Raw genomic sequence first — 56,590 nt, 5'->3', positions numbered from 1 at the left:
TCGGGGGTGCGCTGGCCGTACTTCACCTCCACCACCACCTGGGGTGTTACCCAGATGGCGCCCCGCGCATCCTCGCGTGGCATCCCCGGCGCGAACGGTGACACGCCGGAGCGCAGCGGCTCCAGCTCGGCGAGGAGCTGCCGCTCGATGGCCGCGCCGATCCCGCCGCCGACCCGACCCCGGTAGATCAGTCGGCCGTCCGGGCCGGGCACCCCGACCAGCAGCCCGCCGATCCGGCGCGCGCCCGGTCGCCAACCGCCGATGACGAAGTCGCCGGTCACCTCCAGCTTGACCTTCACCCAGTCCGGCGAGCGCACCCCCGGGCGGTAGACGGCCCCGACCCGCTTGGCCATCACCCCCTCCAGGCCGTGCTCACCGGCCGCCTCGTAGGTGGCCGGCCCGTCGGCGAACATCGGCGGCACCGCCCACCGGAGGCCACCGAGCGCGAGCGCGTCCAGCGCCTCCCGGCGGCGCTCGTACGGCCAGCCGGTCAGGTCGTCGCCGTTCAGCCGGAGCAGGTCGAAGATCATGTACGTCACCGGCATGACAGCTGCCAGCCGGGCGGCCTTGGCCCGGTCCCGGACGTGCATCCGCTCGGCCAGCGCTGTGAACGACGGTTGCCCGCCCTGGCCGAGCAGCACCACCTCACCGTCGAGCAGCGCGTCGTCGACCTGCTCGGGCAGGGTGGCCAACTCCGGGTACGCGGCGGTGATCTCCACGCCGGAACGGGCATAAAGGTGCTGACCGCCACCTGAGATGTCGGCCAGGGCGCGGACGCCGTCCCACTTGAACTCGTACGCCCAGCCGTCACCCGCCGGGAGCGGCCCGGTCATCGCGAGCATCGGCTTGAGCGGCGCGCCGGGCACGACCCGACTGTAGTAGCAGCCCGAACACCTCGCGTCCGGTTCTTTCGGATGCGAGCATGGTCGATACCGGGGAAGGGAGCGCAGGATGCGTGCCATCTGGAAGGGAGCCGTGTCGTTCGGGCTCGTCTCGATCGGGGTGAAGCTCTACTCCGCGACCGAGGAGAAGGACATTCGGTTCCACCAGGTGCATCGCGAGGACGGCGGCCGGATCCGCTACAAGCGCACCTGCTCGGTCTGCGGCGAAGAGGTCACCTACGACGACATCGCCAAGGGCTACGACATCGGCGGCGGCGAAATGGTGATCCTCACCGACGAGGACTTCGCCGACCTGCCGCTGACCAGTTCCCGTGCCATCGACGTGCTGGAGTTCGTGCCAGCCGAACAGGTGGACCCGATCCTCTACAACAAGGCGTACTTCCTTGAGCCGGAGGGCGCGGCGACCAAGCCGTACGTGCTGCTGCGCGACGCGCTGACCGACTCGGAGCGGGTGGCCATCGTCAAGGTGGCGCTGCGCCAGCGGGAGCAGCTGGCCACGCTGCGGGTCCGCGAGGGTGTGCTGCTGCTCAACACAATGCTCTGGCCGGACGAGATCCGTACCCCGGACTTCGGTTTCCTCGACGAGGACCTCAAGGTGCGCCCGCCGGAGCTTGCCATGGCCAGCTCACTGATCGACTCGATGACCGGCGAGTTCGAGCCGGACGTCTTCACCGACGACTACCGGGCCGCGTTGCAGGAGGTCATCGACGCCAAGGTGGAGGGTCGGGAGGTCGTCCAGCCGGAGGAGGTCGAGGAGGCCCCGGCCGCGGCGGTGGACCTGATGGCCGCGTTGAAGGCCTCGGTGGAACGCGCCAAGGCGGCTCGCGGCGAGCAGCCCGCCCGCGGTGGTGGCGGCGGCGAGCCGACGCCCATCTCGTCGGCGCGGTCCGCGCAGAAGGCAGCCGAGAAGAAGGCGGCCAAGGCGCCCGCGAAGAAGACAGCGGCGAAGAAGACCGCCGAGAAGAAGGCGGCCGAGCCGGCGAAGAAGACCGCCGCCAAGAAGACCCCCGCGAAGAAGGCGGAGCCGGCGAAGAAGACCGCCGCGCGCAAGACAGCACCCCGCAAGAGCGCCTGACCGTACGGCAGCGGCGGCGGTGTCCGCCTCGCCGGGTACGCTCCGCCGGCCGCTGGCGACCGGAGGAGCCCCCATGCCGTACACCCCTGATCTGGACCGGTTACTGACGCCCGGCGCCCGCTACACCGACCAGCACGGCGGGTACCTGATCGAGGTTCACCCGGCGGGCGACGTCGTGCTGCCCACCGGCCAGGTGGTCGGGTGTGACCCGCTGGTCTGCCCGGAGGGCGAGCCGTTCACTGTCACGGTCCCGCCGGGCCGGTACGCCGCCCGCGCCTGGGTGGCAGTGGTGCTCCGGGAGAACGCCGAGGTGGACCGGCGGGTGGCCGCGTTTCAGCTGGTCGTCTCCGACGAGCCGACCATTAGCTGGGAACCGGCGGTCGCGGGCGACCAGGACGTCGCCACGCTCGGTGCGGACGACTACTTCGGGTACGGGGTGGACGCTGGCACCGGCACCCTCGCCGACCCGACAGCGCTCAGTGTCCTGGAAGGCTGGGACTACGACCGGGTCGAGGAGGTCTTCATCCCCGACGAGCTGCCCTCGTCCCCGGTCCCGGGGCTGATCACCGCTGTCTTGGACGAGGCCAGCGGCGCCAACGTCGTCACCGTGACCACCGGTTGGGGCGACGGCTGCTACGGCACCTGGATCGGCCGTACCGCCGACGGACGGATCACGTCGTTCGTGACCGACTTCATGGTCGTCCCGGAATAACCGCCCAGGAACGCCCCGGAACTGTCGCGCTGGGCGATCCGAGGCGTCGGCGGCGGGCACGGTAGGCCGCGGTGCGGGTACCGTGTGCGTCGGCTTTCCCCCCGGCACCGGGTGCCGGCCACACTTCGCAGCAGGGAGTCGACGACGTGAGCGAGCGGACGCAGCAGACGGGCCCGGACCAGAGCCCGGCAACCAAGTCGGGGCGCCGCCTGGCCGCCCAGTTGGCGGCGAAGAAGGCCGCCGACGCGAGGCGCAAGCGCAACGCGTGGGCCAGCGGCCTCGCCGCCGTCGCCGTGGTCGGGGTGCTGATCGGCGTCTTCGTGACGATCGGCGGGGGTGACGACAAGCCGAAGACCCAGGCCGACTCGACCCCGTCCGCCTCCGCCCCGGCCCCCGACGAGGCCGGCGCGCCGCCCGCGCCGCAGCTGCCCGCCGACGCCGATCCGGCACTGAAGACCAAGCCGACGGTGACGCCGGGCACTGGCGACCTCAAGAAGCTCACGGTCACCCCGCTGATCAAGGGCAAGGGCCCGGCCGTGCAGAAGGGCCAGAACATCACCACCAACTACGTTGGGGTGTTCTACAAGGACGGCAAGGAGTTCGACTCCTCCTGGAAGGGCGGGCAGCCGGCCACCTTCCCGATCGGCGTCGGTCAGGTCATCCCCGGCTGGGACCAGGGCCTGGTCGGAGTGACTGTGGGCAGCCGGGTGCAGCTCGACATCCCGGGCGAGCTGGCGTACGGCAACGACGAGGCCGCCGCCGGTGGACGTCCCACCGGTCCGCTGCGCTTCGTGGTGGACGTGATCGCCGCCCAGTGACCTGTCCGGGTCGTCCCGGTTGTCGCCGGGACGCGATGGAGTTGTTCACATGGGGCTTCCGGCCCGTCACCCAGCGGCAGTAGGTTCGGCGTCACCCCGGGCGGTTCGCCGCCCGGGGTGAGCATCCGGAACGGGGACGCGGAGGTGCATGTGACGGCGCTGGACGAGCCTGGGCGGACCGCCCGGTCGATGTGGGCGTACTTCGAGCCGGTGCACACCGTCACCTACCTGCACCCCCGGGCCCGGGCCGCGTACGAGGCGGTCGGGCTGCGCGGCTACTGGCGCGGTTACTTCGCCGGCCGGGCCGCGCCGCTGGGGGCCACCGAGGCGGCCCCGGTGGTCGCCGCCTTCTTCAACTTCGCGCCGCCGATGGTGGCCCGCGCGCTGCCGGCGGTGTGGCGGTTGGCCACCCCGCCGGAGGCGCTGCGCGCCCGTCTGACCGGTGCCGTGCAGGCGCTCGCCGAGCTGACCTACGAGCTACCCGAGTCGCACCTGGTGGAGGCCGCCGACCTGCTGGAGCGGGCCGCGGCGGCGGCGCAGACCGCCGGCCGGGTGCTCGGCGCGGCCAACGCGGCCCTCCCGGCCGGCGAATACCCGCTGGCGCGGCTGTGGCAGGCCGCCACCACGCTGCGCGAGCACCGGGGGGACGGGCACGTGGCGGCGCTGGTGGCCGCCGGCCTGGACCCGGTGGAGACGCTGACCGGGCGGGTCGCGCTGGACGGTTCGCCGCCGCAGTACCTGCTGGGCCGGGGCTGGTCCGAGGAGCAGTGGCACGCCGCCCGCGGGCGGCTCACCGAGCGGGGCTGGCTGACCGGTGACGGCGCGGCCACCGACCACGCCCGCGCCGAGTTCCAGGCCATCGAGGACGCCACCGACCGGGCCGCCGCGCACCCGTGGCAGGCGCTCGGCGCCCACGACACGGACCGGCTCCGGGAGCTGCTGGAGCCGATCGCCCGGTCCGGCCATGCCCTGCTCCCCGAGGGCAGCCCGCTCGGTCTGCCCGCGTTGCCCGGCTGACCGGGCACCCGCGAGTCGGGCAGGATGGGCCCGTGACTGATGCGGTGGTCTTCGACCTGGACGGCGTGATCGTGGATTCCGAACCGGTGTGGGAGGAGGTCCGCCGGGCGTACGTGGCGGCGCACGGCGGGACGTGGCAGCCGGACACGCAACGCCGACTCATGGGGATGAGCACCGGCGAGTGGGCCCACTACCTCAGCGGGGAGCTGGGCGTCGACCGCACCGCCGAGCAGGTCGCCGTCGAGGTGGTCGAGGAGATGACCCGACGCTACCGGGACCACGTACCCCTCATCGACGGCGCCGACCAGGTCGTTCGCCGGCTGGCCGCGCGGTGGCCGCTCGGGTTGGCCAGTTCGTCGCCGACCCGGCTGATCGAGGCGGCGCTGGCGGCGACCGGCCTGACCGACGCGTTCGGCGCCACCCTCTCCACCGAGCAGACCGAGCGGGGCAAGCCGGCACCCGATGTGTACCTGAGCGTGGCGCAGCGCCTCGGCGTCGACCCGGACCGGTGCGCGGCAGTGGAGGACTCGTCCAACGGGGTGCGCTCCGCCGCGGCGGCGGGGATGCGGGTGGTGGCGGTGCCCCACGGCTCGTACCCGCTCGACCCGGACGCCGCCGGGCTGGCGGCGGTGACGTTGAACGCGATCGGTGAGCTGACGCCGGAGCTGGTGGACGAGCTGGGTTGACCCGGGCCGAGCCGGGTAGAGACCACTGATGAAGGCCATCGTGTACGAGCGCAACGGCGACAGTTCGGTGCTGCAACTGGTCGACCGGCCGGTGCCGGAGCCGGGCGCGGGCGAAGTCCTGGTGCGGATGGCGGTCTCCGGGGTCAACCCGACCGACTGGAAGTCCCGCCGTAACGCCCCGCCGAACGGATGGCAGATCCCCGGGCAGGACGGCGCGGGGTTGGTCGAGGCGGTCGGCGAGGGGGTCGACCCCGACCTGATCGGTGAGCGGGTGTGGGTCTGGGAGGCCGCCTGGCAGCGACAGTGGGGCACGACGGCGGAGTACACGCTGGTGCCGGTTCGGCAGGCGGTACGTCTCGGCGCCGCTCCGTTCGAGCTGGGCGCGGCCCTGGGCATCCCGTTCCTCACCGCGCACCGCTGTCTGACCGCTGGCGAGTTCATGCCGGACACGCTGCGGGCCGGGGCGCTGGCGGATCACACGGTGCTGGTGCAGGGCGGTGCTGGCGCTGTCGGCAACGCCGCGATCCAGCTCGCCCGCTGGGCCGACGCCACTGTGATCGCCACTGTGAGCAGCGCGGAGAAGGCTCAGCTCGCGGCCTCGGCCGGCGCCTCCTTCGTGATCAACTATCGGGAGCAGGACGTGGTCGAGGAGGTCCACAAGATCGCCCCCGACGGGGTCCACACGATCGTTGAGGTCTCCCCCGCCCGCAACGCCGCTGTCGACGCCCGGGTGCTGCGGCACGGCGGCGCGGTCTGCATGTACGCCGACAACGGCGGGGACGAGGTGACCATCCCGATCCGGGCGATGATGGCGCCGAACGCCCGCTGGCAGTTCGTCCTGGTCTACACGGAGCCGAAGGCGGCCAAGGCGCTGGGCGTGAAGGACGTGGCGGCGGCGGCCAGCCAGGGTGGCATCCGGGTCGGCGCGGACGCTGGCCTGCCGCTGCACTACTACCCGTTGGCGGAGGCGGCCGCGGCGCACCAGGCGGTGGAGGACTCGACGGTGGGCAAGGTGCTCATCAACACCAGCGACGCCTGATCGGGTCGCCGGGAACCCGATTTCCCCGTCAGCAGGACAGAAGCGAACAATTTTCGCAACAATGACGGTGCGGGTCACCCCGCGTGGAGCGGGCGGCCCCGGCGCGGTGCGAACGCCGGGGCCGCCCCTGGGGAGGGTTTCAGGAGTACTCCCGCCTTAACAGGCGACAGTGCCGGGGAAAACGTTACGGGGCTGTCAGCTCCCGGACACTCAGCTCGCCCTCGGCGTACCGCGAACGGACGACCTTCTTGTCGAACTTGCCGACACTCGTCTTCGGCACCGTGTCGATGAACGCCCAACGCTCGGGCAACTGCCAGCGCGCCACCGACCCGGCCAGGAAGTCCCGCAACTCCTCGGCGGTCACCGAAGCGCCCTCCCGGAGCACCACAGTGGCCAGCGGACGTTCGTCCCACCGCTCGTCCGGGACCCCCACCACGCACGCCTCCAGCACCGCCGGGTGGGCCATCAGCGCGTTCTCCAACTCCACCGACGAGATCCACTCACCACCGGACTTGATCACGTCCTTGGCGCGGTCGGTCAGGTTGATGTACCCGTCCGGCGAGAGGGTGCCCACGTCGCCGGTGCGCAGCCAGCCGTCGCGGAACTTCTCCTCGTCCGGGGCGTCGTCACCGACGTACCGGGCGGTCACCCACGGCCCTCGGACCTCCAGCTCGCCCACTGCCGTGCCGTCGGTGGGCATCGGGTCACCCGACGGGCCGACGATCCGCGCCTGCACGCCCGCCGGCACCCTCCCCTGGGTGTAGCGGTAACGCCACGCCTGCTCACCGGTCGCACCGGCGGGTGGACGTGAGACCGACCCCAGCGGGGACATCTCGGTCATCCCCCAGGCGTGGATGACGTCGATTCCGTGCCGCTCGTCGAACGCGTGCATCAGCGCCGGCGGGCACGCCGAACCGCCGACGATCACCTCACCGAGCGAGGAGGTGTCCACGTCGTGGGTGTCCAGGTAGGCCAGCAGGTCGGTCCAGATGGTCGGCACCGCGCCGGCCAGGGTGGGCCGCTCGGCGGCGATCATCTCGGCGATCGGCGCGGCCTGGAGGAACCGGTCCGGCATGATCAGCGACGCGCCGGAGAGGAAGGCCGCGTAGGGCAGGCCCCAGGACATGGCGTGGAACATCGGCACGATGGCCAACTCGCGGTCGGTCGGGCCGAGGCCGAACCCCTCCGGCATGCAGACCTGCAACGAGTGCAGGTAGATCGACCGGTGCGAGTAGGCCACACCCTTCGGGTTGCCTGTGGTGCCCGAGGTGTAGCAGAGCGCGGCGGCGTCGCGCTCGTCCACCTCGGGCCAGTCGTACACCTCGGGCCGGTCGGCGAGCAACGCGTCCCAGTGGTGCACGGTGATCCGGTCGCCGGCCGCCGCCACCAACGGAGCCGGATCGCCGCCGCCGACCACCACGACGTGCCGCACAGTGGTCAGCTCACCGATCACCCGGGCCAGCAACGGGATGAGCGTGCTGTCGACGAGGACCACCCGGTCCTCGGCGTGGTTGGCGATGTAGACGACCTGGTCGGGAAAGAGCCGGATGTTCAGCGTGTGCAGCACCGCGCCCATGCTCGGCACCGCGAAGTAGGCGACCAGGTGCTCGTTGTTGTTCCACATGAAGGTCGCGACCCGCTCGTCGCCGGTCACCCCGCACTCGTCGCGCAGCCCGTGCGCCAGCCGGGCGGCGGTCCGGCCCACCTCGGCGTACGTCATCCGGCGGGGTTCGGCACCCGTCCAGGTGACCACCTCGGCCGTGCCGTGCACCAGCGCACCGTGGTCGAGGATCCGGGAGATCTGCAGAGGGGCGTCCATCATCGTGCTACGCATGGGTAACAAGCTAGTGTCGGCGGTCACACGTTGGGAACCCCCGTAAGTTGTCGCAGGTGAGCATCTCCTGGGCCGACTCATACGTGGGGCAGTTGCGCGCGCTCGCCGGGGACCGGACGCTGATGTTCGTCGGCGCCCGTGCCGTGGTCAACGACGACGCCGGACGCATTCTGCTGATCAAACGCTCGGACAACGGCCAGTGGGCCATGCCGGCCGGCGCGATGGAGCTGGGCGAGTCGATCGCCGACTGCGCGGTACGCGAGGTCCGCGAGGAGACCGGGCTGCGCGCGCTGCGGGTCTGCGCGTTCGCGCTCTACACCGGGCCGGACCGGACGAGCACCAACATGTACGGCCACACGTACCAGGTGTTCACGACGGCGTTCAAGGTGGAGGAGTGGGACGGGCAGTTGGCCCGGGTCACCGACGAGACCACCGACGCCGGCTTCTTCGCCCGCGACCGGTTTCCCGCCCCACTCTCCACCTCGGTCATCGAGACCCTTGCCGACCTGGACGTCTTCGAGCAGACGAACCGGCTCATCCTCAAGTAGGTCGGCCGGGCCGCGTTACTGCGGGTAGCGCATCCCGGCGAAGAACCCCTCCTGGATCCAGTTCGGGTACGCCACGGGCAGCTTGGTGGCCTCGTCCAGCTCGGTGAGGTCCTGCTCGGTCAGCGTGAGATCCGAGGCGGCGATGTTGTCGACCAACTGCTCGTGCTTGCGGGCACCGACGATCACGCTGGTCACCGCCGGTCGGGACAGCAGCCAGGCGACGGCCACCCGGGCCGGGCTCACCTCGTGCCGCTCGGCGACGCCTTTGAGCACGTCGACCACTCCGAAGGCGTGCTCCGGGTCGAACGGGGTGAAGCTGGCGTACCCGGGCTGGGCGCTGCGCGCGCCACTGTCGGCGACGGCACCGTCCCGGTTGACCTTGCCGGACAGGAAACCACCGGCGAGCGGGCTCCAGACGGTCAGCCCGACACCCTCGTTGAGCGCCATCGGCACCACGTCGCGCTCCACGTCCCGGCCCAGCAGCGAGTAGTACTCCTGCACCGAGACGAACCCGGCCAACTTCTCCCGGGCGGAGATACCCAGCGCCTTGGAGATCTGCCACGCGGCGAAGTTGGCGGCGCCGATGTAGCGGACCTTGCCCTGCCGGACCGCGTCGTCGAGCGCGCGCAGCATCTCCTCCATGGGAGTGATCTGGTCGAAGTTGTGGATCTGATATAGGTCGATGTGATCGGTGCCCAGTCGGCGCAGGCTGTCCTCCAGGTTCTGCATGATGTGCAGCCGGGAGGTGCCGACGTCGTTCGGGCCGGGGCCCGTCCGGGAGTGCACCTTCGTCGCCAGTACGACGTCGCGACGCCGCTTGCCGAGCGCCTTGCCGAGCAGTTCCTCGCTCTCGCCGTCGCTGTAGCCGTCCGCGGTGTCGACGAAGTTGACGCCCGCGTCCAGCGCGGTGTCCACCAGCCGCTGCACCTCGGGCAGCGCCAGCCCACCGAGGGTGCCCCAGAGCGGGTGCCCGCTACCGCCGAAGGTCATCGCGCCGAGCGAGATCTCCGAGACGTACACCCCGGTGGTGCCCAGCAGTCGGTACTTCACGTGTGTCGCTCCTCGTGGTGGGTCGGAGGCCGAGGTCAGGCACTCCGTGGTCACTATGTCGGACACTGTGTCCGGCAACGAGCGTACGTCGCCCACCCGACCCCCAGCCACCTAGGATTCCGGCTATGCCCTCGATCACCCGCCGCCGCCCGCGCAACCCCGACGGACGCGCGGCAGTCGAAGCGCGGGTGCTGGCGGCCACCGAACGGCTCCTGAAGGAGGGAATCCGCTTCACCGACCTCGGCGTGCAGCGGATCGCCGCCGAGGCCGGCGTGGCCCGGTCGACCTTCTACACCCACTTCCGGGACAAGACCGAGCTGCTCATGCGTCTCGCCGGCACCATGCGGGAGAGTTCGTTCGACCGCACCGGCGACTGGGACCCGGGCGGCCCCGGCGACCCGCTCGCGCGGCTGACCGAGGTCTTCGCCGACGTGATCCGGATATACCGGACGTACGCCCCGGTGCTCGCAGCGGTCAGCGAGGTCGCCGCGTACGACGAGGCGGTCCGGGAGTACTGGGCGGCCGGGCTGGAGCAGTTCGTGGCCCGCACCGTGGACGCGCTCCGGGTCGAGCAGCAGGCCGGGCGTACCCCCGCCGACCTGGACGTGACAGCGGCCAGCCGGCTGATAGTGGTCGGCGGCGACCGCTTCCTGGCCGACCACGTCAGCACGACCTCGGCCGACCCCGAGACCGACGCGGCAGCCGCCCGGGAGTTGGCCGCGACCTGGTGGTACGGCGCCTACCGCCGCCCCGCCTGACCACCTAGGGCACGGCTGACACCGACCGCCCCGGAGCGGTCCGGGGCGGTCGGTGTCGAGACGCTCAAATCATCGTCTGGGACTTGGCCTCCATGTCGGCGGCGGCCTCCTCCTTCGACTCGCGGGTCAACGGCTTGCCGCCCGGAGCCGGGGCCTCCCCGCCGAGCGGGTCGGCGCCACCTGTGGCACCCTGCGGGCCGGCGCCCCGCAGCTGCGTGTTGGGCAGTGTCAGGGTGACCACCACCGCCACGATCGCGATCAGGCCGGCGGTCAGGAAGACCATGTCCAGCGCGTCGACGAAGGCGCCCTGGATGGCCGCACGCACCGGCCCCGGCAGGGCCAGGATCGTAGCCGGGTCGTTGATCGAGATGTTGGTGCCGCCACTCGCCGCGACAGCGGCCTGCTCCTGCGGCGGGAGCTGAGCGATCGCGCCGGGCAACCGGTCGGCGAGCCCGCCGGTCAGCCGGGACGAGAGCACCGTGCCGAGGATCGCCACCCCGAACGAACCGCCCAGCGACCGGAAGAAGGTCGCCGACGAGGTGCCGGCACCCAGGTCGCGTACCGAGACCGCGTTCTGTACCGCCAGGATCAGCGACTGCATACACAGGCCCAGCCCGACGCCGATCACCACCATGTACCCGAACGCCACCCACAGCGAGGTGGCCACCTCCAACTGGGTGAAGAGGAACATGCCGACCAGGAGGGTCACCGAACCGGCCACCGGAAACCACTTGTAGCGGCCGATCCGGGTCATCGCACGACCGGTCAGGATCGAGGTGATGATGATGCCGGCCATCATCGGCAGCATCAGCAGACCGCTTCGGGTCGGCGAGGCGCCCTTCACGATCTGCAGGTACAGCGGGATGAAGATGATCGAACCGAACATCACCAGACCGATGATGAGCAGTGCCGAGTTGGCCAACGCGAAGGTGGCGCTCCGGAACAGCCGCAGCGGCAGGATCGGCTCGGCTACCCGGGCCTCCTGGAGGACGAAGAGCACCCCCAGCACCACACCGGCCACGAAGAGCCCGATGATCACGCCGGATCCCCAGGCGTACTCGTTGCCGCCCCAGCTCAGCGCGAGCAGCAGGGAACTCACCCCGGCCACCAGCAGGCCGGCACCGAGCCAGTCGATCGAATGGTCCCGACGTTCGAACGGGATCAACCGCATCACGTGGTAGCAGACGACGATGGCCAGGATCGCCAGCGGCACGTTGATGTAGAAGATCCACCGCCAGTCGGTCTCCGCGAAGTAACCGCCCACCAGCGGCCCGGCGACCGACGAGATCCCGAAGACCGCGCCGAACAGGCCCTGGTACCGACCACGTTCCCGCGGTGACACCACATCCGAGATGATGGTGAACGCGAGCGTCAGCAGACCACCGGCGCCGAGACCCTGGATACCCCGGGTGACGATCAGCTGAGTCATGTTCTGCGACAGCCCGGCCAGCAACGACCCGACCAGGAACGTGCCGATCGAGAAGAGGAAGACCGGCCGACGCCCGTACAGGTCGGCCATCTTGCCGTAGAGCGGCGTCGACGCGGTCGAGGCGAGCAGGTACGCGGTGACCACCCAGGAGTAGTGGTTGATCCCGCCCAGCTCGCCCACGATGGTTGGCAGCGCCGTACCAACGATGGTCTGGTCGAGTGCGGCCAGCAGCATGCCGGTCATCAGGCCCAACATGAGCAGCCGGATCTGCTGACGGTTCAGCACCGGCGCATCTGAGGCTTCGGTGGTCATGTGCCCTTCTATCCCGCGAGCCGCAGAACATGCGCCGACCCAGCAAAAAACCCCACCCCCACCCCCACCTGCTCCCCACCCCCACCCCACCCGCTCCACCCGGGTTGATCATGAAGTTATTGCCACGACACGCCGCGCCGAGGGGCAATAACTTCATGATCAACCGAGGGGGGTGGGGTTAGGGGGTGGTGAAGGTTTTGGTGATTGCTGCGCAGAAGGCGGGGAGGTCGTCGGGTTTGCGGCTGCTGGTCAGGTTGCCGTCGGTGACGCACTCCTCGTCCACCCAGGTGGCTCCGGCGTTGGTCAGGTCGGTACGCAGGGTCGGCCAGGAGGTGATCCGCCGGCCCCGCACCACGTCCGCCTCGATCAGCGTCCACGGGCCGTGACAGATCACCCCGACGGGCTTGCCCGCGTCGAAGAACGCCTTCACGAACCGCACCGCGTCCGGGTCGCCCCGCAGGAAGTCCGGGTTCGCCACCCCTCCGGGCAGCACCAACGCGTCGTAACCGGCGACGTCGGCCTTGTCGACCGTCACGTCCACGTCGTACGTCCTGGAGTGGTCCAGGTGGTTGAAGGACTGGATGGAACCGGCCTTCAGCGAGACCAGCTCGGCCGTCGCGCCAGCGTTCTCGACCGCCTCGCGTGGTTGGACGTACTCGACCTCCTCGACGCCGTCGGCGGCCAGGAAGGCGATCCGCTTGCCCTGCAATGTCGCTGCCATCTCGGTACATCTCCTTTCCGGGGGTACCTCATTTCCCTTCCCGCCCTCGAACACCCGAAACAGGGCGGACAGGTTCGGACCGGCGAGGACCGGTCAGGGGCCGCCGAAAGACCGCCTGAGCAGCGGCGGGGCCGGTCTGCGCGCAGGTTTGCCCGCCAGGCCGCTGGGGACCCGGGGAGGCATGGCAGGAGCAGCAGCGGAGCAGCGCCGGTTCGCCACCGTCGTGGAGAGCTGGCTCGGACGCCCAGTACTGATCGTCGGTGACGCCATGTTGGACGAATGGCGGTTCGCCGACTCCGACCGGCTCTGCCGGGAGGCGCCCGCCCCGGTTCTCACCCTGCGCCGGCGGATCTCCGCCGCCGGTGGGGCCGCGAACACCGCAGTCAACGTCGCGGCCCTGGGCGGTCGGGCGGTGCTGGTGGCACCGGTCGGCGCCGACGTCGCCGGTGACGAACTGCACGACTGCCTGGACCGCGCGAGCGTCTGGGACCGCACCGTCAACCAGCCCGGGCGACCCACCCCGGTCAAGCGGCGAATGTTGGCCGGCAACCAGATCCTGCTGCGTGAGGACTCCGGCGACCCGGAGGACGCGCTGGACCACGAGGGGGTGACCCGGCTGCTCATCGCCCTGAGCTGCGCCACCGAGGAGTTGCGTGCCGCCGCAGGTGGGGAGGCGCCGACACTGGTGGTTTGCGACTACGGCCTGGGCGCGCTGCCCGCGCCGGTCCGCGCGTGGCTGGTCGAGAACCGCCAGCGGTACGCCACAGTCGCGCTGGACGCCCACGACCTGGCCGACTGGCGGGGCCTCGCGCCGACGGTGGTCACCCCCAGCTTCGCCGAGGCGACCCGGCTGTTGGCCCGCGCGGGCGGTACGACCCGACCGACCGGCGGGACCGAACTGCACCTGGAACACCCGGGCGGGGACCCGGTCGACGGACCGTCCGAGATGACAGTCGGCGCGGCACCGGGGGCGGTACGCGCCGACGACACCGCCGCCGAGCTGGCCCGGGTCGACCGCCCGGGACCGGTCGGTGAGCCGACCCCGGGCGAGGGACGGGTGGCCCTCACCGGTGACGGGCTCAGCGTCACCGGCACCGGCGTCACAGTGAACACCCGGGCCGGAGAGGGCGTCGACCGGGCGATCCTGGCCCAGTCGCGGCTTGCCGAACTGCGTGCGCACACCGGTGCCGACGTGGTCGCGGTGACCCTGGACACCGAGGGTGCTGTGGTCGGCGGCGCCGACGGGGAGCCACGACGCAGCCACAGCACCCCGGTGCCGGCGAGCCACGCGGTGGGTGCCGGCGACGCGTACCTGGCGGCGATGACGTTGGCCCTGGCCGCCGACGCGCCCCTGCCCACCGCCGCCCAGCTCGCCCAACTCGCTGCCACCATCACCGTCTCGGACACCGGCACCTGCGTGTGCCGACGTGACGACCTGCTCGCCGCGTTGGACCAGCCGACCGACACCACGAGCCACCCCGCGCTGGTCGGCGGCGACGAGTTGGACGCGATCGTCGCCGAGTACCGCGAGGCGGGACGGTCGGTGGTCTTCACAAACGGCTGCTTCGACGTGCTGCATCGCGGGCATGTGCGCTACCTGGAGCAGGCCCGCGCGTTGGGCGACCTGCTCATCGTGGCGGTCAACTCGGACGGAAGCGTACGACGGCTGAAGGGGCCGGACCGGCCGGTCAACCCGGTCGAGGACCGGGGTGCCCTGCTCGCCGCGCTCGCCTGCGTGGACCACGTGGTGGTCTTCGAGGAGGACTCACCGGCCGCGCTGATCGAGGCGGTCCGACCGGACGTGTACGTCAAGGGCGGCGACTATCCGCCGGAGCTGGTGCCGGAGGCGCCGCTGGTGCGCCGGCTGGGCGGCCAGGTGCGCACCCTGGGGTACGTGCCGGACCGGTCCACCTCCGCGATCATCGAGCGGATCCGGTCGCACAGCCAGGACCCGTCGCCACACCTCAACGACCGGGAGCCCGACCCGTCGCTGCGCACCCGCACCCAGGCGTCGTGAACCGCCCCCTGGACCTCGGCAGCCCGGAGGAGTTCCGCGCCGACCGGCTGGTGGACGTGCTGATTCCGACCCGGAACCGGCCCGCCGAGCTGGCCGTCACACTGGGCGGGCTCGCCACCCAGGACGGGGTACCCGGCTTCGGCGTGGTCGTCAGCGACCAGTCCGACGGGGATCCGGCGTACACGCATCCGGCAGCTGCCACCATGGTCCGGGCGCTGCGCCACCGGGGCCACCCGGTGCTGCTGACCCGCCGGCTGCCCCGACGGGGGTTGGCCGAACACCGGGCGTATCTGCTCGCCGCCTCGGCCGCCCGGTACGTCCTCAGCCTCGACGACGACATCTGGCTGGAACCGGGTGCGCTGCACCGACTGGTCACCGCGATCGGTGAGCTGGGCTGCGGGTTCGTCGGCAACGGCGTGCACGGGCTCTCGTACACCGACGACGTACGGCCGGAATCGCACTGCCACTACGAGGAGTGGGTCGGCCCGCCCACACCGGAGCGGATCCGACCCGACACCCCGCAGTGGAACCGGGCCCGGATCCACTCGGCCGCGAACCTGCTGCACATCACCGAGCAGTTGGCGCTGCCGCCGGGCGCGTGGCGGGCGTACAAGGTCTCCTGGATCGGCGGGTGCGTGCTCTACGACCGGGCCAAGCTCGTCGACGCTGGCGGCTTCGACTTCTGGCGTCGGGTGCAGGAGAAGCACCAGGGGGAGGACGTGGCCGCGCAACTCGCCGTGTTGTCCCGCTACGGCGGCGCTGGCATCCTGCCCAGCGGCGCGTACCACCTGGAGTCCCCCACCACCGTCACCGACCGGGACGTGGAGGCGTGGGAGGTCGTCCTCGCCGACGAGGACACCCCGCAGCCGGCCTGACCTACGGGGTGAGCAACTCCCGGGCGGCTTCCAGCACCTCGATCACCGGTACGTCGGTCACGAACGAGTCCCGGTGCGGGCAGTCACCGTCGCCGGGCCGGTGCGGATAGATGCCCGGTGTGCAGTCGACACCGCAGACCGGGCAGTGCACCGTCCACGAACTGATCGGCCGGTGCCGGCCCCGCCGCGGGCTGGCCCCGTTGATCAGGTTGCCGACCCAGAAGATGCCCACGGTGGGCGCGCCCACAGCGGCGGCCAGGTGCAGCGGGCCGGTGTCGTTCGAGACGACCAACGCGCAGTCGGCGTAGCAGCCGACCAGCCCACCCAGGCTGAGCGTGCCCACCTGTGGGCGCACCGGCACCTGCGCCGCAGCGACGACCCGGTCCACCACCTCCTGCTCGGAGGGTGTGCCGGTGACCAGCACCTCGTAGCCGTCCTCGTGCAGCGCACGGGCCACCTCGGCGAAGCGCTCGGCGGGCCAGCGGCGGCGGGTGTCGGTGGCACCCGGATGCAACGCCACCCGGGGACGGCTGGCCGGGCCGAGCACCTGGGCGGCCTCGGCCCGGTCGGCGGCGGTCACCGCCAGCGTCGGCGTGATGGTGGTGGCCGGCGCTCCCGCCAGCGCCACCACCTCCAGGTAGCGGATCACCTCGTGCTGGTAGTAGACGTAGCGCAGCCACCGGTCCAGCGGCGGCGCGTCGTCGGCGCGCAGGCCCACTGTCAACCGGGCGCCGAGCCGACTGATCAGCGGGTTGGAGTTGGCACCCCCGCCGTGGATCTGCACCGCCAGGTCGAATTCCGCACCGGCGGCGGCAGCCACGAAGTCGTCCATCGACGACTCCGGCTCGCCCGGCTCCGGCGTACGGATCCCGGCTGCCGGCGGCACCACCAGCACCCGGTCCACCGGGCCGGGCCGGTCGCGCCAGAGCTTCGCGTGCCACGGCGCGCCGAGCAGCACGATCTCCGCCGCGGGGTACGCGCCGCGCAGCGCGTCAAGCGCCGGCAGGGCGAAGATGAAATCACCGAGCGCGTTGGCGCGCAGCACGGCGATCCGCCGCACGTGGGGAAGGCGCTCGGTGGTCGGGCCGAGCACGGACGGGGTGACCACCCGGCCCGCTACGGCCGGTCGATCTCGCCGGCGGTGTCCGGGCGGTGCAGCTCCCGGTCCGCGGCGGGATCGGCTGGCATCGGCGTACCCGTGGAGAGGTCGCCGGAGCGCGGCCCGGTGCGGCCGACGGTGATGGTGCGCGGCGCGGGCCGGGTCGCCCGTGGCAGCCGGACCCGGAGCAGGCCGTGGTCCATCACCGCGTCGATGGTGTCCGGGTCGACCCGCGCCGGCAGGGTGACCCGGTATTCGAAGCCGCGCGTCTCAAAGCCGCCGGGAATGCCCTGGTCGGCGTTGACCTCCGCCTCCGAGCGGGCCCGCACGCACAACTCGCGGTCGTCCAACTCGACGGCCACCTCCTCCGGCGCCACTCCGGGCAGCCGGACGACGACCTCCCAGCCGTCCGAGGTCTCGGTCAACTCGACGTCGGACCCCCCACCGCGACCACCGACCAGGCGACTCAACTCGGAGCGCAGCGACTGCAACTCCCCCATCGGGTCCCAGCCCTGCTGCCGGCTGCCGCGCCACCCCCGGCCGAAGCCGCCGAACTGCTGCTCGCTCATCACACCTCTCCGATCCGCTGGGTGGCCGTCGGCGGCCGAAGTGAACTGGGCGCGTCCAGGCCGGCGTCGCTGTCCACGCCCACACCGAGCCGGTCGACCAACTCGCCACCGAGCCAGGCGCTGATGCCGAGAATCGCCAGCGCCACCACCTCGATGGCGACCAGTGCCCCGCCGGCAGCCCGGGAATCCGCGTTGAGCCGCACCGCCCACACAGCGGCGAAGAGCAGGATCACCGCGACGTTGGCGCCCGCGTGCAGCAGACCCACCCGCTTGGCGCGGGTGCCGGTCGGGATGGCCAGCAGGTCGAACGAGCCGGCCGCCGCGGCGAGCAGGCCGCCGATCAGGCCGACTGTGATGTTCCAGTACGCGACCTCGCCGAGGAAGTCAGGACCGCCGACGCTGTCCACCACGTCGAACAGCACCGCGGTGGCCAGCAACGCGACCGGGAACATCACCAGCATCGGATGGACTGGGTGACCCAGTACCTTGAGTCGGCTCTCCATCTCCCGGCCTCCACTGGTCGGCGTGCTGCGGAACGGTCTCCTACGGCGAGCGCGTCGGGTGAGGCCGTACCCCCGGCAACCAGGCACAAACCTCGCGCTGGTCAGGCGGCCTAGGCTGACGACGGTGGTGCCCACCACCGGGTCAACGGCTGAGGGAGGATCAACGTGACGGTGGAGATCACCTCGCACGAGGAGTTGCGCGAGCTGCTCGGCGTACCGCACGCGCGAGCCGCCAACAAGGAACGCACCCGCCTGCACGAACGGGACCGCGAGTGGCTCGGCGCCTCGCCGTTCTGCCTGATGGCCACCGCCGGCGCGGACGGCAGCTGCGACGTCTCGCCCAAGGGCGACCCGGCCGGGTTCGCCCTGGTGCTGGACGACGCGACCATCGCGCTGCCCGAGCGGCCCGGCAACAAGCGGGCCGACGGCTACCGCAACATCCTCGACAACCCGCACGTCGGGTTGCTCTTCCTCATCCCCGGGCGGACCGACACGCTGCGGATCAACGGGCGGGCCCGCCTGGTCAGTAACGCCCCCTGGTTCGACGACATGGTCGTCAAGGGGCACCGGCCGGTCCTCGCCGTGGTGGTGGAGATCGAACAGATCTTCTACCACTGCGCGAAGGCGTTCCTGCGGTCCGCGTTGTGGCGGCCGGAGACCTGGCAGCCCGACGTGCTCCCGTCCCGGGCCCGCCTGATCAAGGAGGTCGAAGCCCTTCCGGAGAGCCTCGAAGATCTGGAACGGTACTACGGCCCGGAGTACGCCACGAAGATCTACGCCTGAGTTGCGCCGCCCGGCCGAGACGGCTGCCCCTCGGCCGGGCGCGAGGGACCCGGCTCGTCCCCACGCCAGTCCGACCAGCCGGCCGGGTTGCCGAACGACTCCCGGGAGATCCCGGAGCCGGTCTCCGGCCACGAACCGAACCTGTCGTTGTGCAGGTGCGCGAAGAGATAACACATGCCCTCGCAGTCGGCGTCGAGCAGCGCCATAGCGGGGTTGGCGCGGACCGCTTCGTAGTACGCCCGTCCCAGGGCCACTATGAAACCTCGGGCGTAGAGGAAGCCGTCGTCCGACCCGTCGGTCACCTCGTGAATGTCCTCCCGATCGATGTCGTGCAGCTTGCGCTCCACCACCCGGTCGAGGTCGGTCAGCTCCTGCCCGCTCAGCTCGACGGTCAACTGCCCGAGACGATCCAGGAAGGCATCGAGCCAGGCGTCGATCGCGTAGGACGGCCCGTCATCGTCGTCGCCGTCGTCATCGGCGGGGTCGCGCTCGACGAGGGCCTGACGCAGGGCCAGAGGTTCGGCGCCCAGCTCCGCCCAGGCCGACTCGATGAGCGCCCACAGCCGGGCCTCGTCGGCGGGGGTGGGAAGCGTCTGAGGGGTGTTGGTGGTCACTGTCACCGTCGGACCGTAACCACCGGCACCGACGCTTTCAGGACTTCGGATCGGCGGACACCATCCACAGGTGACCGTCCGGGTCGGCGAAGACCCCCGCGTACCCCCAGGGTTGGTCCGCCGGCTCGGTGATGATCTCGGCGCCGGCCGCGCGGGCCCGGCCGACGACCCTGTCCGCGTCGGTAGACGAAGCGACACCGAGGTTGAGCAGGCACTCGCTCTGGCCCTTCGGGGCGACCTCGTGTCGGCCGATCACCCACCCGAAGCCGCCGACCGGGATGAGCATCAGCCGCAGCCCGTCGTTGACCACGAACTGCAACGGCTCCGGGATGCCGTCGTCGGCCAACTCGCCCACGGCGTCGAGGCCGAGGCCGTCGCGGTAGAAGCGGTAGGAGGTGGCGCGGTCGGCTATCGGCAGACTCACGATCACCGGTGCGGAAGTCATGGGTGGACGCCTCCAAAGTGTCGGCTCGGCATGGCCAGCCATCAGTGTGTCGCTCAACTAGCGTTGGCGTGGTGACCACAGACGACTGGCTGTCGGAGACCCGCACCTCCTACGACACTGTCGCGGTCAGCTACGCCCGCCTGGTCCGCGACCTGTTGGCCCAGGCACCGCACGAACGAGCCGCGCTGACGTCGTTCGCCGATCTCGTACGGGCAGCCGGCGGCGGGCCGGTCGCGGACGTGGGCTGCGGGACTGGTCGCATCACCGCCCACCTGCACACGCTCGGCGTCGACGCCTTCGGGATCGACCTCTCGCCCGGGATGATCGAGGTGGCCCGCCGTGATCACCCCGAGCTGAGGTTCGAGGTCGGCTCGATGACCGACCTCGATCTGCCCGACGGCTCGGTGGCCGGCCTGGTCGCCTGGTACTCCCTCATCCACATCCCCGACGACGACATCGACGCCGTGTTCGCGCACTTCCGGCGGGTGGTCCGGCCCGGCGGTCCCCTGCTGCTCGGGTTCCACGTGGGCGACGAGACGACGCTCAAGACAGAGGGGTACGGCGGCCACCCGATGAACGTGCACGTCCATCGTCGGCAGCCAGCCCAGGTGGCGGCCTGGCTGCGTCAGCACGGGTTCACCGTCGACTCGCAGACCACCGTCACCTCGGCGGAGAGCCGGCTCGGCGGAATCATCGTCGGCCGACGGCAATCCTGACCGCCTTTCGTCAATCCTCCGTCGCCGCCGCCAGGCGAGACTGCGTACGTCGTTAGCAGTATTCGGCCGAGGGCGGCGATCGATGATCCGCGACGCGCGGCTCCCTGGATGCTCGGTGGCGGCGGATTGACCGGCATCGCCCGAAGGTCGGCGTTCGCGCCGGGCTTGGGGGCGATGAAGTGACAGTGACCCAGAAGGCGATCCACCGTCGGCACCAGCCGGGGCCGTGGCCGGCGGTTGGATCAGCAGCCGCACACCGCTCGCAGAACGCTCCCGACCACGCCTGCACAGCAAGCCAGGCCGCCGAAAACCGTTCCGGTAGTCGCCAACGACGGACAGTTGCGCAGCCCCCTAAGCCTTCGCTTTCTGAGAGCGCAACTGCTCGGCGCGCTGTCGAATAGCGTGATCAAGCTCGATATCACTCTGAAGATCTCGACTTCGATCGCGCCGGCGGAGCTTCTGCTGCTCATCCTTCAGGTCCTGCTGACGCTCTTCGACGGCCAACCGGTCACCATAGGCAGTGTCCAGTTCCGTGCGCTTTATGCGACTCAGTGCAATTGCTTGCTGGCTACGCAATGTCGCGTCAAGAATGTCGTCATAGGCTGTCTTGTCGCTGGACAGCTTGACGATCACGGGGGCACACTCGATCGCAGTGAGGAACAGGCGGAGGAACCAGGTCGCCGTAGTCAAGTATCCGTTATCCGCGCGCAGTTCGTCGAATGATGCCATTCTTTCGAGCAAGCCGATTTCCTGCTGTGTTGCTCGGATCTGATTCAGAGCTTGACTAGTCTTTGCGCCCACCTGCTCTGTGTACAGCTGAACTGCCAAGCGCACGTCCTTCTCGAGCATCGGCAACTTATCCTGCAAGAGCTTGACCTGCTCGCCTTTGCCCTCAATCTGATTAGCACGGTAAAACAAATCCTGCTGGTTGCGGAAGTTCCGGCATTCTGGGCCAACGCCAGGCCGCCCAGTTACGTCGTCACCAGTAAGCCCGTTGCACTCACGCCAGGTTCGTTGGGTCATCTTATCGTAAGCAGCCTGAACGTCAGAGAAGTTTTCCTGCAAAGTATTCAAACTTTGTTTCGTCCGAGTTAGCTCGTCGGCCGGGCCGGCAACGTCAGCGGTGACGCTCAGAAGGTACTCACGACACTCCGGCAGGTTTTGCCCGGCCCGGCGACTATCCGGGGCCAGAGCGTTGCAGCGCTGATAACTGGCCTCTGCATTACTTACGGTGTCTGCCCGCTCGGAACGAATTCGCTCCTCAATTGCTGTGTGAAATATTGCCAACAGCAACGGCTCGGCCAGCACAAACCCGAACAGGATCGCTAGAACGACCCGAGGTGCGGTCATTTTGAGCTTGTTCGTCCACTGGCCGCCGGACAATTTAATCATGAGGAGTCGGTCGAAGCTCAAGATGAATGCGAACCATGCGGGCACGGCGACAAGAGCGAGAAAGGCAAAACCGTCGTTTACAGTGTGGATCAGCAGATACATTTCCAGCGCCGATAGGAGGGCGGTGCCAAGTACCACGCCGCCGAGGGCGGTAGCACGCGACTTCTCTGCCGGGACGTGCGCGAGCACCTCGTCGTCGTTGCCCCCAATCCGGCTAAGGAGCCCTCCAGCGGAATAAGTTCCCGGACCGATCACCGGCCCCTTCCTGCGCTGCTCAGAAGTCATCGTCGTCGACGTCTTGGGGCTCCGAACTGCCGCGCCAATCATCATCTTCTTTCCCGCTATTTGAACGGGCCTCCTGGGACGTCTCCCGACGCCCGATCGCAGTCGCAGTATCGCCTAGTGGAAGGGCAGTGTCCCTAAACGTAACCGATTGCGAATCGCGGGCTACCTTCGCGACGATCTTGTCAATAATGAGAGCAGTGTCGATCGGCACTTGGTCAGCATGCCCGTAGGAGGCTAGGTTCGTCAGCATCTCAAGAAGCCGGCCGGTGGATTTGTCGTCCTCGCCGTAGCTACGTATGGTGGCGTTGCCGAGACTGACCTCCCCGAGGCGGATCGCCAGAGCTTCGACGGCCTGCGGACCACGATTCAGAATGTCCTCGATCAGTGCGGCCTGGCTGCGGTCGAAGTCTCGGTGAACCATTTCCAAAATCTGACTTCGGTTCAGCTCCTGGCGCGAGCGCTCAAAGTCGATAAGGTCCTTGGGTGTCAACACATCGACGTCGCCGAGCAGGACCTCGACGCCCTCCAACTCCACCGGCTTCAGGCTAAACCGGGCCTCAATCTGTGCAGACAAGGCGTCTCGCGCGTCGGCTAATTCCTCGAGCGTGTAGCCGTTGGCCAGCACCCGAAGCTGCCGGTCCTGCCGCAAATACGACGCCAGATCCTCCAGCATGTCGGCATGGGTGGCGACGACCGCCTCCGCCTCGCGTACTCGGCAGCTGAAGGTAACCCGCACGGCAAAAACGTTCGCCGGATTGGCCGACGGTAACTCTAGCCGGACGGGCACCATGCGTTGCCGAACGTCAACGACGCTCACGGAGGCAGCATCGACGACGACGGGTTCGTCTCCGCGAAGTCGCTGTCCTGGCGCGATGACATAACGGTTACTGACCTGGAATACCAGGACTGTTCCAGGACGCTGTCGGGGTAGCTGTCCCACGTCACGGCGGGTACGCCGGAAGAGTCCGCGCCGCACCTCGTCGAGCTGGACCTCTTCGATGATGGGATATGGCATTTGTAGTCTCCCCCTAGAAGGCCGCTTGAAGGGCGTGCAGGATTCGGTCACTGTGGATGCGGTCGCCGTCGTGCCGATCAAGGCGTTGGAGGCAGCGAGCGACATCGGCGTAGAGCAGCCTTCGCTCCAGGCCGTCTGGCAGGGCTGCCAACAAGCGCCGGCCCAGCTCTTCGGTGGTGTGCTGCGTACCGATGCCGGATTGGTTGATCAGGCGCTTCCCACCAGGTCCTGTGTGCTCCAGTTCGCGCAGGCATGCGCAGAGGGATTCGACAGCGCGGCGGCGAGCCGGACGAAACACCAGGACGCGGGCCCACAGCTGACCCAGCACGCTCGCACTGTCCGTCACCTTCAGAAGACAAGTCGTCGGTAGCAATAGCCGACCGGATCGCACCGCAAGGATCTCCGCGACGAGCCGGAACCCCTCACGCTGCACAAAAGGATGCGGGGGCAGGCCCTCAACCAATGACAGCACTTTACGCAGGATCACGGCAAGAGTCTCGGGATCGTTTCCGGCCTCGGCGCAAAAGTCCACCATTGAGGACCGGGCCAACTCAAGCTCTTTCTGATTGCGGGCCGCAGTCGCTGATCGCCACATCCACTTGAGAGCATCCTTGGGATACCGGAGGCCGAGTGAACCACTCAGTGCCACGATCGATGCACGTCGTTGTGCAACGGTGCCCGTGGCGGCCCATTGAGTGGCATACTTCAGTGCGGCGTCCTCGGTTCCGCTGTCATGACCGAGCCACCACAACATCAGGACAGCGGTGAGTTGTTCGGCAGCGGTCCCTTTTGACCAGGGCGTCAGGAAAGAATCCTCAGCAACCGACCGATCGATTTTCCAAAGCTGGGCAACTCCCCGAGCGATCGAAGCCTGCACCTCAAGATGACGCCGCTTGGATAACGTCCGGATCCATTGCGTAAGCGGGCCCCATAGCTGTGCGTCGTAACGCTCGTGGAGGCACGCAACGAGCCGTTCGTGGCTGACGAACTGTTTGAATTCCACCCTGCGGCCGGTCGTTCCATACGCGTCAGCCTCACTGACTACAGTAGCCAGGCTGCCCGCGGCGAAACGGCTACTGCGCTGTTGGGGGACTACGGTATCCGCCGCCATGACCTCAGGAGCTGCGGCCTCGGGTGCCATGGCATCAACCAACTGCCGCAACGCCAGCTCGAAGTCTGATTCCGAGGTCTGCTCAAGGAAAGCCAAGGCAGAAATAAATTGCACATTGGCCAACGTCGGCTGGCTGTCAAACCACTGCGCGACGCGGGCGGCGTTCTCTTCGCTAAGCACGCCCAGTGCTTCTGTGCCACTTTTTCCGGTGACGAGGCGCTTTCCAACTGTGATCACCTGCCGCGGTGTAGCGTCGGCCGGCAACTGGGCCAGCGCCACTCGTCGATCGTCCTCAGCGACTCCGGCGCCGTGCCTCTTCAAGTATTCGGCGAGCAAGACCTCGGAATCAGGCATCGGCCAAGGATGCACTATATCCCTCATATCGTGCGGCGTCGTGGCGATGGTGGCCGTCACTACAAGAAATGCTTCGGCATCCTTGACCGCTTGCGCGATTTCGTCTAGCTGCGATCCGCTGACGTCCCGCTCGTCCAACTTGTCTGGTAGCAGGTAGCCCCGTTTCTCGAGTTTCTTCGTACCCAAGTCAGCAAAGGTGTACGTCGGAGAAAGGCTCACGAGCGGCAACTCTGGTGCGACCTCACGCAAAAGCTGAATTGCTCCAGCGCGACGCCCGCTGCTCGGCTGCCCCTGAAGCACAACGATGTGCTGTTCGCGCAGCTTCTTTGCTACGGCACGAAACGGAGCAGGGTAGACATAGAAATGATTGAGTCGTTCCAACTCCGACGAGCCCACCCGGCCGGTTAGTTGGTACCCCTCCATACGGCCTGGACCATCAAAGCCGAAGCTCGCACTGCCTTGAATTTCGGCTCGATGGATAATGTTGTAAACCACCTGCCGACCGGCGTTCGCGTCGCAACGATCGAGGTATTCGAATTCTGGACTCTTCCCATCTTCGGAAGCCGTGACGTCAACCACGGTTCTGGAACCCGAATACAATGTTCTCGCCGCGCACTGTGTTGACGTGATTATGTACGGCCTGACTTTCGCCAGCTGGCGTGGGGCGCTGCGGAGAGCTCTCCGGCGGGGCCAAGCTCGCAAATGCTGGAAGTTCTGCGAGCTGGTCGACCAACCGGTTAATGTCCGGTTCCGGATTGCGGGCCCGAATTGAAAAAGCTTTATACTCAGGCAACCGCCGCAGTTCCTGCGGGAGCTCTTGAGGCTTTGGCAACGGCGTGTCGCCTACCAGCACGGGGACGAGGTTAAGGTTGAGGTCCAGCGCCTTGGCAATCTCTCGATGCACGAAGTCGTTCGAGTCGGCAATTAATTGCAAGCCGTCAACGGCCTCTGTCAACCAATGCGGTCCGATAACGGCCAGAACTACGTCGCTAGTCTGGAGTCGATCCCAAAGGATCTGCTCAAATGCTTTTCCCATCGGTAGAGAACGGTCATCACGGAAGACCAGATCCCTCCCGAAGCGCTCGACGAGTTTATTGTCAAGCATGACGGCGCCCAAAGCTGAATCGACCGTTCGGTAATTAATGAAGATGCCACTCATCCAATAGATCCATTCGTTCGTTCCTGGAACGCTACAGAGCGCTGACCCATCCGTAAGTATGGGCAGCGCAATCCATGATCAGCAGGTGTTGCCTGTTGCCCGTTGCCCTGCTGCCGCTACCTCAGCGCAGCTTGGGCGAGATCAGTCGACGCTGGCTGCCAGCGATGATGCGACCGCACCAACCAGTCCAGATGAATCGGTCATTCGTCATGGTTCGGGCACTTTGTCCCGACCCGGCCTAATCTGCACCGTCGAGTTGCGTCACGATAGACGTCGCGCGGCGGCCAGTTCGCCATCGATCCGTCTACGGAATTGGTCGAGTCGCGCGTCATGCGGCCACCCTCGGGCCGCCGCGGCCAGTAGGCGCAACTGATGCCGCACCGAGGCCGAATCCACATGCGCGGCCTCGTCCAACGCCGTCATCCCCGCATCGTAAGCATGATGCACGTTCCCGCAGACTGCGTGCGAGAGGGCGAGCCGGACGCCATACAGAGCACGCGCACGGCGGGCGTCCGTAGGCACCAAGGACATCCCGATCTCCAGCGCATCGACAGCTTTGCGCGGGATGCCGAGGTCCAGGTAGCACCATCCCCGCACGATCTGCATCAATCGACCGCCACCCCGAGATCCCAACGAGGATCCAAGGTCGACTGTTGACTCCTCCACCGCAGCTGTCTCGTCGGCCGCACGCGCCAACGCCGATAGACAACGAGATCGTTGGCCAAGTACCGCCCAGCCCTGCGCTGCCCGCTGAGCAGCCAGCAGACGCACCTCAGGCGATACGCCGTTCTCCGCCCGGATGGCCCAGGCAACGACTATCCGGGCGTCGTCCCCGTACAGGGCAATATCCGCACGTCGTAGCAACGCGTACTCGGCCATCGTGTGGTCACCCGCCGCACGAGCAAGATTGGCGGCTCTTTCGGTCAACACCAGCGCCCCCGGAGCATCGCCAGCCTCCTGAATCATCCAACCCGCGTACTCCGCATAACGAGCCGCTATTGACAGCAGCTGCGAACGAGTTTCGCCACTTACCATCTCGGCAGCCCCGCGTATGGCCCCGAATTTCGATGCCAACGCTGGCAACAGCACGACTGGTGAGACGACTCGTCCCTGTTCGCGCAGCGTCTCGAAAACGTTCCGCGCGCCTTGCGCCAACAGTTCGTGGTCGTCCGCAAAGGCCGCCGCTGCCGCGGCGGTGGCATCAAAGGCGCGTGCCAACCGGGTTGTTGGCGCGGCCTGCCCCGGGACAATGGCGGCAGCTCCACTCCGACGGCCAAGGGTACGCGCCAACATACTTAGCTCACCGTCGGCAGCCATCACCGCGTCGAGCCGCTGTGCGACTGATGGCGCTGGATGCCGCAGACCTCGCTCTACTTTGCTCAAATAGCCCGCACTGCAGGGCACGGCCATCGCGAGTGCGCGAAGCGACATACCACAAGCCGTCCGTAGGCGTTGCAGCTCCGGACCAAACTGCTTCTCTCTCTGCATATCAACGACTCCGGCCACCGGCATAATCGGTTGATAGATAACGAGGCAGGGAATCTCCGCGCCGTACGGTAGAGGACTCACAGTTTGGTTTCACCTTGCTTGAAACCTCTCGGACGGAAGGGACCCTGCCGTCACTTGAGCGTGACGTAGACACTAACTGCGGTAGCTGCCAGCAGCGATGCGCCATAGGGCAAAGCGATTGACGGGCTGCGCATGGCCTGCATCATCTCCCGGGCACCCGGCCTGCGAATAGCGAACGACCAAGGTTCAGCTATACCTTGCACTGCCAACTGGTACAGGTCACGGTGCGCTCGCTCTAGTCCTAAGTAGTAGGCGTCAAGGCACGCGAAAGCCGAGATTACGTAGAAGGCAATGATGGATATGATCGGCGATGTCGCGTTTGCCCCAAATCCGAGTACGGCCGCAGTCACCGTGACGCACCATCCCTTGATCGTCGTCGATTGGGTAGCCAACCGAGTAATGACGCCCTGGATCATTTGGAGGTAGCTCTCAAGTGGCACCGTCGCATGGTCCCATGGCGGCACCACACCACCCTGGCCCGCCGCATGCCGGCAGCCGCTCAGCAGAGCTTCTCACCGCAATCTGCGCCAAGGCTGTTGGCATAGGCGACCTCTTAGCGACTCCACGTAAAGGTGAGCATGCCGGACATATCCTCCCTCTGACTAATGCGAGGAAGGGCCAACGATCACTATGGTCGAGAGCTGCGACCACGCCCACCGAGCATTTCGGTCGTCAAATTGACACAGATTGCCGGAGCAGCGGTTTGCCCGAACACATATGCTCGTCGATTGATCACGCTCTGCGGGGTCGACAACCTCCGCGACTCCGGGTTCGCTGGACGGCGGCAAGCCCGCCGACCGACCCTAGCCCGGATCGCCCGGGCCCGGATCGCCCTGCACGTGCTTGACCGGGTTCCGGGGCGGTTTAAAGCCTACCTAGATGAGCGTAAGGCCCTGACCGGCATTCCTGCTGGTCTGGGCCTTACGTCTGGAGCCGCCTGACGGAATCGAACCGTCGACCTACGCATCACGATCAAGTGGCCTATATCTGCCTACCTGGCAAAACCCCGCCGGATCTGCTGATACGGCTCCCGGCATCTCTCAATGCCGGTGGCCGCGGTCCGGCCTCTCAAGGACCGGATGAGGAGTGAGGCAGGCCGGCCACTTACTCGGTAGATCACTCCTCCGACCAGGAGTGCGGTTCAATCACCCACGGCTCGCCTGGGTTCTTCCGAAAAGCAGACTGGCCGAGCGGGAGGCTGGCGAGTTGAGCCACCGATGAGTTCAGCTCCATGACATGCCTGATGCATGTCGCGACTACTGCGTCAGGCTGATTCGGATCGTTGACGCCGTCGCCGACCATCCAGGAGTTGTCGTCGGTGTGGATCACCTCGCGCGCCGGCTCTCGACCCTCCAGCACCGTGCGCTGCACGACTGCCCCCAGGTTGTCCGGGAACCGGCCGCCACTGAAGGGGAACGGCAGGGATCTGAACATCTCATGCTGGTCCGAGTGTCCGGAGGTCTCGGCGGTGTGATCATCCACCGCGACAACATAGACCCTGGCCTGCGTGCCCAACGTTTCCGTGGCGGCGACGATCGCACCCACCTCGCTCGGCAGCGGCCTGGCTTGACCTGCGTCGCCACGCTGGCTGCCCTCGAATCACTGATCTCCTGCCGGTCCTCGCTCCGGCTGGTTGGGCAGTGGAACACAGGTGCTTTCGCCGGTTCTCAGGAGCCAGAGCACCTGATCGGGTTTCGGCATGGGCAACGGGTCACCGAACGAGTGAACCTCCAGCTCCGCGAGCTGCCCGCTGGCAAGGAAGAGCAAGATGCCTCCAAACCACTGCCCTTCCTGATCGGGAAACTGCCCTTCTACGCGCACCGGAGTCTGCGCCGGTGAGGCGGGAAGGTTCTTGCCATGTGGGAAGAGGTGGATGGTCCCGCATCCACACCCGCATCCGGGGCGGGCCAGGACATCTCGCGCTTGCACGCGGAGCTCCTCAACACCTGCGAAGTGGTGGCGAAGAAGTGCTTCTAGGACTCCTGCCTCGTTCGCGCTCAGGTGCCGTAGTGGCGGATCTGGCTCTGTCACGGCGAAAGCTTATGCGCGGGTGGCCGAGGGCATTAAAGCCCATCTCTGTCGAAGATCCCCACCGGAGGCACATCGGTCTCGGGTACTGGCGCAGTACGCAATTGGCCTGCGCGCCGGCCGATCCCGGCGCTTGCGCCGCCAGCAGGCCGAGCGCGGCCGGCGCGGCCCGCCTTGATCCAATAGAGCGGAAGTCGGCAGTCCGTGACGTCACCGGCATGTCTTCCGCCGGCTGATGCGCGACACGCGTCCGCCAACTGATCTGCGACACCACGGCGCGCTGAACGCGGCCAAGAGCGGTTGCTGCGCGAAGGTGGCCAGATGCGTCGGCTGCTGCCACCGGTGGGCGCAACCTGAGCAGGCACGTGATCCAATGGCGCGGTGGAACTCACCAAGCAGTTCAGTGAGCGGGAATACGCTGCGGCGCTGGAGTCATGGGCCGGGCTGGACCTCGACGGCAAGGCTCCGCGGTTTACCTCGCTGTTCGGCGATGTGTTCCTTGAGTCTGCCGACGGCGCATGGTGGTTCCTCGACACCTTCGAAGGGCAGCTCGTACGGGGGTGGAACTCCCGTGCCGACCTGACTGCCGAGCTGGACACCGAGGGGGGCCAGGACAGGTATCTTCTGGCACCCCTCGCCATGGGCGCATACCACCGGCGTGGGCTTCAACTGGACGCCAGCCAGATCTACGCCTACGCGCCACCGCCGATCATCACGGGAAGTTTCGACGTTGATCGAATTGAGGTGTTCGGCTTCGTCGCGGTGCTCACTGCCGCCGGCCAGCTCCACGGGCAGCTACGGAACGAGCCCAGCTAGGAGCTGGGGATCCGGCGGGTGGTGCCCGCCACAACGAATCGCGGGGTTCCCTCGATGCGCCGTCGCTCACGACAGCAGCCGTCGTCCTAAACGGCCCTGGGGCCGCTGAAGCCCTACAGCAGTACTTCACCGAGGATCAGGCCCAGGGTTGGGGGGCAGGCGGGGTAACCGCCGCCGCAGCGGACTACCTCCGTCGTCACCACCAGGTCGCCACGCCGCTTCCACTTCCGACCGACTCAGACCGGGACACCTTTACCGCTCTCATCGACATCGCACGGCGGCTGCAAGCGGCCTGACCGGCCAGTCATCGACTTCTCGCTTACAAGTTCTAGGCGCTTCGTCTGGCGGAGTCCGTCCGGATCCCCGACCTCGGACGACTGTCCGTGTCCGGCGGCCGGCGGCTGTCCTCGTCCCGGCCCGTCGCTGTCGCCGTTGCTGTCGAAAGCCACCCGTGTTCCGTCACGGAACGCCTGATAACCGCTGTAACGGTGGCGGTGTGTTGGGGCAGGATCATCGGTCGTGACACTTGTCCTGCCGCCGCGCCTGACAGCCTCGGCTCAGACCTTGCGCGACGCGGCTCACCGCCGCGGACTAGGCACCGTCCAGCTCCCCACGTTCGAGGTACCCGCTGGGTTGTGTGCTGATCACCTTCATGCGGGACCAAGCTTCGCCGACGTCGTCGCACCGCTGCTCGGGATTGCGCCCTTGGAGGCTGAACCTGGCTGGCTGACCGGGCTTCCCCGTGAATTTACCCGCCGGGAGATCATCCTGGTCCCAATCGGCGAGGCCTACGAACTCCGTCGGCCGGCGTTCATCAAGTCGCCCAACGACAAGAACATCCCGGCGATGATCTACACCGACGGCTCGCGCCTGCCCGGCCCGGATGCTGTCGACCGACGAGCTCCAGTGCTCGTCAGCGACATCGTCGACTTCACCGCCGAGTACCGGCTACACCTGCTCGACGGTGTGGTCTACGCAGGCAGCCAGTACGCCGCGCACGGCCGGTTGCACCTCGGCCCTCCGTCGACCGACGCGCTAGCCTTCGGCACCGACCTCCTCGCCGGATATGGGCACACGCTGCCTTCCGCCATCGTCGTAGACGTAGGACTGGTCGACGGCTACTGGGCCGTGATCGAGGCAAATGCCGCGTGGGCAAGTGGTGCCTACGTAGCGGACCCGGACCTGGTCCTCGATGTCGTCCTCCGAGCGGCCGGCCCAACGGCTTCGGTCAGCGCCCGCGATCGACAGTTCATTCGACGGCCCAGCGGCCCGAACTAGCCCCTCAGGCCTCTTCGGTGTGAACGCGGGTGCGGCGCATCGTCTGCTGCCGTCGACTGTCATCCCGTACCGCTCAGCTCGGCCAACACCTCGCCTGCTGTCGCCACATGTCGCCCCCGAGCGGCACGTTCGATGCATGTCGACTCCACGAAAGGGCAATGCCGCGTAGGCGCCCCGCACAATTGCGTGCCGACTCTCTCCACCGGAGACCCCTTGACGGCTCGGCCCAGCGAGGGCAAGCAAAAGGCCCAGGTCATGATCGGCGATCAAGCCGGTGACCTGGGCCTTTCCGTGGAGCCGCCTGACGGAATCGAACCGTCGACCTACGCATTACGAGTGCGTCGCTCTAGCCGACTGAGCTAAGGCGGCAACGATCAGCAAGTGTACGGCACCCCGGCGGTACCGACCGAACGGGATACCCCCGCCGCGCCGGTCAGCACCAACCGGACATCGGCCGCCATCTGGACGCTTACCGGACAGCGGATGATCGGGTGCGGGACTACGCTGCGGCGGGTGAGCGACGAACGCGACCACCCCGAACGTCAGGACGAGACGACCGAACGCTCTGACCGCGCGCCAGCCGGTGAACGCGTCGCCCATCGGCCGCGCAGCACCGATCCGCTGGAGTTGGGCTTCACGCCGCGCAAGCCGGTGCCGTGGCTGGCGCCGTTTCTGCTGATCAGCACCGGCATCCGGACGCTGCTGGCGGTGCTCTTCGGGGCGTACCTCGACAAGCGTGAGTTGCAGAACGCGTTCGGCGACGGCGTCTTCCGCCAGGTCGGGCCGGACGGCGGGCTGTGGCTCGACTACGTGGCCGACCTGGGTGACGGCTTCAACGCCACCTACTCGGTGGCGTACCTGCTGGCGCAGCCCGAGCTGACCGTCGACGGGCACCGCCTGCCCCGGGCGCAGACCCTGGTGATGGGCGGCGACCAGGTGTACCCGTCGGCGGCCTACGCCGCGTACGAGGACCGGTGCAAGGGTCCCTACCAGGCTGCCCTGCCGGTGACGCCGGCCGAGAAGCCCACGCTCTTCGCGGTGCCGGGCAACCACGACTGGTACGACGGCCTCACCGCTTTCCTGCGGTTGTTCGTCCGCTCCCGGGACCGCAACTTCGCGGGCTGGGGCACCGGGCAGTCCCGGTCGTACTTCGCTGTGGAGTTGCCGGCCGGTTGGTGGTTGCTCGGCGTTGACGACCAGTCCGGCTCGTACCTGGACGACCCGCAGCTGGCCTACTTCGACGAGGTGGCCAAGCGACTCGGGCCGGAGTCCAAGGTGATCATCGCGGCGCCGGCGCCGACCTGGGTCAAGGCCGCCGACAACCCCACGGCGTACGACTCGATCGACTACTTCATCCGCACGATCATCGACCCGACCGGGGCGCGGGTCCGACTGTTGCTCTCCGGGGACCTGCACCACTACGCCCGCTACTCGGGGCCGGACCGGCAGTTGATCACCTGCGGTGGGGGCGGCGCGTACCTCTATCCCACCCACAAGCTGCCGGAGCGCATCGAGGTGCCACCGCGGGACACGCTGACCCGCAAGGCCAGCTCCGCCCAGCCGTACGACCTGGTGGCCCGTTACCCGGACGCCGCGCGGTCGCGCCGCTACGGCTGGGGCATCTTCCCCCGGTTGCCGTTGCGCAATCCCGGCTTCACCACGTTGCTCGGCACCCTGCACACCCTGCTGATGCTTGCCATGGCCGGTGCGACGGCGAACTGGGCCGACAGCACCAACCAGCGGCTGTTCAGCGTCCCGCTGGTGGTGATGGTGCTCGTGACGGTGATCGCGGCGGCCCTGTTCGCCAAGCCGCCGAGCGCGAGCGGCAAACGTCACGCGCGGCACTGGATCCTCGGCGTCGGCCACGGCGTCGCGCAGGTGGCGCTAGGGGCGGCCGGCACCTGGGTCTGGTTGGCGCTGCCGTTCTACGACTGGCCGTGGCCACTGCCGGCGGTCGCCGCGGCGGTGCTCTACGGCCCGGTGATCGGTCTGGTCGCCAGCCAGCTGGTAGCGGCGTACCTGCTGGTGGCGGGCTCCTTCGGAGTGAACGTCAATGAACTCTTCGCCGGCCAGGGCATCGAGGATTCCAAGTCGTTCCTGCGACTGCGCATCGACACTGACGGCACGTTGACCATCTACCCGCTGGGGGTGGACCGGGTCTCCCGCGACTGGCAGGTGAACCCCGACCAGTCCCCCACCCAGAGCTGGCTGATCCCCAAGCGCCCCCTGACCCCCCACCTAACCGAACCCCCCACAGTCCTGCACTAACCCCCACCCCACCCCCGCCCCGCTCCGTTGATCATGAAGTTATTGCGCCGACACGCCGTCCGGCATGGCAATAACTTCATGATCAACGCGGGACTGGCGGACCCGGGGGGGCCGGCGGACCCGGGGTTAGGGGGTGTAGTGCTGGTCGTGGGCTTGGCGGGGGGCGCAGACGGAGGCTCGGGAGCAGGAGCAGCGGGAGCCGTCGGCGTCCAGGCGGACGGTCACCGCGTCGCGAGGGACGCTGTGGCCGACGACCCGGCCGTCACCCTCGGGGGTGGAGACCCGACTGCCGACCGCCGGGGCGGTCTCCTGAAAGCGCTGGTAGAGCGGGTGCTCGTACTTGAGGCAGCACATCAGCCGCCCGCACGCTCCGGAGATGCGCAGCGGGTTGAGCGGTAGGTCCTGGTCCTTCGCCATCCGGATGGTCACCGGCTCGAAGTCGGTGAGGAATGTGGCGCAGCACAGGTCCCGACCGCAGGAGCCGATGCCGCCCTGCACCCGCGCGGAGTCGCGGGCGGAGAGCTGGCGCAGTTCCACCCGACAGTGCAGGGTCGCGCCCAGGTCGCGGACCAGGGACCGGAAGTCCACCCGGTGCGGGGCGGTGAAGTAGACGGTGCTGCGCTCACCGCCGCTCTCGGCGGAGCCGAGCACATGGTCGACCGCCACCACCTTCATCGGCAGGCCGTGCGAGCGGATCAGCCGTTTCGCTGCCACCTTCGCCTCGGCCTTGCGCCGACGTAACGCCTCGTCCCGGCGGAGGTCGTCGTCGCCGGCCAGCCCGACCAGGCGGGGGAAGCCGTCGGTCTCCTCGGTCACCCACTGCGCGGCCCACACGCACTCCGCCACCTCGGGCCCGTCATCGGTGGGCACCAGCACCCGGTCGCCCACCTGCGGGCGCAACTCGCCCGGGTCGAGGTAGTAGAGCCGCCCGTACCGGTTGAAGCTGACCGCGCAGAGCATGCCCATCCCCCCACCCTACGACGGGTCACGGCACAAGGCGCACCGGCCGGCTACGCCCCGCTGCCATTCATGACCGTCGACTCGACCTATTGCCGGGCGTCCCGTCGTGCCGTTGCTGCTCGCCCGGACGGTTGAATCCGGGGCCGGGCAGGAGACAAGACGTGCCTCGGCGGCGTTGAGTGGAGGCAGACCTGCGGGGGGTGCAGGGGGAAGACCACGGCGTCGCCGTGGGCGCCGGCTTCAGGTCAGGCGCCCGCGAGCGACGCCGTGGCCTGTCCGAGGCAACGCGGCCACGGCCGGGCCCGGTTACCAGCCGACCCGGGTGGGCTGGTCGTAGCGGGGACGCCCGTCCGTCGGCGGACGCCACGCGGTTTCGGCCAGGCTCGGCGCCCACTGACGCAGCAGGGTCTCCGCACCGTCGTACGCGACGCAGAGCACTGCCAGCACCCGTGCGGCGATCTCGGCCGCGTCGGCCACACCCGGCCCGACCGGCCCGGGGCGCGTCGACGCACCGGTGGCGGTGGCGGCGACCACGGCGACCGCTTCGGCCGAGCGGAGCACGTCGGCCAATGTGCGGGCCAGCGCGAGACGGCTGCCCTCCACCCAGTCGGCGAGGGCGTCGGCGTATCCGGCTGTGGACTCGAGTCGCCCGACCAGGCTGTCCGGCCCCTCGTCGAGGTGGCGTAGCAGCGCCGCCCGCTGTTGCCCGTACGCCGTGGCGGCCGGACCGGACCAGAGCACCGAGTCGGTGAGCGCGGCGGAGACGTCGTCGTACCCCCGGACGAGCCGGCGCACCGCGTGGCCGGCGCTGGCGAGCGGCGCCGGGTGCAGGTCGAGGAAGCTGCGAACCGCGTCGCCCGGCAGCACCTGCATGCGGCGCAGCAGCGGCCAGACCCGGTGCCCCTCGGGGACACCGGCCGCGATCAGTCTGTCCACCCGGCGGAGCAGGTCGAGGCCGGGCTCGGCGAGCCGGTCCAGCGCGTCCATCACGGTTCCCCGGTGAGCCGGCGGCGGGCCGCCCTGTCGACCTCGGCGTAGCGGTCGGCGGCTTCCCGCACGGCCGCCGCGGCGGCGGCCAGTCGACCGGCGGCGGCGCGGGCCTCCCGAGCCCGGTCGTCGGTGGCGGTGGTCCACTGCCGGTGCAGCGCCCGACCGATCTCGCCCGGCCGGCCCGGTGCGTCGGCGCCGAACGCGGCCTGAGCCGGATCGCTGGCGGTGACGGTGTGCGAAACGAGGGTGAGCGTGGCGCTCGCCTCGTCGAGTCGGGCGGAGAGCGCGCGCAGCGTGTCCATCTCAGGCCCCCGCGAGCGGTCGGTAGGCGGCGAACGTCTCGTTGTGCAGCTTTTCCCGGGCCCATTCGGCGGCGTCGGCCGCTGCGGTGACCGCGGCCTGCACGGAACCGGCAACGTCGCGCGGGCTGCGGGTGTGCAGCGGCCCGAGGAACCGGACGTCGGTGATCCGTCCACCGGCGGTGACCACCACCTCGACCAGGCCGTCCGGCGAGCGGACGGTCACCTCGACGGTCGACACCGCCTGGTCGAACTCGGCCTGGAGGGACTCGATCCGGCGGTAGCGTCGCACCGCCTCCTCGATCCAGGCTTCGTCGATCTCCCCCCGCGGCATCGGCCGACTCCTCCCGGGTGATCCATCACTCAGTGTGGTGCCACCATCACCACGGCACAGGGACCGTACCGCACCGCAATCGGGCCTGTCGATGCCTGTGGACAACGGCCGGAAGTGCGGGTCAGCCCTTCCAGAGGGCGAGCATCATCGCCTCGACCGCGATCCGCGGCTTGACGTTCGCCTCGATCGCCGCACGGCAGGCGAGCACGGCCTCCAACCGGCGCAGCGATCCCTCGGCGTCCCACTTCTGCGCGCCGGCGCCGGCCAGCGTGGCAGTGTCGGTGTGCACCGGGGCGACGGGTGCGCGCAGCGCCATGGTGAGCGCGTCCCGGTAGAAGCCCGCGAGGTCGACCAGCGCCCGGTCCAGTGCGTCCCGCTGGGCCCGGGTGGCCCGGGACTTCTGCCGCTTCTCCAGCTCCTTGAGCTGCCCGGCAGCGCCCCGCATGGCGCCGGCCGCGCCCCGGCCGGTGCCGCCCGCGCCGAGCGCGGTCTCCAGTGCCGCCCGCTCGGTGGTGTCGGCCTCGGTGACCGACGCCTCGGCCTCCGCCTCGGCCGCCTCGATCAGCGCGGACGCCGCGTCGAACGCCGCGCCGACACCGGTCAACCGGCGGGGCACCGCGAGCACCGCCTCGCGTCGTTTGCGGGCCTCCGGGTCGCGGGCCAGCCGGCGGGCCCGACCCACGTGACCCTGCGCGGCCGCCGCCGCCCACTGCGCCACGTCGGGGGCGATGCCGTCCCGGCGAACCAGCACCTCGGCCACCGCCTCGGCCGGCGGCTGCCGCAGGGGTACGACCCGGCAGCGCGACCTGATGGTCACCGAGATGTCGTCCGGGTGGGTGGACGGGGCGCAGAGCAGGAAGACCGTCCGCGGCGGGGGTTCCTCGATCGCCTTGAGCAGCGCGTTGCCGGCGGCCTCGGTGAGCCGGTCGGCGTCCTCGATGACCACCACCTGCCAGCGCCCGCCGGACGGGGTGCTGGCCGCGCGGAGCACCAGCGCGCGCATCTCGCCGACGCCGATGGAGAGCCCTTCCGGCACCACCATCCGCACGTCGGCGTTGGTGCCGCCCATTGTGGTGTGGCAGCCGGGGCACTCACCGCAGCCGGTGCCGTGCACGCACTGGAGTGCGGCGGCGAACGCCCGTGCGGCGACCGAGCGGCCGGAGCCGGGTGGCCCTGTGAAGATCCACGCGTGCGTCATCCCGGCGGACGGGTCCAGCCCGCCGCTCACTGCGTCGTCGGCAGCGGACCCGTCACCGCTGGCCGGGCCGGCCGCGACCAGCGCGGCGGCGCCAGCGCGCAGCACGGCGGCTGCCGCGGCGGCTGCGCGCCGCAGCTCGACCACCGCCTCGTCCTGACCGACCAGGTCGGCGAAGACGTCCGGCATCAGGTCTTGTGCTCCATCGTCACCAGCTCCGCGTCGGATAACTCAGGTTGCACCGAGGTGTCCGGGCCCTGCGCCGGCCGCGGGTGCACGATGCCGCCCGGCTTGCCGAGCATCTCCTCGACCCGCCGGACCACCAGCCCGGTGATCTCGTCGGCCGGCCGGGAGGCGTCGAGCACCAGGTAGCGCTTCGGGTCGGCGGCGGCGAGGTCGAGGAACGCGTACCGGACGCGCTCGTGGAAGGCGACCGACTCGGCCTCCAGCCGGTCGGTGCCGGTGTTGCGCGAGGCCACCCGGGACAGGCCGGTGCGCGGTTCGACGTCCAGCAGCACCACCAGGTCGGGCTTGAGCCCACCGGTGGCCCAGGAGGAGAGCCAGGAGACCTCGTCGACGGGCAGTGTGCGGCCGGCGCCCTGGTACGCCAGGGACGAGTCGACGTACCTGTCACTGATCACCACGCCGCCCCGAACCAGCGCGGGCCGGACGACGGTGGCCACGTGGTGCGCCCGGTCGGCGGCGTAGAGCAGCGCCTCGGCCCGGGGGGAGGGCGCGTCGTCGCCGGAGGTGTCCAGCACCAGCGACCGGATTCGCCGGCCGACGCCGGTGGCCCCCGGCTCGCGGGTGACCACCACCTCTCGGCCGTGCCCGCGCAGCCGCTCGGAGAGCGCGGTGAGCTGGGTGGACTTCCCCGCGCCCTCGCCGCCCTCGAAGACCACGAAGAGCCCGGCGGAGACGAACGGCTCGGCGGGCATCAGCGGACGGCCCCGGATGGAGCCCCACAGGTCGGCGAGGACCGGGACACCCTTCTTGTCGTCCATCTGGCCGAACGCGCTGATCCCGGCGAAGATGCCGGCGGCACCGGCGGCGAGCAGCAGCAGTCGGGTGGAGGAGACGGAGATGCCGAGGTCGGCGATCTCCAGCTTGCGGGAGCCGCCGACACCGACCAACACGCTGCTCAGGCCGATGGCAAGGATCAGCACCAGCCGGGTGCCGATCTGCACCACAGCGAAGACCCGGCCGCGCACCTCGTCGGCCACCTCGCCGCCCAGCAGCGTGGTGCCGGCCAGGAAGGCCATCCCGGCACCGGCGCCGACCAGCACCGCGCCGACGATCGCCATGGACAGGTGGATGGCGAAGGCGAGGGTCATCACAGCGGCGCTGGCCAGCACGATGCTCATGCCGAACCAGCGGCGTCGGGACATCTCCTTGACGACCATCGGGCCGAGCCCGATGCCGAGCGCCAGACCGACGAAGATCGCGCCGAAGAGCAGTGAGAACGCCGCGTCGCCCGCGCCCAGCGAGTTGGCGAAGAACTTGGCGGTGCCGACCACGATGCCGCCGCCGGCGAACGCGCCGAAGATGCCCAGCACCAGGCCGCGGACCAGCGGGGTCTGGCCGATGTACTTCCAGCCCTCGGAGAACTGCCGGAACATGCTCTGCTCGGCACGCTCCGCCTCACCGCGCTGCGCCTCGCTGATCTCCTTGATCCCGAACGCCACCACCAGCGCCGTGGCCAGCCGGGAGAAGGAGTTGAACCAGAGCGCGAGCTGGGCCGGCTCGGCCCAGGAGGGCAGGTCGCCGCCGACGGCACCACGGACGCCACGGTCGAGCACGGCGAGGCCGATGGCGGCGGCGACGGGGGTGAGGCCGTAGGTGGTGATCAGGGTGAGCTGGTTGGCCGCTTCCAGCCGGGCCCGGGGGATCAGGTTCGGGACCGCGGCCTCCTTGGCCGGGATCCAGAGCAGGGTGAGCGACTCGATCAGGAAGGTGGCGATCAGCGCCCAGCCGACCACCAGGCCACCCGCGGCGCCGCTGAGGGCGTAGAGCGGAATGGAGGCGAAGAGCACGAAGCGCAGCAGGTCGCAGATGACCATCGTCCAGCGCCTGTCGAACCGGTCGGCGAAGACGCCGGCCACCGGGCCGAGCACCAGCGCGGGGAGCAGCCGGATGGCGGTCACCCCGCCGAACGCGGCGCCCTGGGCGGTGCTGCCCTGCACCTGCGAGGCGGCGAAGAGTGCGGTGGCCAGCAAGCCGAGCCAGTCGCCGAAGGAGGCCGCGCCGAGCACGATCCAGAGCCGTCGGAACGGCCGGATGCGCAGCACGGACCGGATCGCGGCATAACCGGACGGATCAGCCTGGCCGCCGTTGGGCTGCGTGGCGGCGTTGCCCGACTGGTCACCCGGGCGCGACACGCCGGGCGACTCGCCGCTGTTCTGGCTTTCGATGGCCGTACCTCCACGTGCCGGCCCATCGCTGGGCACCTCCGGTGCAACACTCTAGACCCGGTGGGGGCCACCCCCCGGGCGACATTCTCCTGCTCGCTGAGCCTAGGCCGCCGGAGGTACCGGCCGCAGCCCGGACGTACGCGAGGGTATTTCGCATTCTCCGTCGGACAGTTAGCGTGCACACGTGGCCATCGAAAGCGACAAACTTCGCGAGCGCCTGGATCGGGCGACTGCCCACCTCGACCCCCCGTACGCGGTGGTCGACCTCACCGCCTTCGACGCCAATTCGGCCGCCCTGGCCGATCGCGCCGCCGGAAAACCGGTCCGCCTCGCCAGCAAGTCGGTCCGCAGCCGCGAGTTGATCAGTCGAGCGCTCGCGCGGCCGGGCTGGCATGGCGTGATGGCGTTCACAGTGCCCGAGGCGATCTGGCTGGTCCGCGCCGGCGTCAGCGACGACGTGCTGGTCGCGTACCCGAGCGCGGACCGGGCCGCCCTCGCCGAGCTGGGCGCCGACCCGACGCTCGCCGCCGCCATCACCCTGATGATCGACGGCACCGGCCAACTCGACCTCATCGACGCGATCGAGGCCCCGGGGCAGCGCGCCGAGCTACGGCTCTGCCTGGATCTGGACGCCTCCTGGCGACCGCTGCGCGGCCGGGTGCACGTCGGCGTCCGCCGCTCACCGGTGCACAGCGCGCGGGCAGCCGGCGCGCTCGCCGCAGCCGTCGCCGGTCGGCCCGGCTTCCGGCTGGTCGGGCTCATGTCGTACGAGGCGCAGATCGCCGGCCTGGGCGATGCGCCGCCGGGCAAGACACTGCTGGCCGGCGCGATCAGGCTGGCCCAGCGCGGGTCGTACCGCGAGTTGCTGGCCCGCCGTGGCGCGGCGGTCGCCGCGGTACGCGCGCACGCCGACCTGGAGTTCGTCAACGGCGGCGGCACTGGCAGCGTGGCCGCGACCAGCGCCGATCCCGCGGTAACCGAGATCACCGCGGGATCGGGCCTGTACGGGCCGACACTGTTCGACGCGTACCGCGCCTGGCGTCCCACCCCTGCGGCGTTCTTCGCCTGCGCTGTGGTCCGTCGACCGACGCCGGAGCTGGCGACGGTGCTCGGCGGTGGTTGGATCGCCTCCGGCCCGGCCGCCGACAGTCGACTGCCCCGGCCGTGGCTACCGGCTGGGCTGAAGCTGGTCGGCACCGAGGGCGCCGGCGAGGTGCAGACCCCGCTGTCCGGAGCGGCGGCGGCCGGGCTGAGCGTCGGCGACCGGGTGTGGTTCCGGCACGCCAAGGCAGGTGAGCTGTGTGAACGGGTCAACGAGCTGCACCTGATCGAGGGGGACGCGGTAGTGGCGACCGTGCCCACCTACCGGGGTGAGGGGCAGGCCTTCCTCTGAGACCGGGCAGCCGCCCCCACCGCCGGCCGAGGCCCGCCCGCCGCGCCGACTCAGGCGGGTTGGGGCGCCTCGGCCTGCTTGCCGACGGGGGACCGGCCGTTGTCCGGGCCGTCGACCTGACGGTGCAGGTACTCCCGGATCAGCGCCTTCGCCTCCAGCAGCACCCGCTCGTCGCCCTCGGACTTCCGGCGGAACGCGAGCTTGATCAGCGCGTCCGCCGCCTCGACCGCGATCTCCAGCACGAAGCGCAGCTTGGGCACGTCGGTGAGCCCGAAACGCTCGGTGAGCACCCGGGCCAACTGGTCGGCAATCACGCCGTTGTTGTCCCGCTGCTCGTCGAGCAGGTGCAGGTCGACCACGTCGCCGAAGTGCAGGGTACGGAAGCCCGGGACGGTACGGTGCATGGTGATGTACTCGTCGATGCCCGCGTCGACGCCGTCCCACCAGTGGGTCATCTCGTCGGAGGCGAACCTCTCGTCGAGGCGCTGGAGGTAGGACTCCATGGTCCGCAGGGTCAACGCCTGCACAATCGCCCGCTTGTCCGGAAAGAACTGGTAGACCGACCCGATCGCCACCTCGGCCCGCTCGGCGAGCAGGGTGGTGGTCAGCCCCTCGTACCCCACCTCGTCGACGAGTTCGGCGCAGGCATCCAACATGCGCTGTACCCGCGCGACACTTCGACCTTGCACCGGTACGCGGCGCAGCGGCCCGGTCGTGGCGGCTGGTGTGGACACTCTGCGCCACCCCCCTTCGACGGATGAACATATCTCCACGTCACGAGTCCGTGACTACCGGTACAACGAGCGGATCGCAATTGCGGTATTTACCAGCTAGAACGTTCCTGATATGAAGTCAGTTCATATTCATGAATGAGGAGTGCGCATGGTCCGCACCGCACCGCTCGGGGCTGGATGGTCCAACTGGGCCGGGAACCAGCGTGGCAGCGCCAGCGCGATCCTGCGCCCCGGCTCGCCGACCGACGTCGTAGAAGCCGTCAGATCTGCCGCCGCCGACGGCGCTCGGATCCGGGTGACGGGCAGCGGCCATTCGTTCACCGCCGTCGCACTCGCCGACGACCGTCGGATGGACCTGTCCGAGCTGGACACCATGGTCAGCGTGGACGTCGCCCACCGACTGGTCACCGTGCCGGCGGGCATGACCCTGCACACGCTCAACGGCCTGCTCGCCCGGCACGGCCTCGCGCTGCCCAACCTCGGCGACATCGACGCGCAGACCGTCGCCGGGGCGATCTCCACCGGCACCCACGGCACCGGAGCCGGCTACGGGTGCCTCTCCACCTTCGTCGAGGCGATCACTCTGGTCACCGGCACCGGCGAGGTGCTGCGCTGCTCCGCCGACGAGCATCCCGACGTCCTCGCCGCCGCCCGAGTGTCACTCGGCGCGCTCGGCGTCCTGGTGGAGGTCACCCTGCGGTGCGTTGACGCCTTCGTCCTGCGCGCCCACGAACGACCGGCCGAGCTGGCCGACGTGCTCGGCGAACTGCCCGAGCTGATCGGCCGGCACGACCACGTCGAGTTCTACTGGTTCCCGTACACGTCGCGGGTCCAGGTCAAGGCCAACGACCGGGTACCGGCCAACGACCGGCCGCTGTCCCGCTGGCGCGGCTGGATGGACGACGACTTCCTGTCCAACCGGGTCTTCGCCGGCGCCTGCCGACTCGGCCGGGCCGTGCCCGCGCTGGCACCGGGGATCAGCGCCGTCTCCGCCCGCGCCCTCACCGAACGCCAGTACACCGGCCGCTCCGACCGGGTCTTCTGCACCCCGCGCCGGGTCCGCTTCGTGGAGATGGAGTACGGCCTGCCCCGCGAGGCGTTGCCGGAGGCGCTCGCCGCGCTCCAGCGGATCGTGGACGGCCTGCCGTTCAAGGTGCTCTTCCCGGTGGAGGTGCGGTTCACCGCCGCCGACGACATCTGGCTGTCGCACGGCTACGGCCGGGACAACGCCTACATCGCCGTGCACCAGTACGTCGGTATGCCGTACGAGCCGTACTTCACTGCCTTCGAGCAGGTGGCCGCCGGGTTGGGCGGTCGCCCGCACTGGGGCAAACTGCACTACCGCGACGCCGCCTCGCTGGCCACCGCGTACCCCCGCTTCGCGGACTTCCAGGCCGTCCGCGACCGGCTCGACCCGCACCGCGTCTTCACCAACCCCCACCTGAACCACGTGCTCGGGGTCTGACGGCTCCCGTCGGCGCGCGCCATCGCGGTGACCAGCGCTAGAGCGCCAGGTCGTCCAGGTTCACCGCGTCGGCCATCGCCTCCGCGCCCCTGTCGTTCAGGTGCATGCCGTCGCCGCTGTCCAGCGCCGGGTGGATGTGGTCGGGGGCGTGCGGGTCCGCGACAGCGCTCGCCACGTCGAAGGCGTCAGTCGTACGGATCCAGTCGTTCACCTCGCGTCGGGTGGCGAGGCCTGCCGGTGTGCTGATCTCCGGGCCGGCGCCCGCGAAGGGGCCGATGGTGGCGGCGACGATCCGCAGACCGGCGCCGTGGACGCGGTCGGCCAGCTCGCGGAAGCCCTCGACGAGGGCGTCGGCGGTGACTGGCGGCTCGCCCAACATGGCCGGCAGACCGAGGTCGTTGATACCGAAGTGGACCAGAACGTGGGTCCGGAAGCCGGCTGTCCAGATCATGGTCGTTTCGGGCCCTTCAGATGTCCAGGACGACCCGGCCGCTGGCCGAGCTGTGTTCGGCCAACTCGTGCGCGTGTGCGATCTCCGCCAGCGGAAGACGGGCGGCGATGGGGTAACGCAGATCGCCGCGTGCCGGGCCCTGCCTGTCGTACCACGCGGCGCGCATCACGCACCCACCACGTCGGTCGTCGTGCCCTCCTCGGCGCTGATCACCGAATCGATCAGGGAGAAGAACGTCTGGATGCCGGGCCGGTTCGCGCCCCGGCGGCGGGATTCGGCGTAGTCCTCGGACGAAGCCCAGAAGACGATGTCCAGCCACTCGTCCGCGCCCAGCCGGATCAGCCGTGCGCCGAGGAAGCCGGCGCGATCGGCCTCGAAGTCGCGCAGCATCGCCGGCCGCGCGGCCAGCAGATCCTCCGCGCGCTCGGCGGGGACGCGGAACCGGGTGATCTCGACGGTGGTCATCGTGCCTCGATCCGTTCGGGTGTAGTTTCGGAGTCGCTGACACCCAGCATCAGTCTGAGCTGGGTCAGCAGGACGTCGCGGAAGTTCGCTGGTGCCGGCGTGGGATGGTGCTGAACCCGCGAGACGATCAGACCGGCCAGCGCGGCGAGCAGGAGATCCGTCACCGCCTCGGCATCGTGGGCCGGCGTGAACGCCCCCCGGGCGGCGCCCTCCCGGACGGCGGCCAGGAAGGGCTCCCGGTAGCGCTGCTGCACAGTGGCGCTGTAGTCGCGGAGTTCGTCGTCGCGCATCGCGGAGCGCCAGAACTCGACCAGGACCTGCCTTGTGCTCTCCGAGTTGTGCAGGCTCCGGTCCACCAGCGCGACGAGTCGTCGCCACGGATCGGCCTCGGCGGCGGACACCGCTCGCAGGGCCTCCACCTCCCGGTCGGTGAAGACCTGCATGGCCTCGATGATCATGTCTTCGCGGGAGCCGAAGTAGGTCTGCAGGGTGCTGATCGCCACCCCGCCGGCCGCTGACACGTCGGTGAAGCGGGTGTTCTCGTAGCCACGGGTCGCCAGCACGGCGGCCACGGCGTCGAGAACGGCAGCCCGCTTCTCGCCGCCCGCCCGCCTCTTGCGGATCATCTCAACCTCGGCGGGCACAGCTCGCAGATCGGCATGACCAAGCGGTACGGCGGTACCGGCGAAGCGACGAGCGGCACCACCTCAGCGTGATCGGAAACACCTGGACCACGACCACAGCCGTAGATCTTGGACAGTTTCCGTTCAGAGAAGACGGAAACTGTCCAAGATCTGGAGCGCCGCGTCACGGATCAGAGCGGCCCGGACGGGAGTTACTCGGTGCTGGTAGCTGCCTTGCGCGGGGCGGCCTTCTTCGCCGGAGCCTTCTTCGCCGCCGTCGCCTTGGCAGTGGTGGTCTTCTTCGCGGCGGTGGACTTGCTGGCGGCGGCCGTCTTCTTCGTGGCAGTCGCCTTCTTCGCTGGCGCCTTCTTCGCCGCCGCCTTCTTCCGCGGCGCCGGACCCTTCGCCCGCTTCTCGGCCAACATCTCGGACGCTTCCTCGATGGTCAGCGCCTCCGGCGTCTGCCCGCGCCGCAGCGACGCGTTGAACTCACCGTCGGTCACGTACGGGCCGAACCGGCCGTCCTTGATCACCATCGGCTTCTCGGTCGCCGGGTCCACGCCCATCTCGCGCAGGGGCGGCGCCGCGGCTCGCCGTCCACGCGCCTTCGGGGCGGCCAGCAGAGCCAGCGCCTCGTCCAGCGTGACGGTGAACATCTTGTCCTCGGAGTCCAGCGAACGGAACTCCTCGCCCTGCTTGACGTACGGGCCGTAGCGGCCGTTGTTGGCGAAGACCTCGACGCCGTCCGGCGCGACACCGATCAGCCGGGGAAGGCTGAGCAGCTTGAGCGCCTCCTCCAGGGTCAGCGAGTCCGGCGTCTGCGTCCGCAGCAGCGACGACTTCCGCTCGCCGCTTGACACGTACGGCCCGAACCGGCCGGACTTGAGCACGATCGGCTCGCCGGTGCCGGGGTCGTCGCCGAGCTTGCGCTCGCCGCTGCCGCCCAGGAACAGCTCGTGCACCTTCTCCGGGGTCAGCTCGTCCGGGGCCAGGCCCTCGGGGATCGGCGCCCGGTCACCCTGGGAGCCACCCTCCTCGCCCTCGGCGGCCGGTGCCGGCTGCTCGCCACCGGGCAACTCCCGTTGCAGGTACGGCCCGTAGCGGCCGACCCGCACGACGACCTCGCGGCCGTCGTCGTCGGTGAAGAGCGGGATGGAGTTGACGCTGCGGGCGTCGATGTCGCTGAGGTTCTCGGTGACCAGCTTCTTGAGCCCGCCGGAACGGGCGATGTCCTGGTCGCCGGCACCGTTGGAGCTGCCGAAGTAGAACGCCGTGAGGAAGTCGACAGCAGCGTGGTCACCGCCGGCGATCTCGTCCAGCTCGTTCTCCATCGTGGCCGTGAAGTCGTAGTCGATGAGGCGTGGGTAGTGCCGCTCCATCAGCCCGATCACCGCGAAGGCCAGGAACGTCGGGATCATCGCCTGGCCGCGCTTGGTGACGTACCCCCGGTCCTGGATCGTCTGCATGATCGACGCGTAGGTGGACGGGCGGCCGATGCCCAGCTCTTCCAGGGCCTTGACCAGCGACGCTTCGGTGTAGCGCGACGGCGGCTGGGTGTGGTGACCCTGCGCGGCCAGCTCGTCGGCGGTCAGCGGCTGATCCTTGACCAGGGTGGGCAGCCGGCGCTCGGCGTCCTCGGCCTCGGCGTTCTCGTCGTCGCTGGACTCGACGTAGGCGCGCAGGAAGCCCGGGTCGGTGATGGTCTTGCCGGTCGCGCCGAAGTCGGCTTCCTCCTGCGAGGTGGAGACCGCCCGGATGCGCACCGACACGCTGGAGCCGACCGCGTCGGTCATCTGCGAGGCGATGGTGCGCCGCCAGATCAGCTCGTAGAGCTTGAACTCCTCGGCGGACAGCTCCTTGGCCACCTCGCCCGGGGTACGGAAGTTGTCCCCCGCCGGGCGGATCGCCTCGTGCGCCTCCTGCGCGTTCTTCACCTTGCCGGTGTAGCGGCGCGGCTCCGGCGGAACGCTGCGCTCGCCGTACAGCTCGACGATCTGTCGGCGGGCCGCCGAGATGGCGGTCTCCGACAGGTTGACCGAGTCGGTACGCATATAGGTGATGTAGCCGTTCTCGTACAGGCGCTGCGCGGTGCGCATCGTCTGCTGCGAGGACAGGCGCAGCTTGCGGGCCGCCTCCTGCTGGAGGGTCGAGGTGATGAACGGCGCGTACGGGCGACGGCGGTAGGGCTTCTCCTCGACCCGGGTGACCGTGAACGGCCGTCCGTCGAGCCGGGCCGCCAAGCCACGGGCGCCGCTCTCGTCGAGGTGCACCACCCCGGCGCCGGCCCGAACCCGACCGGTGGTCGGCTCGAAGTCCTTACCGGTGGCGATCCGGTCACCGTTCAACGCGATCAGCGTGGCGTTGAAGTTTCGCGGCCCCTCACCGGCGTTCGCCACGGCGAGGGTGGCCAGGATGTCCCAGTACTCGGCGGTGCGGAAGGCCATCCGCTGCCGCTCCCGCTCGACCACGATGCGGGTCGCCACGGACTGCACCCGGCCTGCCGAGAGCCGCGGCATGACCTTCTTCCACAGCACCGGGGAGACCTCGTAGCCGTACAGCCGGTCGAGGATCCGGCGCGCCTCCTGGGCATCGACCAGATCGCGGTCGATCTCCCGGGGGTTGGCCACCGCCGCCTGGATCGCCGGCTTGGTGATCTCGTGGAAGACCATCCGCTTGACCGGGACCTTGGGCTTGAGCGTCTCGACCAGGTGCCAGGCGATCGCCTCGCCCTCGCGGTCCTCATCCGTCGCCAGGAAGATCTCGTCGACTTCCTTGGCCAGCTTCACCAGCTTGCTGATCTGCTGCTTACGGTCGGCGGAGACGACGTAGAGCGCCTGGAAGCCGTTGTCGACGTCCACCCCGAGCCGGGCCCAGGGTTCCTTCTTGTACTTGGCCGGCACGTCGGCGGCGTTGCGCGGCAGGTCGCGGACGTGACCGAAGCTGGCCTCCACGACGTACCCCGGGCCAAGGTAGCCCGAGATCGTCTTGGCCTTCGCCGGTGACTCGACGATGACCAGACGGGTGGTTCCAGCGTTGCTCGGCACGTCTCTCCCCGACCTCACTCCTGCTCGTGGTCTGCCGGCGCCCGGACAGCGACCGCTTTCGACCCCGCCGTCGCACCGGCGGTCCGGATGTCCAACGTAACGCGCCGCCCGCGTTTCGGGTTTCGCGGGCCGCAAAACGCTTCGACGCGGCGGTCGACGCCGCCCCACCGCGCTCAGCACTGCCGGACGGCGCCACCGTACACCGTGGGTAGGGCTCGAAGCGGGTCACTGTGACGATGGCGGACCCACCACCGAGACCCGACCCGCCCGTTTTCCGCCTGGATCGACCCGCCCGCTGTCCGGCACCGGACACCCGGCCGGCACCGCCCAATCGCGTCGATCATGGACTTGTGGTGGGCGTTTTAACCCCGGAGGAGCAATACGTCCCCCACCGCAACTCCATGATCGACCCGGGGGTCAGGTTGGCCAGGTGTTGGTTGGGGCTGCGGGCGGCGGCGCGCCGACCAGCTCGGCCAGCCGGGAGAGTCGGCGGCGGCCGGTGATCCGGTACGCCGGGCCGCCCTCACCCGGGCCGAGCAGCGTTCCGGCCAGCCCCGCCGAGGCGAGCGCCACGCCGATCGACTCCCAACACTCCTGGTCGTCGGCGCCCAGCCGTAACAGGAAGCAGTCCGGAGGCTCCGCCGTCCCGGCGGCGGCGAGCCACAGCCGCAACCGTCGACCGGTCAGGTGGAACGCGTCCGGCGGGCGTTTCGTCGTACCGTGCAGCCAGGCGGCCGCGAGCGGCTTCAAGACCCGGGTGTACGAGGTACGAACGGCGTGTCGCGCGCCCTCGGTCGGCTCCCAACTGGCCGCCAGCCCACGCGACGCCAGCTCGGCGACGAGCACGTGCACTCGCCAGGCGGCGTCCACCTGCACCGAGAGCCGGGCGGTGCCGCCCATCCGGACCACCTCACCCGGCCCGGCGAGCAACCCGGCCAGGTCGGCGACTGTCGGTTCGGCCGCGTCCGCGCCGAAGAAGACAAGTTGCCGGCCCGCATCGTCACCCTGCTGGGGGGAGCCGCGCTGCGCCGGGCCGGCCTGCGGCACGCCGCCGCGGCGTCGCCCGGGAGTGGGCGTGTCGGACTCGGGCGCGGGGAACAGCGCCGGGGGCGGCTGTGCCTTCCCGGTGTCACCGAGCCCGCTCAGCGACACTCCGGCACCTCGTCGAATGCCTGTTTCAACTCCTCGGAGTTGAGCTTGCTGGTGTCCAGCGCGCTGGCGTCGTACTCCTTGTTGAGGGTCTCCACGGCGGCCCGCACCCCGTCGTAGAAGACTGTCGGCTCGCCGGTGGCCAGGCCGTCGATGGTGTCCCGGGCGCGACCGTACGCGTCCCGCATCTTTCCCAGGGAGCCACGGAATCCGGCGGAAATGGCCTCGCCGTTCTCCGCCTCCGGGATGCCCGCCTTCTCCACCTTGCGGCGCGCGGCCTCGCTGGCCTGCTCCGCCCCATCGAAGAGCCGCACCAGGTTCTCCTTGGCCTGCGCCGGCGTGGTCTGCGCGGTCATCTGCTCGTCAGTGCTGCTGGTCAGCTTGTTGATCTCGGAGCGCCACGGGGTGAGGGCACCGCAGACCGAGGCCGCCCAGGCCCGTGGGCTGGGACCCCCGCCGCAGCCGGCCAGGACGACGATCGTGGCCAGGACCACCGTGAACTTTCCGGCGGCAGACGCCCGGCACGTACGCATGCGTTGCAGCGTACGGCCTTTGGCCAGGTGTGGCATCGGGCCGGACGGCCGGGGTCCCCGGTCGACGGGCTACGTCGACCGGGGACCCCGGGCCGTTCCTGGATCAGGCGTTGACCGTCTCCGGGCGGTGATCGGTGCTGCCCGCGCCGGTGTTGCCATCGACGTCCGAGTCGGACATCGCGATGCCCTTGCGCTTACTGAACACCACCGACGCCACGATGATCAGCGTCGCGACCAGCGCGATGCCGACCCGCAGGCCGACGTTGCGGTCGTCGCCCACGCTCCAGGCCACCACCGCGGGCGCGATCAGCAGCGAGACCAGGTTCATCACCTTGATCAGCGGGTTGATCGCCGGGCCGGCGGTGTCCTTGAACGGGTCACCGACGGTGTCGCCGATGACAGTGGCGGCGTGCGCCTCGGAGCCCTTGCCCCCGTACGCGCCGTCCTCGACCAGCTTCTTGGCGTTGTCCCAGGCCCCACCGGAGTTGGACAGGAACACCGCCATCAGGGTGCCGGCACCGATCGCACCGGCCAGGTACGCAGCGAGCGCGCCGGGCCCGAGGCCGAAGCCGACAGCGATCGGCGCCAGGATGGCGAGCAGGCCGGGGGTCATCAGCTCACGCTGTGCGTCCCTGGTGCAGATGTCGACGACCTTGCCGTACTCCGGGCGCTGGGTGCCGTCCATGATGCCGGGCAGCTCACGGAACTGCCGGCGGACCTCCATCACCACGGCACCGGCCGAGCGGGACACCGCGTTGATGGCCAGCCCGGAGAAGAGGAAGACCACCGCCGCGCCGATGATCAGGCCGACCAGGTTGCGCGGGTTCGCCACGTTCAGCGAGTTGAGGATCTCCGTCCCGACGTCGCCCACGCCAGCCGTCGCGTACGCGCTGCGGAGCGAGTCGGTGTACGAGCCGAACAGCGCGGTCGCGGCGAGCACCGCCGTGGCGATCGCGATGCCCTTGGTGATCGCCTTGGTGGTGTTGCCGACCGCGTCCAGCTCGGTCAGCGTGCGAGCGCCGTGCTCGTCGAGGTCACCGGACATCTCGGCGATGCCCTGCGCGTTGTCGGAGATCGGCCCGAAGGTGTCCATCGCGACGATCACGCCGACGGTGGTGAGCAGGCCGGTGCCGGCCAACGCCACAGCGAACAGCGACAGCGTGATGGAGCTGCCGCCGAGCAGGAACGCCCCGAAGACGCCGGCGCCGATCAGTAGGGCCGAGTAGACAGCCGACTCCAGGCCGATGCTGATGCCGGCCAGGATCACTGTCGCCGCACCGGTCTGCGAGCTCTTGCCGATGTCCTGCACCGGGCGCCGGTTGGTCTCGGTGAAGTAGCCGGTCAGCGCCTGGATCGCGGCGGCCAGCACGATGCCGATGACCACCGCGCCGATGGCGACCAGCCGGGGGTTGCCGGGCGCGTCGGTGAGCCCGCTGTCGAACTCGCCGAAGGTCGCCGGCAGGTACGCGTAGGCGGCGATCGCCACCAGCACAGCGGAGAGCACCGCCGACAGGTAGAAGGCCCGGTTGATCGCGGTCAGGGCGTTGCGGTCGGAGGCGCGCAGCCGGGTGATGAAGACACCGACGATCGCGATCAGCACGCCGATGGTGGAGATGATCAGCGGGAAGACCAGGCCCTCCTCGCCGAACGCGGCGCGGCCGAGGATCAGCGCGGCGACCAGCGTCACCGCGTACGACTCGAACAGGTCGGCGGCCATGCCGGCGCAGTCACCGACGTTGTCGCCCACGTTGTCGGCGATGGTGGCGGCGTTGCGTGGGTCATCCTCGGGGATGCCCTGCTCGACCTTGCCGACCAGGTCGGCCCCGACGTCGGCGGCCTTCGTGAAGATGCCACCGCCGACCCGCATGAACATCGCGAGCAGCGCGGCGCCGAAGCCGAAGCCCTCCAGCACCGTCGGCGCGTCACCCCGGTAGAGCAGGACGACCAGCGCGGCACCGAAGAGGCCGAGGCCGACGGTGAAGAAGCCGACGACCCCCCCGGTTCGGAACGCGATCTTCATGGCCGCCTCGCGGCCGCCTGCCCGCTCCCTCGCGGCGGCGGCCACGCGCAGGTTGGCCCTGGTGGCCAGCCACATGCCGGCGCCGCCGATGAACGCGCTGAACAGGGCGCCCACCACGAAGAAGAGTGAGCGGCCGATCTTCACAGCGAGTTCACTGCCATCGGTGTCGTGCACCGGAAGCAGGAAGAGCAGCACGACGGCGATGACGACGAAGATCGCCAGGGTGCGGAATTGCCGGAGCAGGTAGGCCGAGGCGCCCTCCTGGACCGCCCCCGAGATCTCCTGCATTTTCTCGGTGCCCTTACCAGCGGCCAGCACCGTTTTTGTCAGGGCGGCAGCGAAACCGAGTGCCACCAGCGCGACAACCGCGGCGATGACGACGTAGGTGACATTGCTTCCGGTAAGGGAAAGCCCGCCGCCGTCGGCGGCCAAGGTCTCGGACATCTGTGTCCTCCTGTTACCGAACAATCGCGCCGGTGAGTGGAGACGCACTGACCGACGCCTGGATGCGGACTCGCAAGCGCGCGCCAACCCACCAGCGGACCAGCGATGAACACCCATACCCGCTGGCTGCGGGATAGGTCACTTGCTGACAACCCGGGTACTGTAGCCCTCCGCAGTGTTGGAGGTCACACCCAGGTGGCACCGTGTCGCGATGATCTTCGTCGCTGTGTTATGAAACGAAATCTGATATAGGGCCCCATCCATGCAAAGAAGGCCGCATCCCCAGCAGGGGACGCGGCCTACGCAGCGAAACTGGTCAGCGGCCGACCGGCCACACCATCCGTACCTCGGTGCCGATGCCCTCGTCGACCGGGCGCACCTGGAGATCCTCGACGAAACCGGCGAGCAGTGCGAAGCCGACGCCGGTGGTCAGCGCCTCATCGGTCAGCGACTCGTTGGCCAGCTCGTCCGGTGGCAGCGCGGTCAGACCGATACCCGCCTCGATCGGCGCCCGGTCCACCACCCGCACGGCGTACGAGCCACCGTCGGACATCTCCACCAGCACCGGGTCGGCCAGGCCGTACTGCCGGTGCAGGGCCACCGCGCGCGTGCACGCCTCACCGATGGCCAGGCGCACCTCGTCCAGCAGTTCCTCCCGCACCCCGGCCCGCCGGGCGACGGCGACGCCGACCAGGCGGGCGGTGCGCACGTGCACCGGAGCGGGCGAGAAGGAGAGCTTGACTGTGGCCATCACGCGCCGGCGCCCGCCGAGTCAGCGCTGATCGCCGCGTCGACCGTCGGGTGCAGCGGAAACACCTGGTCCAGCGCGGTGATCCGGAAGATCTTGAGCAGCGGTTCCTTGTCGCAGACCAGCGCGAACGAACCGCTGGTCGAGCGGAGCCGCTTGAGCGCGCCGACCAGCACGCCCAGCCCGGTGGAGTCGAGGAAGTCCACCCGACCGAGGTCGACCACCACGTGACGGGCGCCACCGTCGATCAGTTCGAGGAGTCGCTCACGGAGCCGGGGCGCGGTGTAGACGTCCACCTCACCACCGACCTCGAGCACCGTGTGCTCGCCCACGGTGCGGGTCGCCAGTGACAGCTCCATCGGTCCTCCTCGCCAGAGCCGTAAACTCTCGTGGGCATCTAACCACTACCGCCGGGACGGCCTGCGGACGCCAGCGGAGGCTTCCCTTTACCCCGGTGTCCGACTTTTCATCTCCGAACACCAGTGCGAGAGTGCAGGGCGTGACCTCCAACGACTTCAGCTCCGCGCGCGGCACGCCGCGCCACGACCTGGAGTCGTCGTCCGCGGCCACCGTATCCGCTGGTCCCGGCCCTGGGCCAGCGCCGGCCGACCTGCTGCGCCGGCTACGCGCCCGGGGTGCCGCCGACCCGGTCACCCACGTCGAGCGGGTGCCGGCCCGCGCCGGTGTGCCCGCGCCGTGGCCGTCGTGGGCACCTGCGGAGTTGCGCGCGGCGTTCACAGGACGCGGCGTGGTCGCGCCCTGGCAGCACCAGGCCCAGGCGGCCAACCTTGCGTACGAGGGCCAGCACGTGGTCGTCGCCACCGGCACCGCGTCCGGCAAGTCACTGGCGTACCAGCTGCCCGCCCTTGCCACACTGCTCGCCGACCCCCGGGCCACAGTGCTCTACCTGGCGCCGACCAAGGCGCTCGCCGCGGACCAGTTGCGCGCCGTCGCCGCGCTGGAGCTGGAGGGCGTACGCCCCGCCTGCTACGACGGGGACACTCCGCGCACCGAGCGGGAGTGGATCCGGCGGCACTCCCGGTTCGTGCTGACCAACCCGGACATGCTGCACCACGGCATCCTGCCCGGGCACGCCCAGTGGTCCGGCTTCCTGCGCCGACTCGCGTACGTGGTGATCGACGAGTGCCACACCTACCGGGGCGTGTTCGGCTCGCACGTCGCGCACGTGCTGCGTCGGCTGCGTCGGCAGTGCGCCAGGTTCGGGGCCACCCCGGTGTTCGTGCTCGCCTCGGCCACCTCCGGCGACCCGGCCACCGCGGCCGGACGGCTGACCGGCCTGCCGGTGACAGCGGTCACCGAGGACACCTCCCCCCGTGGCGGGGTGACCTTCGCGCTCTGGGAACCGCCGCTGCTGCCACCCGACTCGTCGGCCGCTTCGCCGGTGCCGCCGCAGGCGACCGGCGAGCACGACGAACTTCACCAGGTCCGTCGGTCGGCGCTGCGCGAGACCGCGGACCTGCTCGCCGACACTGTCGCCGAGGGGGTACGCACCCTCGCGTTCGTCCGCTCCCGCAAGGGTGCCGAGGTGGTGGCCGCCAACGCGCGTCGAGCGCTGGACGACGCCGTTCCGGGGCTCGGCGACCGGGTGGCCGCCTACCGGGGCGGTTACCTGCGGGAGGAGCGACGCGAGCTGGAACGGGCCCTGCTGCACGGCGACCTGCTCGGCCTGGCCTCCACCAACGCGCTGGAGCTGGGCGTGGACCTGGTCGGGCTCGACGCGGTGCTGATCTGCGGCTACCCGGGCACCAGGGCGTCGCTGTGGCAGCAGGCGGGCCGCGCCGGGCGTTCCGGGCAGGAGGCCCTCGCGGTGCTGGTGGCCCGGGACGACCCACTGGACACCTACCTGGTGCACCACCCGGAGGCGATCTTCGGCGCGCCGGTGGAGGCGACGGTGCTCGACCCGGCCAACCCGTACGTGCTGGCACCGCAACTGGCCTGCGCCGCGGTGGAGGCACCGCTCACCCCGGCCGACCTGGTGCTCTTCGGCGAGGGGGCGAAGGAGGCGGTCGACCAGTTGGTCGCGGCCGGGGCGCTGCGGCAGCGGCCCACCGGTTGGTACTGGCGGCACCGGGAGCGGCCCGAGGTGGACCTGCGCGGCGAGGGCGGCGCTCCGGTCGCCGTGGTGGAGTCGTCGACCGGCCGACTGCTCGGCACTGTCGACGGCGGCTCGTCGCACTTCCTGCTGCACTCCGGCGCCGTCTATCTGCACCAGGGCGTCTCGTACGTGGTCGACCAGCTCGACCTGGTCGACGGTTGCGCGCTGGTACGCGCCGAGGAGCCGGACTGGTCCACCCACGCCCGCGACGTCACCGACCTGTCAGTGGTGTCGGTGCGCTCCTACGTGGACGCCGGGCCGGTCGGCATGTTCCTCGGCGAGGTGGATGTGACAAGCCAGGTGGTGTCGTACCAGCGGCGGCGAATCGCCACCGGGGAGGTGATCGACACCCGGCCGCTGGACCTGCCCACCCGGGAGCTGCGCACTGTGGCGGTCTGGTTCACCCTGTCACCGCAGTCGCTGGCCGCCGCCGGGGTCCAGCCGGCCGACGTGCCGGGTGCGCTGCACGCCGCCGAACACGCCGCGATCGGCCTGCTGCCGCTGATGGCGACCTGCGACCGGTGGGACATCGGCGGACTCTCCACCGCCGTGCACCCGGACACCGAGGCGCCGACCGTCTTCGTCTACGACGGGCATCCGGGTGGCGCCGGGTTCGCCGAGCGGGCGTACGGGACGGCGTCGGCGTGGCTGCGGGCCACCCGGGACGCGATAGCCGAGTGCGGCTGCGAGACCGGATGCCCGTCCTGCGTGCAGTCACCGAAATGCGGCAACGGCAACAATCCCCTCTCCAAGCCGGACGCGATCCGGGTGCTCGACGTGGTGTTGACGAACCTGCCGGACTGAGCGGCTTGCATGAATCGGCATGGCACGGGGCACAATGATGTGGGAGCGCTTCCATCGATGCCCATGTTGCTGATCGCCCCCCGTGCCCGAGGAGAAGCTGTGGCCGACACCATCGCCGAGACCGTCGACCTGCTCTACACCATCGACCAGGACAATCTCACCCTCGACCAGCAGATCGCGCTGGGGTCGGCGTTGGCCGCCCTGGCCCAGGCGGAACGGCTGGAACAGATCAACGAGCGGCTGCGCGGCATTCACCAGGTGCTCAACACCTGGTCGCTGCGGACCGTGACCTCCGTCGACAGTCGCTGAGGTCGCCGGGAGTGATCCTGCAAGGGCACCGGTGATCACTCCGTGCTGGGTAGTCGTCCAACGGGCTCGACGGCTACCCAGCCGCAACTGATCATGGACAGCAGGGGGCGCGACGGTTGTCGGGCTGTGCGAGACTCCGGCGCACCAACCCCCAGAGGAGTGCACATGCAGCTCGACAACTTGCAGGGCCAGCACCAGTTCCACATCCGCCAGCGACTGCGCATGATGGTCAACCAGTACGAGGTCCGGGCGGTCGCCCCCGACGGCACCGAGGGTGAGCTGCTGGCGTTCGCGCAGCAGAAGCGG

The 56,590-nt window shown here is 69.6% G+C and carries 55 protein-coding genes and 1 tRNA gene (2 of these 56 only partly in view); 21 read left to right on the top strand and 35 right to left on the bottom strand.

From position 1 onward, the window contains the following. On the bottom strand, positions 1-866 hold the 5' portion of the coding sequence (gene ligD, locus AB0K35_RS12515; protein WP_238668857.1) for a non-homologous end-joining DNA ligase. 76 nt of this gene lie to the left of the window's left edge; the window shows 866 of its 942 coding nt (coding positions 1-866); the start codon lies at positions 864-866; its stop codon lies off the left edge, out of view. Positions 867-951: 85 nt separating this feature from the next. Between ligD and AB0K35_RS12510 the strand changes: the two genes are divergently transcribed. The 6 genes from AB0K35_RS12510 to AB0K35_RS12485 all read left to right on the top strand — a co-directional run bounded on the left by AB0K35_RS12510 (position 952) and on the right by AB0K35_RS12485 (position 6,249). Beyond that, positions 952-1,977 (top strand): Ku protein, encoded by a 1,026-nt coding sequence (locus AB0K35_RS12510; protein ID WP_363885213.1) that lies wholly within the window; start codon positions 952-954, stop codon positions 1,975-1,977. Between the two features lie 73 nt (positions 1,978-2,050). Beyond that, positions 2,051-2,689 (top strand): DUF4241 domain-containing protein, encoded by a 639-nt coding sequence (locus AB0K35_RS12505; RefSeq protein WP_363885211.1) that lies wholly within the window; start codon positions 2,051-2,053, stop codon positions 2,687-2,689. Between the two features lie 146 nt (positions 2,690-2,835). Continuing rightward, positions 2,836-3,507, top strand: a complete 672-nt coding sequence (locus tag AB0K35_RS12500) for an FKBP-type peptidyl-prolyl cis-trans isomerase (RefSeq protein WP_238668851.1) — start codon at positions 2,836-2,838, stop codon at positions 3,505-3,507. A gap of 189 nt (positions 3,508-3,696) precedes the next feature. After that, positions 3,697-4,524 carry a hypothetical protein gene (locus AB0K35_RS12495; protein WP_238668911.1) on the top strand — a complete coding sequence of 276 codons (828 nt, stop codon included), beginning with the start codon at positions 3,697-3,699 and terminating at the stop codon, positions 4,522-4,524. A gap of 32 nt (positions 4,525-4,556) precedes the next feature. Next, positions 4,557-5,210, top strand: coding sequence for an HAD family phosphatase (locus AB0K35_RS12490; protein WP_238668850.1), 654 nt, complete (start codon positions 4,557-4,559; stop codon positions 5,208-5,210). Positions 5,211-5,238: 28 nt separating this feature from the next. Then, positions 5,239-6,249: an NADPH:quinone reductase gene (locus AB0K35_RS12485; RefSeq protein ID WP_363885208.1), complete on the top strand. Its 1,011-nt coding sequence runs from the start codon at positions 5,239-5,241 to the stop codon at positions 6,247-6,249. Positions 6,250-6,433: 184 nt separating this feature from the next. Here AB0K35_RS12485 and AB0K35_RS12480 read toward each other — a convergent pair whose 3' ends face one another. Next, positions 6,434-8,083 carry a fatty acid--CoA ligase gene (locus AB0K35_RS12480; RefSeq protein ID WP_238668847.1) on the bottom strand — a complete coding sequence of 550 codons (1,650 nt, stop codon included), beginning with the start codon at positions 8,081-8,083 and terminating at the stop codon, positions 6,434-6,436. Between the two features lie 56 nt (positions 8,084-8,139). Here AB0K35_RS12480 and AB0K35_RS12475 point away from each other — a divergent pair, with 56 nt between their 5' ends. Beyond that, positions 8,140-8,631, top strand: coding sequence for an NUDIX domain-containing protein (locus tag AB0K35_RS12475; protein ID WP_030334282.1), 492 nt, complete (start codon positions 8,140-8,142; stop codon positions 8,629-8,631). A gap of 15 nt (positions 8,632-8,646) precedes the next feature. Here AB0K35_RS12475 and AB0K35_RS12470 read toward each other — a convergent pair whose 3' ends face one another. Continuing rightward, a complete protein-coding gene (locus AB0K35_RS12470; RefSeq protein ID WP_363885206.1) occupies positions 8,647-9,681 on the bottom strand; it encodes an aldo/keto reductase in 1,035 nt (344 codons plus the stop codon). A 125-nt stretch (positions 9,682-9,806) separates the two neighbouring features. Here AB0K35_RS12470 and AB0K35_RS12465 point away from each other — a divergent pair, with 125 nt between their 5' ends. After that, positions 9,807-10,439 carry a TetR/AcrR family transcriptional regulator gene (locus AB0K35_RS12465; RefSeq protein WP_238668844.1) on the top strand — a complete coding sequence of 211 codons (633 nt, stop codon included), beginning with the start codon at positions 9,807-9,809 and terminating at the stop codon, positions 10,437-10,439. A 64-nt stretch (positions 10,440-10,503) separates the two neighbouring features. On the opposite strand, the gene AB0K35_RS12460 is transcribed toward AB0K35_RS12465, so the two are convergent. Together AB0K35_RS12460 and AB0K35_RS12455 are read right to left on the bottom strand one after the other, a co-directional pair. Further along, positions 10,504-12,180: an MDR family MFS transporter gene (locus tag AB0K35_RS12460; protein WP_238668843.1), complete on the bottom strand. Its 1,677-nt coding sequence runs from the start codon at positions 12,178-12,180 to the stop codon at positions 10,504-10,506. A 178-nt stretch (positions 12,181-12,358) separates the two neighbouring features. After that, positions 12,359-12,901, bottom strand: a complete 543-nt coding sequence (locus AB0K35_RS12455) for a type 1 glutamine amidotransferase domain-containing protein (RefSeq protein ID WP_238668841.1) — start codon at positions 12,899-12,901, stop codon at positions 12,359-12,361. A gap of 181 nt (positions 12,902-13,082) precedes the next feature. On the opposite strand from AB0K35_RS12455, the gene rfaE2 reads away from it, so the two are divergent. Next, on the top strand, positions 13,083-14,918 hold the full coding sequence (rfaE2, locus tag AB0K35_RS12450; protein WP_363885203.1) for a D-glycero-beta-D-manno-heptose 1-phosphate adenylyltransferase: 1,836 nt from the start codon (positions 13,083-13,085) through the stop codon (positions 14,916-14,918). Next, positions 14,915-15,793: a glycosyltransferase gene (locus AB0K35_RS12445; RefSeq protein ID WP_363885201.1), complete on the top strand. Its 879-nt coding sequence runs from the start codon at positions 14,915-14,917 to the stop codon at positions 15,791-15,793. The genes rfaE2 and AB0K35_RS12445 overlap by 4 nt, the downstream gene beginning before the upstream one ends. A gap of 1 nt (position 15,794) precedes the next feature. Here the strand turns inward: AB0K35_RS12445 and AB0K35_RS12440 are convergent, their stop codons facing one another. From AB0K35_RS12440 to AB0K35_RS12430, 3 genes are read right to left on the bottom strand one after another with little or no spacing between them, the layout of a single operon-like run. Continuing rightward, positions 15,795-16,901, bottom strand: coding sequence for a glycosyltransferase family 9 protein (locus tag AB0K35_RS12440; protein WP_363885199.1), 1,107 nt, complete (start codon positions 16,899-16,901; stop codon positions 15,795-15,797). An 8-nt stretch (positions 16,902-16,909) separates the two neighbouring features. Beyond that, entirely contained in the window at positions 16,910-17,461 is a 552-nt protein-coding gene (locus AB0K35_RS12435; RefSeq protein ID WP_238668835.1) for an Hsp20/alpha crystallin family protein, read from the bottom strand. After that, a complete protein-coding gene (locus AB0K35_RS12430) occupies positions 17,461-17,964 on the bottom strand; it encodes a DUF2231 domain-containing protein (protein WP_363885197.1) in 504 nt (167 codons plus the stop codon). The genes AB0K35_RS12435 and AB0K35_RS12430 overlap by 1 nt, the downstream gene beginning before the upstream one ends. 165 nt (positions 17,965-18,129) lie before the next feature. Between AB0K35_RS12430 and AB0K35_RS12425 the strand changes: the two genes are divergently transcribed. Next, positions 18,130-18,747 carry a pyridoxamine 5'-phosphate oxidase family protein gene (locus AB0K35_RS12425; protein WP_363885195.1) on the top strand — a complete coding sequence of 206 codons (618 nt, stop codon included), beginning with the start codon at positions 18,130-18,132 and terminating at the stop codon, positions 18,745-18,747. Here AB0K35_RS12425 and AB0K35_RS12420 read toward each other — a convergent pair. Next, entirely contained in the window at positions 18,738-19,367 is a 630-nt protein-coding gene (locus tag AB0K35_RS12420) for a DUF4240 domain-containing protein (RefSeq protein ID WP_363885193.1), read from the bottom strand. The genes AB0K35_RS12425 and AB0K35_RS12420 overlap by 10 nt on opposite strands. Before the next feature lie 31 nt (positions 19,368-19,398). Then, positions 19,399-19,806, bottom strand: a complete 408-nt coding sequence (locus AB0K35_RS12415; protein WP_363885191.1) for a VOC family protein — start codon at positions 19,804-19,806, stop codon at positions 19,399-19,401. Between the two features lie 71 nt (positions 19,807-19,877). Here AB0K35_RS12415 and AB0K35_RS12410 point away from each other — a divergent pair, with 71 nt between their 5' ends. After that, a complete protein-coding gene (locus AB0K35_RS12410; RefSeq protein WP_363885189.1) occupies positions 19,878-20,522 on the top strand; it encodes a class I SAM-dependent methyltransferase in 645 nt (214 codons plus the stop codon). Between the two features lie 351 nt (positions 20,523-20,873). Here AB0K35_RS12410 and AB0K35_RS12405 read toward each other — a convergent pair whose 3' ends face one another. The 7 genes from AB0K35_RS12405 to AB0K35_RS12375 form a co-directional block, all read right to left on the bottom strand. Further along, a complete protein-coding gene (locus tag AB0K35_RS12405) occupies positions 20,874-22,199 on the bottom strand; it encodes a DUF4407 domain-containing protein (protein WP_363885188.1) in 1,326 nt (441 codons plus the stop codon). After that, positions 22,189-23,214 (bottom strand): SPFH domain-containing protein, encoded by a 1,026-nt coding sequence (locus AB0K35_RS12400; protein ID WP_363885186.1) that lies wholly within the window; start codon positions 23,212-23,214, stop codon positions 22,189-22,191. Before AB0K35_RS12400 ends, AB0K35_RS12405 begins: the two co-directional genes overlap by 11 nt. Positions 23,215-23,227: 13 nt before the next feature. Continuing rightward, entirely contained in the window at positions 23,228-25,258 is a 2,031-nt protein-coding gene (locus tag AB0K35_RS12395) for a hypothetical protein (RefSeq protein WP_363885184.1), read from the bottom strand. Then, the gene (locus tag AB0K35_RS12390; protein WP_363885182.1) at positions 25,251-25,838 is read right to left on the bottom strand and encodes a toll/interleukin-1 receptor domain-containing protein; all 588 of its coding nucleotides are present in this window, start codon (positions 25,836-25,838) and stop codon (positions 25,251-25,253) included. The genes AB0K35_RS12395 and AB0K35_RS12390 overlap by 8 nt, the downstream gene beginning before the upstream one ends. Positions 25,839-26,099: 261 nt before the next feature. After that, positions 26,100-27,407 (bottom strand): helix-turn-helix transcriptional regulator, encoded by a 1,308-nt coding sequence (locus AB0K35_RS12385; protein ID WP_363885180.1) that lies wholly within the window; start codon positions 27,405-27,407, stop codon positions 26,100-26,102. A gap of 50 nt (positions 27,408-27,457) precedes the next feature. Next, positions 27,458-27,847, bottom strand: coding sequence for a hypothetical protein (locus AB0K35_RS12380; protein ID WP_363885178.1), 390 nt, complete (start codon positions 27,845-27,847; stop codon positions 27,458-27,460). A 676-nt stretch (positions 27,848-28,523) separates the two neighbouring features. Next, positions 28,524-28,889, bottom strand: coding sequence for a hypothetical protein (locus tag AB0K35_RS12375; protein ID WP_363885176.1), 366 nt, complete (start codon positions 28,887-28,889; stop codon positions 28,524-28,526). On the opposite strand from AB0K35_RS12375, the gene AB0K35_RS12370 reads away from it, so the two are divergent. The 3 genes from AB0K35_RS12370 to AB0K35_RS12360 all read left to right on the top strand — a co-directional run bounded on the left by AB0K35_RS12370 (position 28,878) and on the right by AB0K35_RS12360 (position 31,529). Continuing rightward, a complete protein-coding gene (locus AB0K35_RS12370) occupies positions 28,878-29,246 on the top strand; it encodes a hypothetical protein (RefSeq protein ID WP_363885175.1) in 369 nt (122 codons plus the stop codon). The two genes, AB0K35_RS12375 and AB0K35_RS12370, sit on opposite strands and share 12 nt — an antisense overlap. A 570-nt stretch (positions 29,247-29,816) precedes the next feature. Continuing rightward, a complete protein-coding gene (locus tag AB0K35_RS12365; RefSeq protein WP_363885173.1) occupies positions 29,817-30,251 on the top strand; it encodes a hypothetical protein in 435 nt (144 codons plus the stop codon). Positions 30,252-30,770: 519 nt separating this feature from the next. Further along, positions 30,771-31,529 (top strand): ATP-grasp domain-containing protein, encoded by a 759-nt coding sequence (locus tag AB0K35_RS12360; protein WP_238668825.1) that lies wholly within the window; start codon positions 30,771-30,773, stop codon positions 31,527-31,529. A gap of 292 nt (positions 31,530-31,821) precedes the next feature. Here AB0K35_RS12360 and AB0K35_RS12355 read toward each other — a convergent pair. Continuing rightward, positions 31,822-31,898, bottom strand: a tRNA-Thr gene (locus tag AB0K35_RS12355). Between the two features lie 144 nt (positions 31,899-32,042). On the opposite strand from AB0K35_RS12355, the gene AB0K35_RS12350 reads away from it, so the two are divergent. Continuing rightward, positions 32,043-33,797 (top strand): metallophosphoesterase, encoded by a 1,755-nt coding sequence (locus AB0K35_RS12350; RefSeq protein WP_238668823.1) that lies wholly within the window; start codon positions 32,043-32,045, stop codon positions 33,795-33,797. Positions 33,798-33,923: 126 nt separating this feature from the next. Here the strand turns inward: AB0K35_RS12350 and ricT are convergent, their stop codons facing one another. The 6 genes from ricT to tmk form a co-directional block, all read right to left on the bottom strand. Further along, complete coding sequence (gene ricT, locus AB0K35_RS12345) at positions 33,924-34,763, bottom strand: regulatory iron-sulfur-containing complex subunit RicT (RefSeq protein WP_112585777.1); 840 nt, start codon at positions 34,761-34,763, stop codon at positions 33,924-33,926. A 300-nt stretch (positions 34,764-35,063) separates the two neighbouring features. Continuing rightward, the gene (locus tag AB0K35_RS12340; RefSeq protein WP_357365833.1) at positions 35,064-35,744 is read right to left on the bottom strand and encodes a hypothetical protein; all 681 of its coding nucleotides are present in this window, start codon (positions 35,742-35,744) and stop codon (positions 35,064-35,066) included. Continuing rightward, positions 35,744-36,049 (bottom strand): hypothetical protein, encoded by a 306-nt coding sequence (locus AB0K35_RS12335; protein WP_030334249.1) that lies wholly within the window; start codon positions 36,047-36,049, stop codon positions 35,744-35,746. The genes AB0K35_RS12340 and AB0K35_RS12335 overlap by 1 nt, the downstream gene beginning before the upstream one ends. A gap of 1 nt (position 36,050) precedes the next feature. Then, positions 36,051-36,380: a YbaB/EbfC family nucleoid-associated protein gene (locus AB0K35_RS12330; protein WP_007454690.1), complete on the bottom strand. Its 330-nt coding sequence runs from the start codon at positions 36,378-36,380 to the stop codon at positions 36,051-36,053. A 121-nt stretch (positions 36,381-36,501) separates the two neighbouring features. Next, complete coding sequence (locus AB0K35_RS12325; RefSeq protein ID WP_238668820.1) at positions 36,502-37,764, bottom strand: DNA polymerase III subunit delta'; 1,263 nt, start codon at positions 37,762-37,764, stop codon at positions 36,502-36,504. Beyond that, positions 37,764-39,863, bottom strand: a complete 2,100-nt coding sequence (gene tmk, locus AB0K35_RS12320) for a dTMP kinase (RefSeq protein WP_112677647.1) — start codon at positions 39,861-39,863, stop codon at positions 37,764-37,766. Before tmk ends, AB0K35_RS12325 begins: the two co-directional genes overlap by 1 nt. Before the next feature lie 307 nt (positions 39,864-40,170). On the opposite strand from tmk, the gene AB0K35_RS12315 reads away from it, so the two are divergent. After that, complete coding sequence (locus tag AB0K35_RS12315; RefSeq protein ID WP_238668818.1) at positions 40,171-41,379, top strand: amino acid deaminase/aldolase; 1,209 nt, start codon at positions 40,171-40,173, stop codon at positions 41,377-41,379. A gap of 50 nt (positions 41,380-41,429) precedes the next feature. On the opposite strand, the gene AB0K35_RS12310 is transcribed toward AB0K35_RS12315, so the two are convergent. Continuing rightward, the gene (locus tag AB0K35_RS12310) at positions 41,430-42,035 is read right to left on the bottom strand and encodes a TetR family transcriptional regulator (protein WP_238668816.1); all 606 of its coding nucleotides are present in this window, start codon (positions 42,033-42,035) and stop codon (positions 41,430-41,432) included. 226 nt (positions 42,036-42,261) lie between these two features. Between AB0K35_RS12310 and AB0K35_RS12305 the strand changes: the two genes are divergently transcribed. After that, on the top strand, positions 42,262-43,578 hold the full coding sequence (locus AB0K35_RS12305; protein WP_238668814.1) for a D-arabinono-1,4-lactone oxidase: 1,317 nt from the start codon (positions 42,262-42,264) through the stop codon (positions 43,576-43,578). 37 nt (positions 43,579-43,615) lie between these two features. Here AB0K35_RS12305 and AB0K35_RS12300 read toward each other — a convergent pair whose 3' ends face one another. The 10 genes from AB0K35_RS12300 to AB0K35_RS12255 form a co-directional block, all read right to left on the bottom strand. Further along, complete coding sequence (locus AB0K35_RS12300; RefSeq protein WP_363885169.1) at positions 43,616-44,029, bottom strand: GDSL-type esterase/lipase family protein; 414 nt, start codon at positions 44,027-44,029, stop codon at positions 43,616-43,618. Positions 44,030-44,045: 16 nt separating this feature from the next. Beyond that, positions 44,046-44,195, bottom strand: coding sequence for a hypothetical protein (locus AB0K35_RS12295; RefSeq protein ID WP_238668811.1), 150 nt, complete (start codon positions 44,193-44,195; stop codon positions 44,046-44,048). Next, positions 44,195-44,494: an antibiotic biosynthesis monooxygenase gene (locus AB0K35_RS12290; RefSeq protein WP_363885167.1), complete on the bottom strand. Its 300-nt coding sequence runs from the start codon at positions 44,492-44,494 to the stop codon at positions 44,195-44,197. The genes AB0K35_RS12295 and AB0K35_RS12290 overlap by 1 nt, the downstream gene beginning before the upstream one ends. Beyond that, entirely contained in the window at positions 44,491-45,120 is a 630-nt protein-coding gene (locus AB0K35_RS12285) for a TetR/AcrR family transcriptional regulator (RefSeq protein WP_363885165.1), read from the bottom strand. The genes AB0K35_RS12290 and AB0K35_RS12285 overlap by 4 nt, the downstream gene beginning before the upstream one ends. Positions 45,121-45,329: 209 nt before the next feature. Next, positions 45,330-48,161, bottom strand: coding sequence for a type I DNA topoisomerase (gene topA, locus AB0K35_RS12280; RefSeq protein WP_238668806.1), 2,832 nt, complete (start codon positions 48,159-48,161; stop codon positions 45,330-45,332). 417 nt (positions 48,162-48,578) lie between these two features. Continuing rightward, positions 48,579-49,208 carry a hypothetical protein gene (locus AB0K35_RS12275; RefSeq protein ID WP_363885282.1) on the bottom strand — a complete coding sequence of 210 codons (630 nt, stop codon included), beginning with the start codon at positions 49,206-49,208 and terminating at the stop codon, positions 48,579-48,581. A gap of 95 nt (positions 49,209-49,303) precedes the next feature. Further along, positions 49,304-49,843 carry a hypothetical protein gene (locus AB0K35_RS12270; RefSeq protein WP_238668805.1) on the bottom strand — a complete coding sequence of 180 codons (540 nt, stop codon included), beginning with the start codon at positions 49,841-49,843 and terminating at the stop codon, positions 49,304-49,306. A gap of 103 nt (positions 49,844-49,946) precedes the next feature. Beyond that, positions 49,947-52,307: a sodium-translocating pyrophosphatase gene (locus tag AB0K35_RS12265; RefSeq protein ID WP_238668804.1), complete on the bottom strand. Its 2,361-nt coding sequence runs from the start codon at positions 52,305-52,307 to the stop codon at positions 49,947-49,949. A 316-nt stretch (positions 52,308-52,623) separates the two neighbouring features. Then, complete coding sequence (locus AB0K35_RS12260) at positions 52,624-53,061, bottom strand: ATP-binding protein (protein WP_238668803.1); 438 nt, start codon at positions 53,059-53,061, stop codon at positions 52,624-52,626. After that, the gene (locus AB0K35_RS12255; RefSeq protein ID WP_238668801.1) at positions 53,058-53,414 is read right to left on the bottom strand and encodes an anti-sigma factor antagonist; all 357 of its coding nucleotides are present in this window, start codon (positions 53,412-53,414) and stop codon (positions 53,058-53,060) included. The genes AB0K35_RS12260 and AB0K35_RS12255 overlap by 4 nt, the downstream gene beginning before the upstream one ends. A 140-nt stretch (positions 53,415-53,554) precedes the next feature. Here AB0K35_RS12255 and AB0K35_RS12250 point away from each other — a divergent pair, with 140 nt between their 5' ends. The 3 genes from AB0K35_RS12250 to AB0K35_RS12240 all read left to right on the top strand — a co-directional run. Beyond that, the gene (locus AB0K35_RS12250) at positions 53,555-55,975 is read left to right on the top strand and encodes a DEAD/DEAH box helicase (RefSeq protein ID WP_363885163.1); all 2,421 of its coding nucleotides are present in this window, start codon (positions 53,555-53,557) and stop codon (positions 55,973-55,975) included. Positions 55,976-56,074: 99 nt separating this feature from the next. Further along, positions 56,075-56,284 carry a hypothetical protein gene (locus AB0K35_RS12245; RefSeq protein WP_238668798.1) on the top strand — a complete coding sequence of 70 codons (210 nt, stop codon included), beginning with the start codon at positions 56,075-56,077 and terminating at the stop codon, positions 56,282-56,284. 165 nt (positions 56,285-56,449) lie between these two features. Then, a protein-coding gene (locus AB0K35_RS12240; RefSeq protein ID WP_238668797.1) for a hypothetical protein crosses the window boundary here: on the top strand, positions 56,450-56,590 show its beginning. The gene runs 438 nt beyond the window's last position; 141 of the gene's 579 nt are visible here — the first part of the coding sequence; its start codon is at positions 56,450-56,452; its stop codon lies beyond the right edge, outside the window.

It is taken from the genome of Micromonospora sp. NPDC053740 (assembly GCF_040677775.1).
Taxonomy (GTDB): Bacteria; Actinomycetota; Actinomycetes; order Mycobacteriales; family Micromonosporaceae; genus Micromonospora; species Micromonospora alfalfae.
The sequence above is the reverse complement of the archived record's forward strand: the minus strand, read 5'-3'. Positions and strand labels throughout refer to the sequence as shown.

What these genes read in the sequence shown, in the direction of transcription:
- AB0K35_RS12510 (WP_363885213.1), top strand. Translation starts at nt 952, where the DNA reads ATGCGTGCCATCTGGAAGGGAGCCGTGTCGTTCGGGCTCGTCTCGATC.
- AB0K35_RS12505 (WP_363885211.1), top strand. Translation starts at nt 2,051, where the DNA reads ATGCCGTACACCCCTGATCTGGACCGGTTACTGACGCCCGGCGCCCGC.
- AB0K35_RS12495 (WP_238668911.1), top strand. Translation starts at nt 3,697, where the DNA reads ATGTGGGCGTACTTCGAGCCGGTGCACACCGTCACCTACCTGCACCCC.
- AB0K35_RS12485 (WP_363885208.1), top strand. Translation starts at nt 5,239, where the DNA reads ATGAAGGCCATCGTGTACGAGCGCAACGGCGACAGTTCGGTGCTGCAA.
- AB0K35_RS12480 (WP_238668847.1), bottom strand. Translation starts at nt 8,083, where the DNA reads ATGCGTAGCACGATGATGGACGCCCCTCTGCAGATCTCCCGGATCCTC.
- AB0K35_RS12465 (WP_238668844.1), top strand. Translation starts at nt 9,807, where the DNA reads ATGCCCTCGATCACCCGCCGCCGCCCGCGCAACCCCGACGGACGCGCG.
- AB0K35_RS12460 (WP_238668843.1), bottom strand. Translation starts at nt 12,180, where the DNA reads ATGACCACCGAAGCCTCAGATGCGCCGGTGCTGAACCGTCAGCAGATC.
- AB0K35_RS12455 (WP_238668841.1), bottom strand. Translation starts at nt 12,901, where the DNA reads ATGGCAGCGACATTGCAGGGCAAGCGGATCGCCTTCCTGGCCGCCGAC.
- rfaE2 (WP_363885203.1), top strand. Translation starts at nt 13,083, where the DNA reads ATGGCAGGAGCAGCAGCGGAGCAGCGCCGGTTCGCCACCGTCGTGGAG.
- AB0K35_RS12435 (WP_238668835.1), bottom strand. Translation starts at nt 17,461, where the DNA reads ATGAGCGAGCAGCAGTTCGGCGGCTTCGGCCGGGGGTGGCGCGGCAGC.
- AB0K35_RS12430 (WP_363885197.1), bottom strand. Translation starts at nt 17,964, where the DNA reads ATGGAGAGCCGACTCAAGGTACTGGGTCACCCAGTCCATCCGATGCTG.
- AB0K35_RS12415 (WP_363885191.1), bottom strand. Translation starts at nt 19,806, where the DNA reads ATGACTTCCGCACCGGTGATCGTGAGTCTGCCGATAGCCGACCGCGCC.
- AB0K35_RS12405 (WP_363885188.1), bottom strand. Translation starts at nt 22,199, where the DNA reads ATGACTTCTGAGCAGCGCAGGAAGGGGCCGGTGATCGGTCCGGGAACT.
- AB0K35_RS12400 (WP_363885186.1), bottom strand. Translation starts at nt 23,214, where the DNA reads ATGCCATATCCCATCATCGAAGAGGTCCAGCTCGACGAGGTGCGGCGC.
- AB0K35_RS12390 (WP_363885182.1), bottom strand. Translation starts at nt 25,838, where the DNA reads ATGAGTGGCATCTTCATTAATTACCGAACGGTCGATTCAGCTTTGGGC.
- ricT (WP_112585777.1), bottom strand. Translation starts at nt 34,763, where the DNA reads ATGGGCATGCTCTGCGCGGTCAGCTTCAACCGGTACGGGCGGCTCTAC.
- AB0K35_RS12340 (WP_357365833.1), bottom strand. Translation starts at nt 35,744, where the DNA reads ATGGACGCGCTGGACCGGCTCGCCGAGCCCGGCCTCGACCTGCTCCGC.
- AB0K35_RS12335 (WP_030334249.1), bottom strand. Translation starts at nt 36,049, where the DNA reads ATGGACACGCTGCGCGCGCTCTCCGCCCGACTCGACGAGGCGAGCGCC.
- AB0K35_RS12330 (WP_007454690.1), bottom strand. Translation starts at nt 36,380, where the DNA reads ATGCCGCGGGGGGAGATCGACGAAGCCTGGATCGAGGAGGCGGTGCGA.
- AB0K35_RS12325 (WP_238668820.1), bottom strand. Translation starts at nt 37,764, where the DNA reads ATGCCGGACGTCTTCGCCGACCTGGTCGGTCAGGACGAGGCGGTGGTC.
- AB0K35_RS12310 (WP_238668816.1), bottom strand. Translation starts at nt 42,035, where the DNA reads ATGTTGGATGCCTGCGCCGAACTCGTCGACGAGGTGGGGTACGAGGGG.
- AB0K35_RS12305 (WP_238668814.1), top strand. Translation starts at nt 42,262, where the DNA reads ATGGTCCGCACCGCACCGCTCGGGGCTGGATGGTCCAACTGGGCCGGG.
- AB0K35_RS12300 (WP_363885169.1), bottom strand. Translation starts at nt 44,029, where the DNA reads ATGATCTGGACAGCCGGCTTCCGGACCCACGTTCTGGTCCACTTCGGT.
- AB0K35_RS12295 (WP_238668811.1), bottom strand. Translation starts at nt 44,195, where the DNA reads ATGCGCGCCGCGTGGTACGACAGGCAGGGCCCGGCACGCGGCGATCTG.
- AB0K35_RS12290 (WP_363885167.1), bottom strand. Translation starts at nt 44,494, where the DNA reads ATGACCACCGTCGAGATCACCCGGTTCCGCGTCCCCGCCGAGCGCGCG.
- AB0K35_RS12285 (WP_363885165.1), bottom strand. Translation starts at nt 45,120, where the DNA reads ATGATCCGCAAGAGGCGGGCGGGCGGCGAGAAGCGGGCTGCCGTTCTC.
- AB0K35_RS12270 (WP_238668805.1), bottom strand. Translation starts at nt 49,843, where the DNA reads ATGCGTACGTGCCGGGCGTCTGCCGCCGGAAAGTTCACGGTGGTCCTG.
- AB0K35_RS12265 (WP_238668804.1), bottom strand. Translation starts at nt 52,307, where the DNA reads ATGTCCGAGACCTTGGCCGCCGACGGCGGCGGGCTTTCCCTTACCGGA.
- AB0K35_RS12255 (WP_238668801.1), bottom strand. Translation starts at nt 53,414, where the DNA reads ATGGAGCTGTCACTGGCGACCCGCACCGTGGGCGAGCACACGGTGCTC.